Raw genomic sequence first — 57671 nt, 5'->3', positions numbered from 1 at the left:
TTAGGAGTATCAGAACAGCAAGTACAAGAGAGTTATTTACAAGCCGTTGCATGGGCAGAAAAATGTACTCAACTTGATTATTCAAATGAATAAAAAAAACGGGGCCGTAAAGACCCCAAAAGAACCATATAATGTATTGCGTTAGTCAGGCGGATCGCCTTGGATAGAAATACACGGGTATGACACTCGTATATTTTTAAATGTTAGCCAGTGACTAGTTTACTAACATTTTGTAGTGTTAATTTTAGTTATTGCAGATAAGCGTTAAGCATCCACAATAATTTTTCTTGCTCGCGAATATAATCGCCCATCAATGCCGCTGTTCCTTCATCACTTGCATCGCCTGCCGCCGTAAGAATGCGACGTTGTTGACCAAGTAGAATGCTGAATCCATCGACTAAGCCTTGCACTCCTTGCTGACCATCACTGACATTTTGGTGTTCTTTGATGTCACTTGCCGTTAAATAACGACTGAAGCTGTGATCGGGTGTGTAACCAAGGGTTAAAATACGTTCTGCTAATTCATCAATTTTGATTTGCAAATCAGTATAAATTTCTTCAAATTTCAAATGCAATTCGAAAAATTGTTGGCCTTTGATATTCCAATGGTAACCTCGAGTATTCATATAAAATACTTGGTAGTTAGAAAGCAGTTGATTGAGGTCAGCAGCCAGCGCTTGGGCTTTATCACTGTCAAGACCGATTAAATTGGTTTGGTGAGCCATGGTACATTCCTCATAAAATGGTTAAAAACAAAAGCAGGTTTTGTTTTGATGAAGTTAGTATAGGTAAATAGTCTTGATAGATATAACTGTTGCTATCTATTGTAATGATAGATTTAATCTATGAATGCACGATGGCTTAGGCAACTAACGGTTCAGGATCGCAATGATCACCTTCACAAGGAATAATGCCACAGACATGATGGCCTGCTTGTTTTCCTTGTAAGTAACCTTGTTCTAATTTATTGAGGTTGCGAGTTAGGCGGCCAACATGGAAATTGTGATTAGGGGCAATAACGGTAATGGTGCAATCTGCTGGCGGATGATTAATGAAATCAAGCGCTGCATTATAACGGCTAGGACGCGTCATCACGGCTTCTGCAAAGGCTGGGTGATCATGAAACATTGATTTGATTAGCCATGGTAATTTGGTGTCGTGTTTATGAAACCCTAGTGGTTTTGATAAAATTACCGTGATCTTACGTGCTCCACGACGATACGCTTCAATAACTGGAATTGAATCGCCAATACCGCCATCACTCATTGCAACGCCATCAATGGTTGGATTATGACGATAAGCGACGGGTAGGGCGCAGGTTGCTTCCATTAGCGGCATAATATTATGCCGCGTTACCTTAATATATTCAGCGGCACCTGTTTCTAGATTGGTTGTGGTCGCATAAAGGGGAATTTGACGTTGTTCATATTTGAGTAGGTTTAACGGTAAATAACGTGAAGTTGTGCGCCATAACCAGTCAATATCGGTTAAATGACCGCCATGGGTAAAACGAGAAAAATTAATAAATTGGGGATCACGAGAATATTGAGTAATGATCTTATGGCTACGGCCGTAATTACCACTTAAATACCCAATTAAATTTGTCGCTCCGGCTGAGACGCCAATAGCAAAATCAAACGGTAAATAGTTATTTTCAAGGAATGCATCAAGTACACCGCTAGCAAAAATGCCACGCATTGCACCACCTTCGACAACCAAGGCATGGGAAGTGGGTTGGATTGTATTCATTGCATAACCTATTTATTTTAATCTATTTAACTGACTTTGCTCTAATTTCAGAATAAACAGATTTACAGCAATAAAAAATTCGATTTTTCTTATTGCTGTGATAGGTAAAACTTAACCATTGGATTGATGGTCAATTGCAACCTGTTGACTTAATACTTTAATGCAAGCTGCTAACGCTGGATTTAACGTTTTAGTGGCGGGATAGCATAACCCTAAGCGACGGAACATACGTGGACCTTCTAGAGGAACAGTAACCAATTGGGTCGCACTTTCTAGGACACCCGTTGGTAGAAAAGAGATCCCTAATCCAGCTTGTACTAAATGCATTACTTGGGTTTTATGTTCAGCTTTTGCCACTAAATTAACCGATAGACCATCACATGCCAGTAAGCCTATGGTTTGTTGGTGAGCCTCACACGGCGGACATTCAATAAAATCATGTTGGTGTAATTGCTGTGGCGATACGCTAGTTAGGCTTGCTAGTGGGTGATCGGGCAACATACACAGCACATAATCTTCATCCCATAATGGCAGAAAAATCTCATCTTCAGCTTTGAACATGTCTAGTGTTAATCGCGCATCGGCTTTTTTATCATGATCGACTAATTCAATTAAAAGATTAGGAATTTGCTGGTGCAGTTGTGCTAATACAATCGCTAACTGACTTTGGCTAAGATCGGCAAAATTAGCTAGTGTTAGCGGTAAACGTTCAGTACGTTGCTGAAAGAGTTGCGGCAGGGTATTAACGTCATTTAACAATCGAATCGCTAATGGATAAAGGTAGTGTGCTTCATCGGTAAGGTTAACCCCTTTTTTATGACGAATAAAAAGCTGAGTCGCTAACTCTTGCTCTAATTGCTTGATGCCACTCGATATTGATGGTTGAGACACACAGCATCGTTCTGCGGCTAAGGTGATATTTTTTTCTTCATAAACAGCAATAAAAAATCGTAATAAGCGTAAATCCATCCGTTAATACTCGATTGAAAAAGACCTTGTTAGCCTATCACATTGCTGAAACTTATGACGGTTTGTTGTTATCCATAGTTTTTGTTGATGATAAACCAAGGAAATAGATATTTTTCAGCTGTGGTAATTCGTTCTATAGTTATTGCCATCAACAGCATCTTAGCTGGCTGCATCAATAGTGCGGTTTATTCTAGAGGAAAAAAAACATGTCGAAATCTTTAGTTGTGATCACGGGTGCAAGTTCAGGTATTGGTGAAGCTACTGCGCGTAAATTAGCTGCGGAAGGGTATCCGCTATTACTTTTAGCACGTCGTGTTGAAGCGATGGAAGCACTAAACCTACCTAATACATTGTGCCGCAAAGTAGATGTAACGGATGTTAAAGCAATTGCGGCGGCAGTTGCTGAAGCTGAGCAAAAATTTGGCCCAGTAGATTGCTTAATTAATAATGCTGGTATGATGCTACTTGGTCTTGCTGATGAGCAGGATCCTACCGAATGGCAAACCATGTTTAATGTCAATGTAATGGGGATGCTAAACGGTATTCATGTGGTTCTTGCGGGCATGAAAGCACGTAAAACAGGTACTGTTATTAATATCAGCTCAATCGCTGGTCGTAAAACATTCCCTAATCATGCAGCTTATTGCGGTACTAAATTTGCGGTACACGCTATCACTGAAAATATTCGTGAAGAAGTGGCAGATGATAATGTGCGCTTTATTACTATTGCCCCTGGCGCTGTTGAAACTGAGTTATTAAGCCATACTAGTAGTGATGCGATTAAAGCAGGCTACCAAGAATGGAAACAAGGCATGGGGGGTGTAATTGCACCGCAAGATATTGCCAACGCGATTAGCTATGCTTATAACCAGCCTCAAAATTTATGTGTGCGTGAAATTGTATTAGCTGCCACACGTCAACAGCCTTAACTATCAGGTAAAATTGCTGTCAACAATGAGTGAGTTATCGGTTAATTCATCACTGTGATAGATACTTGCTGCTAAGTGACTGCTATATTCAAAGCAGAGCCGTAAATGATTATGGCTCTGCTTTTTTGTATCTGCTTTTTATATAAGGGGCCATTGGTGAGAGAAAAAATAGGATTTTTTGATTTACTGCGAGTGGTTGCTGCCTTGGCAGTTGTCGTGATCCATGTCCTTGGCCCCTATCGAGATCAAATTGGTCAGATACCCGATTGGCAGTGGATGAGTGCAATTACGTTTAATAGCCTTAGTCGCTGGGCTGTACCGGTGTTTATTATGATCACTGGTGCTCTTATGCTTAGTGATCAACGTTCTTTTGATCCCGTCTACTATATTAAACGTCGGTTTGGCAAAGTACTGATTCCCTTTTTAGTATGGTCGGTGTTCTATGCCTTCTTCTCTGGTCTAACGGTTAATGGTTTTGATAGCGCATTAAGTTGGTCGGTACTGAAAAAACTACCGACCCATGAAACCTATTATCATCTTGGTTTTTTCTATTATTTCATTCCGCTTTATTTGGTTATTCCGGTTATTCAGTGGTGGGTACAAAAAGCAGAACCAGGACAAGTGAAGGGGGTCATTATGGTATGGCTGCTGATCACCGGTTTATATCTGTTTTATATTGACGGTTTATGGAGTGAAACCTATTTATTATATAGCGGCTATTTATTACTTGGTTATTGCCTGTATCAATACCGTTGGCCAAGTTTAAAGGTGTTATTGCCATTAGCACTGATTGCGGTTGTCGTAACTGACTATAATGTGATCAGTCATAGTTTTGCTGCTGATGAATATAAAGTCGCTCGCTGGATGTCATATAAAACCTTGAATACAGCGGTGGTTGCAGCAACGGTATTCTTACTTTGTCGAGCGGTGAGTAATAAGTTTAGTGCGTCGACTCAGACTAAATTAGGCTGGTTAAGTAAATATAGCCTTGGTGTGTATTTGATCCATCCGATCTTTTTGTGGCCATTACGTCAATATGATCTTTATTTTGCCAATCCATTAATTGCGATTCCAGTATGGACATTAATTGCTGCGAGTTTAGCTTTAGCGACCAGTTGGTTGTTGAGTCGTCATCGTTATACGGCGTGGTTGGTGCCATAACCGCATTTATCATCTGTTTGCTCATTAGACAATGAGCAAACAGTGCGATATTTATTGGCGTTGTAACGCGAAATGAATGAATTGTTGGCCACGGTAGGTCATGGTGCCGATGTCCCCAGGATTAAGCGCATGGTAATAATGAATGCCAATCATGAATTCACGTTTAGGCCCCCCTGTTAACGGTTGTACATAAAACCAATATTCTTCATCTTCCTCTCCTGGTTGGGCACCAATAATACGGTTACTTTGTTTATCTAAAATCTGAACTTCAATCTTTTTTTCTGGTGCATCAATACCTAAGATATGACGGCGATAGTTATAGATAAAATAGGTTAATGCCAGTAGTAATAGTAGGCATAGTACGACAATAATCCATGTCGGCATCTCCAAGCTCCTTGGTCGTTAATCAGCTATATTAAATAAATACAGCGATATTATTCACAGCAAATTTATACATACCTAACTATGGATAATAAAATCGTGATCTGAATACAATTATTTTACTAAAACACTATGTTGAATGGGTAGCTTAGGTAAGGTAATCATAATTGAATATTTAGGGAGGTGATGATGGATATTGAACAAGTCATTGAGAGATCACGTCGGTTAGAAGACTTATTACGCCAACATTATCACGCGAAAGGCTCTGACTTAACTCAATTAGTTGAGAGTTGTGATAATCGCTTTCCTGATGAAATCTCTAGTAAATTAAATAAAATCAATGTAATACATCAGAAGTTAATGACGGAAGATGGCTTTGATACTGAGAATTATCAATTGTTTATGGATTTATGTTCTGAGTGTGAAATGGAATTAATGCCACGCAGTAGTCGCTTAGTGTGGGGAGCTGCTGTTTTGCTTTTGGGTGGGATTACGTTAGCGGCGTTGGGGTTCTATTTTTATCATTGGCAGCACATTACGTTATAACAATGCTGAATATTCAGGGTATAGATAAAAAAATGGCGCCATTAGGCGCTATTTTTTTGTTTCTTGAATGAGGCTTAGTAAATAATAGGTAGTGTCATTAGACCAACAACAACAGCAATCATTACAAGGCCTTGTTTTTGTGAATGTGTCAGCATGTTTTCAATCCTTGGAGGTGGTGTGTTTTTTATCTTGACAACAAAGATAACATGTTTTTAACCGTTTTGACAAGGATGAGTGGTGATTATCTTGGATAAAAACATTTTAGAGTGACAATAAAAGCCTTTTATCACCATTAAAACAGTGTTTTCTTTGGTGTTATTTTTATGTTAATTAGTGTTATTTGCTTTCCTTATTTGGTTTACTCGTTGTTTTTAATGCGGTTTTTTGTTTTATTGTGAGGGTTGATTATCACTCTTAATGATTTTTGTTATAAATACGCAAAAAATGGAGATATTTAACTGTAATGCTGTTTTGGTGTTGTTTTTTAAATTTATCATTTTTGGGGGTTATAGGTTTTGTATGAAAAACAGCTAAGTTGTTGGTTTTTCATTATTTTTAAATATTTAATACGTTGTTTTTATCTGTTTATTCAATGTTGGTTGGTTTTATATATTATTTTTGTTTTTTTTGTGATATTTAAAAAATAACCTTTTGTATTTTATTGCTTTTTTTGAGTGGGTTTTTATTTTTATATTGGTTGTTTTTGGGGTTTTGATGTGTTTTGGTGAGGTTGTTTTATTTACTTTACGTAGTGATTTGGCTACTGACATCATAAAATGGGTTTAATATTAGAGACAGAGATTTGATTATCTATTGCTATCTTTAAATGATGATTAGTCCGTTTATTGGAGCAGGAGTATGACGGATCAACAATGGCAATGTGTATATAGCGCAGGCAATAGTTTAGAAGCACATAGTTTAAAAGGATTGTTAGAAAACACAGGGATATCAGTACGGTTGACTGGGGAAGCATTGGCCGCGGCAGCAGGAGAGTTACCGATGAGTGTGGTTGAGGTGCAGTTATGGGTGATCGGGTCTCAATGGCAACAAGCGTTAGTGGTGATTGGTAATTATTTACGTAACGATTATCTTGATTGGTATTGTGGTCATTGTGGTGAAGTGAATCAGGGGCAATTTGAATTATGTTGGCATTGTCAGCATGATCGTGAAGAATAATGCGTCAGTGTTTGGAATAAAAGAAATAAAAGCGAGCACCAGTGATGTTGCCCGCTCAATGGATATTACATCATGTGCTTGCGACGAATATCAAGCAGCGCGAAGATACCAAAAATTAAAATTGACCAATGCTCCCAACGAGACATATTGATTTTATCACCAAACGCACCAACGAAAATCAGCATTTGCAAACCGTGCATCATGAATAAAAATGCGGTCATGATATAAAGTGCTATTGCAGAAACCCCAGGGAAAGGGTGGACGATGTTAATAAATAATATCAGCCATACTAAGGCTATCGCTATTTTGGCAGTAATGATCAGTGCTTTCATGGTTCCTCTCTAGCAAATAAACGGTAGCACACTTGGCCTGCGTTTTTTTCGCGATGTAAATGCCAGTGGCTAGGGATTGCCAACTGACCTAATTCCTTTTCTGCTTCAATATAAATCATTGCATGTGGTGTTAACCAGCCATTATTTTCTAACGCTGTGATAACATCCTGAATAAGATCTTTTCTAAACGGTGGATCGATAAAAATAATATCGTGTGGCGTACCTGTTTGTGACAAAAAGCGTAAACTGTCGCCATTTACTACGGTGGCATTGGTCGCTTTTACTGTGTTGAGGTTGATTTCAAGTTGTGCGGCGGCTTTTTTATCAAGCTCAAGCATCGTAACGCTTTCTGCACCACGAGAAAGTGCTTCAAAACTTAAACCACCACTACCAGTAAAGAGGTCAAGGCATTTAGATTGATAAATGTCTTGCGCTAACCAGTTGAAAAGTGTTTCTTTGACACGGTCAGTGGTTGGACGGAGTCCTTCGACATCATGAACGGGTAATTTGCGTCCACGCCATTGTCCGCTGATGATTCTAACGAACCCACCAGGACGATTATTTTGTGTTTTGCGAGTTGTTTGCTGTCTTCGCTGCGTCATAGATTTTTTTGACCGTTAAGAAAATGATAGTATACACCTGTTTTTAGGCCGTAAATTGTACCAATCAAGCGCTAGGATTTGCCAATGGCAGAAAAAAAGAAACGCGGATTATTTTCATGGCTAGGATTTAGCTCTGAAGATAACGACGCACCAAAGGAACAAGCTACTGATCAATCAGTAGTTGATGGCTCGGTTGATAGCCAACAATCAACACATTCCTCTGACGATGAGCCGTTGAAAGCCAGTCATAATCATGAACTTGAGCTAGAAACACCCATCGAATCAGAATTAGTAGCTGAAACGAATGATCGCCAATTGGCTGCAACGTTGCAAGAAAATGATCATCAAAAAGACACCTTAGTAACAGACAGTGTCATTGATGATGAAAATGTAATCGCAGCCAATACCAAAAAACCTTTAGCTGATGAACCTAATGATGATAGTGAGTTATTACTAACATCAGTAGAGGAAACCGCTGAAGAGGTAAGTGGTAGTGAGACAATTACCACGACAGATGATACTGATGTGGCTGTGGTTACCACTGCTGTTGAACAAGAAAAACCAAAATCAGAAGGCTTTTTTAGCCGTTTAATGCGTGGTTTAAAACGCACAAAAACCAACTTTGGTGCTGGTTTCTTTGGTTTGTTCCGTGGCAAACAAATTGATGATGAGTTATTTGAAGAACTAGAAGAGCAATTATTAATTGCTGATGTGGGGATGGATACCACATTAAAGATCATTAATAACCTGACAGATAAAGCGTCTCGTAGTGAATTGCATGATGGTGAAGCATTATACGGTTTATTAAAAGATGAGTTGGGTGAAATGCTGGCAAAGGTTGAGCAACCATTAGTGGTTGATATGACCAAAAAGCCGTATGTTATTTTAATGGTTGGCGTAAATGGTGTCGGTAAAACGACCACTATTGGTAAATTAGCCAAGCAATTCCAAGCGGAAGGCAAATCGGTAATGTTGGCGGCAGGTGATACTTTCCGTGCAGCTGCCGTTGAGCAGTTACAAGTTTGGGGTGAGCGTAATCATGTTCCCGTGATTGCTCAACATACCGGTGCCGATAGTGCGTCAGTGATCTTTGATGCGATTGAATCCGCTAAAGCGAAAAACATTGATGTTGTTATTGCTGATACCGCAGGGCGTTTGCAAAACAAAGGCAACTTAATGGAAGAGTTGCGTAAAATTGTGCGAGTAATGCAGAAGGTTGATATCGAAGCACCGCATGAAATTATGCTGACATTAGATGCTGGTACAGGTCAAAATGCCATTAGTCAGGCCAAATTATTTAGTGAAGTGGCGCCAGTATCGGGGATCACTATTACTAAATTAGATGGTACTGCTAAAGGTGGTGTTATTTTTGCAATTGCTGATCAATTTAATATTCCGATTCGTTATATTGGTATTGGTGAAGGGATTGATGATTTACGACCGTTTGCGGCCGATGAGTTTATAGAAGCGTTATTTAGCAACGAGGAATAATAAAGTGATTCGATTTCAGCAGGTAAGTAAAGCTTATCGTGGTGGTAGGCAAGCCCTACAAAAAGTAGATTTTCACCTTAAACCAGCAGATATGGCTTTTCTAACGGGTCACTCTGGGGCCGGTAAAAGTACCCTGCTGAAGTTAATTTGTGCCCTTGAGCGTCCAAGTGACGGCAAGATCTGGTTCAATGGTCACGACATCACTCGATTGCCAAATAAGCAAATCCCATTTTTGCGCCGCAATATTGGTATTATTTTTCAAGATCATAAGCTTTTAATGGATCGCAGTGTTTTCGATAATATTGCGTTGCCATTACGGGTTGAGCAAATGAATGAACATGATATCAAACGTCGTGTGAGCGCAGCGTTGGATAAAGTTGGATTATTGGATAAGGCGAAATGTTTGCCTATCCAATTATCTGGTGGTGAGCAACAGCGCGTGGGTATTGCGCGTGCTGTTGTTAACAAACCAATGTTACTGTTGGCTGATGAACCAACGGGTAACTTGGATGCAGAATTATCACAACAAGTGTTGCGATTATTTGAAGAATTTAATCGCGTTGGTGTCACCGTATTGATGGCAACGCATGATACCTCATTGCTTGCTAGCCGTGATTATCGTCGTTTAGATCTACATAAAGGTAATTTAAGGGAGCTTGCACATGGCGCGTAAATCTATTGGTTTTTTTGCAATTCATCGCCAACAAGCAAGCTCTGCATTAAAAGACATGTTTCGCCGTCCATTGGGGAATTTTTTAACCCTTGCGGTGTTAGCTGTCGCATTAACCTTGCCATGTACTTTTTATTTAATGGCAAAAAATATTACAGCAGTTGCTGACGCATGGCAAAACCCAAGTCAAATAACTTTGTATTTACAGCATGATACGACTAATGACGATGGTCAGGCTCTGGCTGATAAAATTAAAAACTGGTCACAAGTTAATAGCGTTAAATATATTACTGCCGATCAAGGATTAGAACAGTTCCGCCAAAATGGTGGCTTTGATAAAGCCCTCAGTTTGTTTGACGAGCAAAATAATCCTTTACCCGCGGTAGTGATTGTTGAGCCGAAAAGTGATTGGCAGACAACGGCTAAAGCCAATGAATTAGCTTCAAAATTAGGCCAGCAAAATCACGTTGCAGAAGTGCGTTTAGATCGTGACTGGCTACAGCGCTTAGCCGCTATTCAACAGTTAGCGATTGCATTAGCGTTATTAATGTCAGGCTTAATGTTATTTGCAGTGTTCTTAATTGTTGGTAACACGCTGCGTTTACAGGTGCTTAGCCATAAAGATGAAATCCAAGTCATGAAAATGGTGGGTGCAACCAATAGTTATATTCTACGCCCTTATCTGTATGTCGGGGTGTGGTATGGCTTGATTGCCGCATTAATTGCATGGGGGTTAACCCAAGGAGTGAGTTTATTATTAGGTGATGCTGTTGCACAGCTATCTAATTTATATGGCAGTAATTTTAGAATGTTGGGACTTAGTTGGGATGAAAGCTTGATCATGATAATGGTCGCCACCTTCCTTGGTCTGATGGCTGCTCGTTTAGCAGCTGGGCGTCATTTGCGTGAAATTAACCCGGTATAAGCGCTGTTGTTAAGGATTTTAAAACAACACGATAAGAAAAAATGTTGCTTATAAGCATATATATTTGCGCTACGGCTTGCATTTTAACTATGTTTACAGGCATCATTGTCGGTTCACACAACGTTAGCATATGCTCAATAACCGTTGTGATCGCACAAAAATTACACGAGGTTTTCGAATGTCAAATGAGATGTCGAAATTAGTTCTAGTTTCGGCGGATAGTCTTGAAAGTTATATTCAGACTGTAAACCGTTATCCAATGCTAACGCCTGAGCGTGAGAAAGAGCTCGCTGAAGCTTTACACTATGACGGTGACATTAACGCAGCTAAAGCATTAGTGATGTCCCATTTGCGATTCGTAGTGCATATTGCGCGTGGATACTCTGGCTATGGCTTACCTATTGCTGATTTAATTCAAGAAGGCAACATTGGCTTGATGAAGGCGGTTAAACGCTTTAATCCTGAAGTCGGCGTTCGATTGGTGTCGTTTGCGGTACATTGGATCAAAGCTGAGATCCATGAATATGTACTACGTAATTGGCGTATCGTTAAAGTTGCTACCACCAAAGCGCAACGGAAATTATTTTTTAATTTACGTAAATCAAAGAAGCGTTTAGGTTGGTTTAATAATGATGAAGTCAATATGGTCGCTGAACAGCTCGGTGTAGAGCCGGCTGAAGTACGTGAGATGGAATCACGTTTAGCGGCACAAGATCCGACGTTTGAAATGCAAAATGATGACGATGAACGTGACTCAACGCCGATGGCTCCCGCTTATTTCCTTGAAGATAAAGGCTCAGATGTTGCCTTGAGTTATGAAGAAAGTAATTGGGAAAATCATGCCAATAATCGCTTATCACAAGCATTAGCCAGTCTTGATGAACGAAGTCAGCACATTGTTCGTTCGCGCTGGCTTGACGATCAAAAGTCGACGCTACAAGATTTAGCTGATAGTTATGGCGTTTCTGCTGAGCGTATTCGTCAGCTAGAAAAAAATGCCATGAAGAAGCTTAAAGATGCCGTTGGTGATTTTTACTAATAAGTGTCATTAATCGATGCAATAAAAACCGACCTTAGTGTCGGTTTTTTTGTAGCTGTTGATCGCCTTAATTGGCGGTGGATAATCGTGACTTGATCAGCTGCGGTTATCTACCTGATTTTATGTGTCATAGGTCACATTTGTGAATAGTTGTGTGTATGCTTAGCTGACTTATCCACAGCTTATAGTAGGATCCGATCTACATATAGTGGATCTTTTTATAGCAAACCACATTATCAACGCAATCCACAGATTTTTCCACAGGTGGTTACTTTGTGTGCGGTTGGTAATTATAATCAGCAATAACCCCTTGTTGGTATTGAACTGTTATTGTTGTTACGGATGGTTATTATGTGGATAAAACCTTATTTTTTGGTGGGAGATACCGCAGTTAAGCTGAGGTACAATAGTCATTAACTGCCGTTTTGAGCAGATCAATTGTCAGGATCGTGTGTTGTCGATCTCATTTCGATAGCATCGATCGTGATCATAAATAGCATTTCAGCCATTGCTATTCACGATATTGTCACTCTTAAAAGGAAGACCCATGGAACAGTTTCAACATATTTCAGTACAAGATGCCCTGCAATTATTACAACAACCACAAGCCGTATTGGTTGATATTCGCGATCCCCAGTCTTATGCACTAGCGCATGCTCAAGCAGCCTTTCACCTTACTAACGATACAATGGTAACATTGATGGATGAAGTTGATTTTGAACAACCATTGTTAGTGATGTGCTATCACGGTGTCAGCAGTCAAGGCGCCGCGCAATATTTAGCTAATCAGGGGTATGAGCAGGTGTATAGCATTGATGGTGGTTTTGAAGCTTGGCGTCGTGAAGCCTTACCTATGGTACAAGCTTAGTTAAGTTTGCCATTGATAAAATAAGAATAAATTGGCAGATGTTACGTGTATTTAAGTTACACGTTGCCGTTTTTACTACTTATTTATGTCCTACCCATTAGAGTGATAACTATGCATCGCTTAGCTGAATTTTATAACCCTCGTCATGCGCAAGCATTTATTGATTATATGGCTTCGCGAGGTATTGAACTGACTTTAGCGCCAGAGCCTGAAGGGAAGTTCGCACTATGGTTATCTGATAGCCAATATCTGATAGAAGCCGAAGCTGAATTAAAGGCATTTATTGCTAATCCCAATGATAGTAAATATCAAGAAGCATCATGGCAAGTTGCAGAAAGCCGTACTGCAAAATTTGATTATTCCAGCCCTAGTTTAGTGTCGATGGTCAAAGCGCAAGCGGGTCCATTTACCTTATTGGTGATGGTGGCATCACTGGTTATTTACGGATTGTGGTTATTAGGGTTTGAATCACTGTTATTTAATTGGTTCCATTTCCCATTTATGAATGGCGATCAATGGCAGCTGTGGCGTTATTTTAGTCATGCCTTGCTCCATTTCTCAGCGCTGCATGTGATTTTTAACTGTTTGTGGTGGTGGCTTTTAGGTGGGCAGATTGAACGCCATAGTGGCTCTGCAAAACTCGTCCAGTTATTTTTGATCTCATCATTGATTTCAGGTTTTGGTCAATTCTGGTTGGATGGACCTAATTTTGGTGGCTTATCTGGAGTCGTTTATGCCTTATTAGGTTATATCTGGTGGATGGGTTGGCTTGCACCACAGCGTGGGTTAGTGATTGCTCGCTCTTACGTGGTGTTTATGTTGGTGTGGCTTGTTATTGGTTTTGCTGAACCGGCTGGGATTGCAATTGCCAATATGGCTCATCTAATGGGACTATTAACTGGCTGTGCGATTGCTTTCGTGGATGCTAAATTACTGCGTTCTAAACACTAGCTTTGTGCTTGTTTCCCCTGCAACTACCACGGTGATGTTAAGCCTACTAATATCACTGTGGTAGTGATTATTATATTGATATTAACTAAAGCTGTTGATTATTTGATAGTGAGTCCAATGTTGATATAAACCCGCGTTATTTTCATATCTATTCATATTTATCTGTCTGTCTTTGACTGTTTTCACATTTTTAATCAACCATTCGCGCAATAATTCGTGTTGTTTTGATCGATATCGAAAATAAAACGATTGTTTGTAGTGTTAAATCCAAAAACAATCCCCATAAGATGCCAGCAACGTATTGATATACGTCAACGGCACACGCTGCCCTACAGTAGTGAGATAACAGAAAGGAACATCTATGTTTGGTTTATTTACCCCCGTAGCGCATAAACAGCGCTTGCCTGATGGCAGTATTGATCCGGTCTATAAGCGGTTACGGTGGCAATTGTTTGTTGGTATTTTTTTTGGTTATGCCGGTTACTATTTAGTGCGTAAAAACTTTTCGCTAGCAATGCCCTATTTGATTGAAGAATATGGCTATAGTCGCGGTGAATTAGGGGTTGCGTTAGCGGCAGTATCAATTGCTTATGGCTTATCTAAATTTTTAATGGGGAATGTATCGGATCGATCCAATCCTCGCTTCTTTTTAGCCTCAGGATTGATATTGTCATCGATAGTGATGCTGTGCTTTGGTTTTATGCCATGGGCGACAGGCAGCATTACAGCGATGTTTGTGCTGTTATTTTTAAATGGCTGGTTTCAAGGGATGGGATGGCCAGCGTGTGGGCGAACCATGGTTCACTGGTGGTCACATAAAGAAAGAGGTGGATTGGTTTCGGTATGGAATGTGGCCCATAACGTTGGTGGCGGTTTAATTGGTCCATTATTTATATTTGGTTTATGGGCGTTTAATGATGATTGGCGTTCTGCTTTCTATGTTCCGGCTTTCTTTGCGCTGCTGGTGGCTGGGTTTACCATCTTAGTGATGCGTGACACTCCGCAATCTTGTGGTTTACCACCGATTGAAGAATACAAAGATGATTATCCTGAAAGTTATGATAAGTCGTTTGAACAAGAGATGACGGCGAAAGAAATTTTCTTTAAATATATCTTTAATAATAAATTATTGTGGTTCATTGCGATTGCGAACGCGTTTGTTTATTTGATTCGCTATGGTGTTTTAGATTGGGCTCCCGTGTATTTAGGCGAAGCTAAAGGTTTTACCGTAGATAAATCATCATGGGCCTATTTCCTTTATGAGTGGGCAGGGATCCCGGGCACATTATTATGTGGTTGGATATCTGATAAGCTGTTTAAAGGTCGTCGTGCGCCTGCCGGAATTTTATTTATGGCCCTAGTGACCGTTGCGGTATTGGTCTACTGGTTGAATCCTCCGGGTAATCCAAGTGTCGATATGATGGCATTGGTTGCGATTGGTTTCCTTATTTATGGCCCAGTAATGTTAATTGGTTTGTATGCGTTAGAACTGGCACCTAAAAAGGCCGCAGGAACCGCCGCTGGATTAACCGGGCTATTTGGTTATTTAGGGGGGGCGGTTGCTGCAAACGCATTGCTTGGTTATACCGTTGATCATTTTGGTTGGGATGGTGGCTTTATTGTTCTAACGGCCTCGTGTGTGCTTGCTATTTTCTTCTTTATTATCACTATGATTGGTGAAAAGAAGGCCTATAAACAGCAACAACTTGAGTTACAACAGCAAAATGGGTGATTAAATTTGGCTTCTTAGTTGAGCTGTAGGTAATATAAAAAGGCTTCGCATTGGCGAAGCCTTGTTTTTATTACCTTTCATTGCTGAATATGGCAGGTATAGATAGGAGCTTTCTCAGCCGTGAAGCAAAGTAAACGTCATCAAGAAATTATTGATTTAGTTATGAGTCAGGGATACGTCAGTACGGATGATCTTGTGGCACGTTTTAATGTAAGCCCACAAACTATTCGTCGTGATCTTAATGAATTGGCTGATGAAAATAAAATTCGCCGTCATCATGGTGGTGCAACGGTTCCTTCCAGTTCAGTGAATACTGCTTATACCACCCGTCAGGTATTACAATTAGAGCAAAAAGATCGTATTGCTCAAGCATTGGTGAGTCATATTCCAGATGGCGCAACCTTATTCATTGATATTGGTACCACTCCAGAAGCAGTGGCTCGCGCGTTAATGAATCATAAGGATTTACGGATTGTCACCAATAACTTGAATGTCGCCAGTTTATTGATGGCGAAGGAAGACTTTCGCGTTATTTTAGCCGGCGGTGAGGTACGTAATCGTGATGGTGGTATTGTCGGTGAAGCAACTCTCGATTTTGTGTCACAATTTCGGTTAGATTTTGGCATTCTAGGTATCAGTGGTATTGATCTTGATGGTTCATTATTAGATTTTGATTACCATGAAGTTCGCGTTAAGCAAGCGATCATTGAAAATAGTCGCTGTGTGATGTTAGGTGTTGATCATACTAAATTTGGTCGTAATGCGATGGTGAATTTAGGCGATATTAGCCAAGTTAATATGCTGTTTACTGACCAACTTCCTCCTGTCAGCCTTGTTGAACGGTTGCAGGAAAATGAGATCCATTTTGAAGTGGTGGTGTAAACGCTTACCGCGATAAATAAAGACTGCACTAACGGGCTTCTATTAAAGAAGCCCGTTTTTTTTGCCCAAATAGCGATAAACATCAAATTTGCGCTAATGATCAAACTTATGTCACAACAATATTAACTAAGGCTGGATTAGATCAATATATACGCTATTATCAAATTAATTACTTTCGAACGAACATTTATAGTTCGTTTTGTTATGTTTGATTGAATAGGTGTGAATATTATGACAGTAGCATTAAGCGGCCTCGAAAATAGTCAAACGTTAGATTTAATAGTGATTGGTGGCGGCATTAATGGTACTGGCATTGCTGCTGATGCCGCAGGTCGCGGGTTGAGTGTCGGTCTTTATGAGGCAGATGATTTTGCTTCTGCGACCTCATCAGCAAGCTCTAAGTTAATTCATGGTGGCTTACGTTACCTTGAGCATTATGAATTTCGATTAGTAGCAGAAGCCTTAGCTGAGCGGGAAGTGCTACTTAAAAAAGCGCCCCATATTGCCAAACCCATGCGTTTTCGATTGCCACATCAACCGCATTTACGTCCCGCATGGATGATTCGTGCTGGATTATTCTTATATGATCACCTAGGAAAACGCACCACTCTCCCTGCCAGTAAAGGGTTATCATTTGGTGCTGAATCAGTATTAGTACCCTCGATTAAACAAGGTTTTGAATACTCTGATTGCTGGGTTGATGATGCGCGACTGGTGATTTTAAATGCGATGGAAGCTGACCAAAAAGGCGCTGAAGTACGCAATCGCTGTCGAGTAGAACAAGCCGTTCGAGAAGGGGATTTGTGGCGTGTCACCATTAAAGATCAGTTGTCGGGTGAGGTTTTTCAACGTTATGCGCATGGGTTGGTGAATGCGACCGGACCTTGGGTGAAATCGTTTTATGATCACAGCACTGATTTGATTTCGCCACGTAATATTCGGTTAATTAAAGGCTCCCATATTGTGGTGCCACGAGTGCATGATCAACCACAAGCGTATATTCTTCAAAATGAAGATAACCGGATTGTGTTTGTGATTCCATACTTGGATCGCTTCTCGGTGATAGGTACCACCGATGTTGAATACCATGGTGATCCACGTGATGTCGCTATTGATGATCAAGAAATTGATTATTTACTTAAGGTGTATAACAACCATTTTGTGCACCAATGCCAGCGAGAAGATGTGGTATGGAGTTGGAGTGGCGTTCGACCATTGTGTGATGATGAATCCGATTCCCCACAAGCGGTGACACGTGATTATACCTTAGAGTTAGAGCAGCAAGCAGATGAAGCGCCTTTACTGTCGGTTTTTGGTGGTAAGCTCACTACTTATCGAAAATTGGCAGAATCAGCGTTAGCTAAGTTAGCGCCATTTTATTCTCAAATGGGCCCATCTTGGACTAAAGACAGTTATTTGCCAGGGGGCAGTGCTAATTTTGATGGTGATAAATTAGCCGCACAGTTGCAGCAACAGTACCCATGGTTAACGACGTTTACTTGTCAGCGCATCGCACATAATTATGGTATTCGAGCAGAGACGTTATTTGCTGGAATCACCACTGAAGCTGAAATGGGACAACATTTCGGTGAAGGGGTTTATCAGTGTGAGCTGGATTATTTAATGGCGTATGAGTTTGTACAAACCGCAACTGATGCGCTATGGCGTCGAAGTAAATTAGGTTTGTATTTAACGCCATTACAACAACAATTGATTGGTGATTATATTACTGAGCACCAACCACAAGCAGTGATCGCCGCCGCATAGCCATTATTATAAAAAACGGCTATAAAAAAAGCGCCTTTGGGCGCTTTTTTTATGGGTAATTATTGGTATAAGTACTTAGTAAACAACAGTTCATTGACCGCGGTCTGACCCGTTTCAACAACTAATAATTGATTAATTTTTTGTTTACTTAACTGACGAATTTTTTCACGTCCAGCTAAGGATTTTATTTGTTGTTCCGGTTGTTGGTTAATAATGCTGATAATGCTATCGCGAATCAGTGGCGCATGGTGTTCAATGTTAGCCCGTTGATTATTGTCGGTGAGCATTAAGTCAACTTGGAGTCGAATATACCCGAGACGAGTACCATTAATAACATAATTAGTTATGATATCAGGTGTTAAGGTGTAATAAGTAATACCTGACTGAGCCGACTCAGTTGCGGGCTGTTTTGCATAAGTGATTGGCGAAAGGAATGTTATCGCCATCAAGAAACTTACTACAAAAACAGTTTTTTTCATCATGATACTCATGCAGTTAGGGACATTTAGACGCAACAAGGTGTAATCTACTAGCGTTAACGATATTCGAAGTCGTTACCTCTTGCTACAATAGCAGATCAATATGGTAATAAATTAACCGCTTTCTACCAAGTGTTTTGATCACGTGTTTGTTAATTTTGTAGTATAAAAAATGTCGGAATTCAAGCAGTTGTACAGTCCCCTGATTCAAAGTGCTAAATGGTACTCGGTGCAATCATGGGCATTAGAACAAACATCACATGGAGCCTGGTTGCTAGAATCGGCATCATTGTCACGTCGATTGGCACAATATTGTCAACATTTTACAGTGACGGTGTTAGCGCAGACAATGATCAGCAACAGCCATCTGTCAGTAATGGAACGGCAGCTTGTCGGTGACAGTGATTGTTTAGAACGAGAAGTGATGCTTTATGGTGATCAACAACCATGGGTATTTGCGCGAACGTTGATCCCAATGACAACCTTAAGTGGTGCAGAGCAAGACCTTGTCGATTTAGGCAATATACCGTTAGGTTATCGTGTTTTTAATGATAGAAATTCACGCCGTGACGCTTTGGAAGTCGCCAATCTTGGCACTCAACAGCAGCCTCGATGGGCACGACGTTCGCGATTATGGATCAATGAAAAGCCAATGCTGGTGGCGGAGCTATTCTTAACCGAATCGCCAGTATATGCTAAGGAAAAAGGATGTTAGAAATAACCAAGGCCAGAGCTTTTTGGCAGTTAGCCCGTTTTGATCGCCCAATTGGCAGTTTATTGTTGTTATGGCCAACCTTGTGGGCGTTATTTTTAGCTGGGGATGGTTTTCCTAAATTAGATGTATTAGTGGTGTTTGTGCTGGGGGTGGTGTTTATGCGCGCCGCGGGTTGCGTGATCAATGATTTTGCAGATCGCAATGTTGATGGCCATGTAAAGCGTACCGCTAATCGTCCAATGCCATCAGGGAAAGTCTCTGAACGTGAAGCGTTAGGGTTATTTATTTTATTGGTGTTAGTGTCGTTTTTATTAGTACTCACCATGAATAACCTTACCATTATGTTGTCGGTAGTCGCTGTAATACTGGCTGCGGCTTATCCATTTATGAAGCGTTATACTCATTTACCACAATTGGTATTAGGGGCGGCATTTGGGTGGTCAATTCCGATGGCATACGCTGCTCAATCGGGTGCGTTACCTGCCGTGGCATGGTTATTATTTGCAGCCAATATTTTATGGACCATTGCTTACGATACGCTGTATGCGATGGTTGATCGTGATGATGACCTCAAGGTTGGAATTAAATCCACCGCGATTCTTTTTGGTCGGTTTGATAAATTAATTGTGGGTTTATTACAGTTAGCAACGATCATGTTATTGATTGCTATCGGTGGTATTTTACAATTAAATCAAGGTTATTATTGGGCATTGTTATTAGCTTCAGCTTTGTTTGTTTATCAACAAATGCTGATTCAAGGCCGCCAACGTGAACAATGTTTTAAAGCATTTTTAAATAATAATTACGTCGGAATGGTGATATTTATCGGTATTAGCCTGAGTGTATTATGGCAATAAGCGATCAATAGCCATGATCTTGGAGCATAAAAAAAGCGCCGTTAGGCGCTTTTTTTATGGCGAACCGTTAGTCGTTGGTTGGTTCTTCATCTGGCTGCATCACAGCTTGAATGGTTAATTTCACTTCAGGTGAAACTAATGACGTCAATAAATCTGCCAGCTTCTCTACCGGTTGTGTCACAGCATGACACTCATCATTAAGGTAGCCTTCATTACGTAACGTTTTGACTAATGTACTAAATACGCCTTTATCGAAAAACTCAGGAGCATTAATACCATGTAAGCGACTTAAACGCTGAGCAAGCACTTGGCTCTGTTGTTCTAAATCGGTTTTTGGTAATTGCGGATCAGCGTTGAGTAGCGTCAGTGCAATGGCGTAACGTTGTAAGGTTTCAGTAATGGTACGAGCTAGCAGTTGTAATGGCCCAATTCGAGCATTATTAATCGCAATGCTGTCACCATTAAGTAGTAATAATCGCTGGCGAACAAGCTCTGCGATTAGACGATCAATTTCTAGTGTTAATTGTTCTGCATCAAAACGTAAGAACAATTCAGCTTTTAAGAACGGATACAATAATTCAACTTTTTGATGGATTTCAGCTCGGGTTAAGCATTGTTGTTGTATCACCATATGAGCAATTAGTGACGGTAGCGCAAACAAGTGAATAATGTTGTTGCGATAGTAAGTCATTAAGATTGATTGCTCACGATCCAGTGAGATAATTTCACCGAGTACGTCACGCTCAACCAAGAATTTATCCATGGTAATCGCATGATCAACTAATTGAGTGGCATTATCTTTTGGCGTAGTGCAATGACTTGAGTACGGTGCATTACGTAGCAGTTCAAGATAACATTCAATTTGCTGCTCTAATGAACTACGGCTTAATGCTCGTTGGCGAGATGACAACAGTGCTAGCGCACATAATGTTAGCGCGTTAGTGGCGGCTGCATCATTAATATGGGTCATCATCTTAACCGCTAAATCATTCACCACTGGTGATAGCCAGTTTGGACGCTGCGGCTCTATTGGATTGATATCTTGGTGCCAGTCAGGCACGTTATCATTTAAATATTGATTGAGTGATAACGGCTCACCAAAGTTGACGTAGCCTTTACCAAAATTACGTAATTTACGTAGAGTACGCAGTACTTGGCCGACATTTTCTTTTTCTTTGCGTTTGCCTTGTAGCTCTTTGGCATACGTACCCACTTCCATTACGTGCTCGTAACCAATATAAACCGGTACCAAGGTCACAGGGCGATTTAAGCCGCGTAACATCGCTTGGATGGTCATTGATAACATGCCTGTTTTAGCGGGAAGTAAACGCCCAGTACGAGAACGGCCGCCTTCACTGAAATACTCAACCGAGTAACCTTTAGCAAATAACTGGGCTAAATATTCGCGGAAAACCGTCGAATAAAGGCGATCACCTTTAAAACTACGGCGAATAAAGAATGCACCACCTCGACGGAAAATAGGTCCGGCAGGGAAGAAGTTAAGGTTTATACCAGCGGCAATATGCGGTGGTACTAATCCTTCTTGGTACAGTACATAAGACAGTAACAAGTAATCCATATGGCTACGGTGGCAAGGGACATAAACAATTTCATGACCATCTTGTGCTAACCGACGAATTCGCTGCGCATTGGTGATGTTAAGCCCTTGATAAAGCTTATTCCATAGCCAACCTAAGAAACGTTCACCATTTTTAATTAATGGGTAAGAAAAATCAGCCGCAATTTCTTCCATCATCGCAATCGCTTCACGACGTACTTTTTCAACGGGTACTTGACGGCTTAATGCTTCTTCTTGTACTACCTTATCAATCGCTTTTGATGCTAATAAACGTTTGAAAAGTTGTTTACGATCTGGCAATCGAGGGCCTGATGTTGCGAGTAATTGACGTGAAAAGTGAATTTTTGCCACGCGCGCTAATTTTTGTGCAATCGCATCATCAGTACCGTGGTTATCTGCCATATAGCGAAGAGACACTGGTGTGCTTAGACGGACAACACAATCACGACCATGACCGACAATTGCCCAGGTTTTTTTAGGACCATTAAGAGGACGTAAAATAGGTTTGTTTTTTGATTCTTTACCTGGAGCACGACCCCATAAAATAGACGCTGGAATTAATTGAATATTTAATTCACTGTCTTGTTTATGTAATTCCAATAGCTCACTAAAAAGTGTAATTGAATCTTGTGGTAAGCCGGTTTTATTACCAAACACACTTGGATTTTCAGCAACACAAACGAAGCGTGGAAATGATTGGCCATTAATTTCTAATAGCGATAATGGGTCTGGTAAGCCTGATGCAAGTGCACTGCTACGTAGAGTTAATAGATCAGTATTAGAACGGTACGGCAATATATAGACGATTGGGCGTGCTAAATCGAGTTCTAGGTCAGCAACTGGATCAGATGGAATCGAATGAGGTTTTACCAACAAAGAAAGTGGCAATTTTAATAATTGTTGATAGATTTTCTGCCCGCTTGACATAGATATAATTAGCCTCTGAATCTTAATGCGCCGCACAATAGCAGAAAAATGCAGCTTTCATGCAGGAGATATGCGGTAAATAAACGTTAAAATACCACTTTTTTAACTAAGTCATGGTTTATTTTTGTGACAACTTTTGGATTAAAAATCGATCTGGCATGACCAGTTAAGTAAAGATGATTGATTCTGTTAGAATTATTGCCACAAATAATAGCATTATATTTTTTCAATCCAAGTGACTGAATGGCTTTGAATTCCTACTCAAATTGCTGTTTTCGTAAACAATTGGCTTTTATTGTCTTTGAACACTGGATATACTCACAGCAACTGTATAAAAAGACAGGTGACTCATGAAGCCGTTAACGCCGCGACAACAACAAGTCTTTGATTTAATCAAAGCAAAGATTGATGACTGTGGAATGCCACCAACACGTGCTGAAATTGCACGTGAACTTGGTTTCCGTTCTGCTAATGCAGCAGAAGAACATTTAAAAGCCTTAGCTCGTAAAGGTGTATTAGAAATTATTCCCGGCGCATCACGCGGGATCCGCTTATTAATTGCGGATGATGTTGCCGATGAAAAAGGGTTACCTTTAATTGGCCGTGTGGCTGCAGGTGAACCTATTTTAGCGCAAGAGCATGTTGAAGCGCATTATGAGGTTGATCCAAGCTTGTTTAAACCTCGCGCCGATTTCTTATTGCGTGTGAATGGTATGAGCATGAAAAACATCGGCATTATGGACGGTGATTTACTCGCTGTACATAAAACGCAAGATGTACATAATGGCCAAGTTGTTGTTGCTCGTGTGGATGACGAAGTGACGGTTAAACGACTGGATAAGCAGGGCTCAAAAGTATTACTTCATGCTGAAAATGAAGAATTTTCGCCGATTAAGGTTGATTTAGAGCATCAAAACTTAACCATTGAAGGTATTGCTGTTGGCGTGATCCGTAACGCTGATTGGATGTAACTATCCGCTAACGACAGATTGAGTCAACACCAAATAGCGTAGCGCATAAGCTGCGCTTTTTTTTTGCTTCGTAAAATGATTTTTGGCGATTATGTCTCGAATATCATTGGCTTATCTACTAATTTGTTAGTAATTATTTGTGGTGATTTTTTGCGCTATTGCTGTTTAGTGCCTAAGTTAAACATAGAGGAATGTTATTTTAGCTTTGCTGCGGGTGAATAAAAGTGTCGCTGCATGTGCTGTGGAAGGTGGAATGTCGCCGACAAAGGAGGTCAGGACGATGGTGCGTAAACTGATCGGTAGTAGTGGATTAATTGTATTTTCATCCCCATTGCTGGGTGAAACAATGCAACTTAATATGACGCGGGGTGTTACCGCAATAAGCCAAGATGTGTTTGGTTTACATATGACGATTCTTTATATCTGTATTGCTATCGGTGTGGTGGTATTTGGGGCCATGTTTTGGTCTATTTTCCACCATCGAAAATCAAAAGGTGCTGTTGCTGCCTCTTTTCATGAAAGTACCAAAGTTGAAATTATTTGGACGCTGATCCCCTTTATCATCTTAATTGCGATGGCTATTCCCGCTACGAAAACCTTACTTGCAATGGAAGACCCCTCTAAATCTGATCTCACTATTCAAGTGACAGGCTCGCAATGGAAATGGCATTACCGCTATTTTGATCAAGACGTTGAGTTTTATTCTCATCTCGCGACCAGTGCTGCTCAAATTGATAACCAACGCCCGAAAAGAGCCAATTATCTGTTAGAAGTTGACTATCCATTAGTGGTACCGATTAACAAAAAAATCCGTTTTTTAGTGACGTCACAAGATGTTATCCATTCTTGGTGGGTACCTGCGTTTGCCGTTAAAAAAGATGCTAATCCGGGGTTTATTAATGAAGCATGGACACGCATTGATGAACCGGGCATTTATCGAGGTCAGTGTGCGGAGTTGTGTGGTAAAGATCATGGTTTTATGCCAATTGTGGTGATTGCAAAAACACAGCCAGAGTACGACCAATGGCTGCAACAAACCCAAGCGAGTCAACGTCAAGCACGTGAGCAAGAACAGCGGTTATTAGATATGACCATGCCGATGGATGAATTAATGGTTTTGGGTGAAAAAACCTATAACAACCGTTGTGCGATGTGTCATCAAGCCAATGGTGAAGGGATTCCGGGGGCTTTTCCTGCATTAGCGGCTGAAGGGGTATCGATTGATCCGCAGCAGCGTATTGAACATATCAAAATTGTGGTGCATGGCAGTACGGGGACGGCGATGCAAGCTTTTGGCCCGCAATTAAGCCTTAAAGAATTAGCGGCCGTGATTACCTATGAACGTAATGCTTGGGGAAATAATACCGGAGAAACCGTGCAAGCCGCCGATGTTCAAGCAATTAAAAATGGACTGTAGTGATAAGGAATGACCAGCATGACGGATATATCGCCTCACCAACCTAGCGTTGATCACCATGAACATCATCCGCCAAAGGGAATTAAACGGTGGATCTTTACCACTAACCATAAAGACATTGGTTCGTTGTATTTGCTGTTTAGTTTGTCGATGTTTTTTATTGGCGGAGCGATGGCGATGGTTATTCGTGCTGAGTTATTTCAGCCCGGATTACAATTAGTTGAGCCTAACTTTTTTAATCAAATGACCACCGTTCATGGTTTGATTATGGTATTTGGTGCGGTGATGCCAGCCTTTACTGGTTTAGCTAATTGGATGATTCCATTAATGATTGGTGCGCCAGATATGGCATTGCCACGGATGAATAATTGGAGTTTTTGGATCCTACCATTTGCCTTTAGTTTGTTGTTGGCATCATTATTTATGGAAGGCGGCGGCCCGAATTTTGGCTGGACATTTTATGCACCGTTATCAACCACCTATAGCCCTGCGAGTACTGGATTGTTTGTGTTTGCGATTCATATTATGGGTATCAGTTCGATTATGGGGGCGATTAATGTGGTGGTCACCATTATCAATATGCGCGCTCCGGGCATGACTTACATGAAAATGCCGTTGTTTGTGTGGACATGGTTAATCACCGCTTTTTTATTGATAGCGGTAATGCCGGTGTTAGCGGGTGCGGTAACCATGGTATTAACCGATAAATATTTTGGTACCAGTTTTTTTGATGCCGCGGGTGGTGGCGATCCGGTGATGTTTCAACACATCTTTTGGTTTTTTGGTCACCCTGAAGTTTATATTATGATTTTGCCGAGTTTCGGTATTATTTCGGCCATTATCCCTGCATTTTCGCGTAAAAAACTCTTTGGTTATAGCTCCATGGTGTATGCCACCGCTTCGATTGCTGGACTGAGTTTTCTGGTGTGGGCACACCATATGTTTACCACTGGTATGCCTGTTGCGGCAGAGCTGTTTTTTATGTACTGCACCATGCTGATCTCTGTGCCTACGGGGGTGAAAGTGTTTAACTGGGTAGCCACTATGTGGCGCGGCTCATTGACCTTTGAAGTGCCGATGCTATTTGCGATTGCGTTTATTGTGTTGTTTACCATTGGTGGCTTTTCGGGATTGATGTTAGCTATTACGCCGGCTGATTTTCAATACCATGATACCTATTTTGTGGTGGCTCACTTTCATTATGTATTGGTGTCTGGGGCTATTTTTTCGATTATGGCAGCAGCGTATTACTGGCTCCCTAAATGGACAGGGCATATGTTCAATGAACGCCTAGCTCAATGGCATTTTTGGTGCTCATTAATTTCAGTCAATATTTTATTTTTCCCAATGCATTTTCTGGGATTAGCGGGAATGCCTCGGCGAATCCCTGACTATGCGTTGCAGTTTGCTGATATCAATGCGGTGGTCAGTATTGGTGGGTTTTTATTTGGCTTATCGCAGCTGTTATTTGTTGCAGTGGTGGTGAAGTGTATTCGCGGAGGAGAAAAAGCAGCATCAAAACCGTGGGAAGGTGCTGAAGGGTTGGAATGGACCGTTCCTTCTCCGGCGCCGTATCACACCTTTTCAACGCCACCTAAAATTGATTAACGGAGGCTGATATGGAATCGCAATCGAAACGCTCTGTTATTGCATTGGTGTTTGCAGCAATAGCCATGTTTGGATTTGCGTTTGCGTTAGTGCCGTTATATGACGTCTTTTGCGATATCACAGGAATTAATGGCAAAACAGCAACCACACCAACCAAGGTTAGCGACAATGTTGATCGTAGTCGAACCGTGACGGTTGAGTTTGTTGCTTATATTAATCCAAATGTGAAGTGGCAATTTACACCACAAGTGACGCAAGTTGATGTTCACCCAGGGGAAACAAAAATCATTAAATATGATGCTAAAAATCTCAATTCACAGCCGTCAATTGGACAAGCTGTACCCTCGGTAACTCCCGGCATTGCGGCGAAATATTTTAATAAAATTGAATGTTTCTGTTTTAACCATCAGCCACTAGCTGCGGGTGAACAAGCGCAATTACCGTTGGTGTTCTATGTCGATCCTGATTTACCGCGCGATATTACGGTGCTGACATTAGCCTATACGCTTTATGACGTGACCCCTGACGTGCAACCCCTTCCTCAATTGACTGAGCAAGAGAATGAGGTGAAAAATGTCGAATTCTTATAATGACTCCGAGCAGCCAGCGGTAGTAAATCCTGATGAATATTATGTTCCTGAAGCGAGTGGGTGGCCTATTTTAGGCGCTGTAGCATTATTTTTAATTGCTTTAGGTGCAGGCGCAACTGTGGGGGATTTATTAGCAGGACAAGGCCCCTGGATTTTATTAACTGGGGTTGGACTGCTTTTGCTGATGTTGATTGGCTGGTTTCGAGATGTTATTACGGAATCGATGGGAGGCTTATATAGTACTCAAATGGATCGCTCGTTTCGACAAGGCATGAGTTGGTTTATTTTTTCTGAAGTGATGTTTTTTGGTGCGTTTTTTGGGGCGTTATTTTATCTACGAATGATTGCTGTGCCATGGCTTGGCGGCGCCAGTAATAATGCAATGACCAATATGGTGTTGTGGCCTGATTTTATTGCCGATTGGCCGTTAGTGTTAACGCCAGATGGTACTGAAACGCAAGCTATGGGGCCGATTGGATTACCGTTGTATAATACGATTATTCTGCTTACCTCATCAATAACCCTCCATGTTGCTCATCTTGCATTAGAAAATAATCAACGGCGTCGATTAAGTCTGTTTTTATTAGTCACAGTACTACTTGGTGGCGTGTTTGTTTATCTACAAGCGGTGGAATATATCCATGCTTATCATGAGTTAAATCTACGTTTAGAAAGTGGTGTCTACGGCAATACTTTCTTTATGCTCACTGGCTTTCATGGTGTGCATGTCACTTTAGGTGCCATCTTATTATTTATAGTGTGGTGTCGAGTATTAAAAGGCCATTTTACCCCTAAGCATCATTTCGCTTTTCAGGCTGGAGCTTGGTATTGGCATTTTGTTGATGTGGTGTGGTTATGCTTGTTTGTGTTTGTTTATATTTTATAACCGCGACTGATTAAATAAATGATTACAGGATAATAAGTTATAGCGTGTATGGGTTTGGGTTTGGTTGAATAACTCCGGTCATTAAAGCGATAACTACCAGTCCAAATAATATCACTGCAATCAGTAATCGACGCCCAAGGTAATGCGATAACGGACGTGATGATTGGCCTTTAATGATGGCTGGTAATGCACAAAATAAGCACATTACCATCAATAGTAATAATATGATAAATAACAATTTAATCAGCATTTAATGTGCTCCTTTGTGGTTGTTTTAAGCATAGCGGGTTTTAACGGTTAGCGATAATAAGGAGAGGTAATGTTGCGAACTGTCGCTTTTATTGTTTTTTCTATTGCTGTGGTAAGTTTGCTACTCAAACTTAGCTGGTGGCAATTGAGTCGTGCCGATGAAAAAAAACAGCTGCAATCACAAATTCGAGATCGCCAACACAGCATGATTGTTGATTTAGTTCAGCTACCTGCTGAGCCGTTATGGCACAGCGTGACACTGGAAGGTGAATTTGATAATCAACATCCTATTTTGTTGGATAACCAACTTTATCGTGGTCGTTCGGGGTATCACCTCTATTTACCATTTATCAGTCAACAACAACGAATATTAGTTAATGTTGGTTGGATTGCTGCACCACCATACCGTGAAATATTACCGATATTGCCTCAATTTAAAGGGCGTACAGTGATTCATGGCGTGATTGCTCCGGCTCAGAAACTGTTGCAATTTAAACCTGACTCTACTCAACAGCAATGGCCACTACGTGTGCAAAATATTGAATTAGAATGGCTTTCTCAACGATTGCAACAGCCGTTATTACCCTGGGTTATTCAAATATCAGCTTCAAGTCCAACCGCTCTTATTCAAACATGGCAACCTGTCGTGATGGGGCCTAAGAAACATTATGGTTATGCGATACAGTGGTTTCTACTCGCGATTGCTGTCGGTGTTATTTCTTTATTATGGTTACGCAGGGAGCGCGAAGAATGAAAAAATATCAATTATTATTAGTGATTGCCTTAGTGTTTGCACTACCGATTATTATTGCAAAAGTGATATTACAGCAGCAATGGTATCAAGGTGGGGCGATGAATCGAGGCCAGCTGCTACACCCAACAATGACGATAACTGCATTTTCAAAACCACAAACATGGCAACTGATTTATTGGTTACCATCTGCCTGTGACGAACGCTGCCAAGGGGCATTATTTAATTTACGTCAAGTGCCGCAAGCCGCTGGCGCTGATAATGGGCGGCTACAAAGTGTGGTTCTTGTTGCTGATCAACAACCGTCATCTCATGCCTTATTACAGGGATTAGAACAGCACCCAGTGAATGCCGCATTACGGCAGCAATTAGCCCAATTAGAATATGGTTTAACCTCGATTTATATTGCTGATCCGCACGGTAATCTGTTAATGGCATATCCCTTAGTTGCCGGCGAAGTGGCTATCTTAAAGCAGGGTAAAGATGTATTACGTGACTTAAAAAGGCTGCTAAAAGTCTCAAAAATTGGCTAAGTCATTGCGGTTATTATGGAGGATAACAAATGATTACCACCAACAATAATGATCGATACTTCTTTTATCTCGTTAGTTTTAGTTTTGTTTTATCACTAGCCGTGGTGGCATTAGGTGCGTTTACTCGCTTAACGGAAGCAGGTCTTGGTTGTCCTGATTGGCCTGGTTGCTACGGTTTTTTAACTGTACCTCAAACGGTTGCTGAACAGCAAACGGCCGCTGACTATTTCCCTCAAACACCACTTGAACCTCAAAAAGCTTGGAATGAAATGCTACATCGCTATATCGCAGGTAGTTTAGGTGTGTTTATTTTAGCTATCAATCTTATGGCGTGGCGACAATCATCCCGACCTAAATTATTGCCAGTGTTGTTGCTATTAATGGTTATCTTTCAAGCCGTATTAGGTATGTGGACGGTGACTTTAGTGCTTATGCCTGTGGTGGTAATGGCACACTTATTAGGGGGCTTTACCATTGTTTGCTTACTGTGGTTATTACGGTTACAGCTATCTTCACCTCTCGTTAATATGGTTCATATTGAATTAAAAACAGTCTCTAGGCTGCGAATAGTAGCAATATTCAGTGTAGTGGTGGTCGTTTGCCAAATAGCGTTAGGGGGCTGGACCGCCGCTAATTATGCAGCCTTAGTGTGTAGTCAATTACCTATTTGTGAAGCTAATTGGCAGCAGTTATTTGATAGTAAAGCTTTTTTATTAATACAGCCACAGCATGATAGTTATCAATATGGGGTGCTTGATTACGGACAGCGAGTTTCCATTCATGTGGTACATCGCCTTGGTGCGATAGTAACAACTGTGGTGGTATTAGCGATGGCGTGGTTATGTTGGTTACAGCCCGCATTACGAAGTAATAGTTTGGTTTTGGTGTTGTTGCTGACACTACAAATTGCATTAGGCGTGACCAATGTTGTTGCCAGTTTGCCTATTGCTGTTGCGGTCGCACATAACATTACTGGGTTGGGGTTATTAGTGGCGATGGTAACGGTTAACTATCGAGTAAGGCGTTGTTCGCAATCATCACTCTGCATAGAACAACCGTTAAGGGAGGATCAATCTCATGGATAAATTACAATGGCTTGAGCGTGGTAATACATTATCAGCACCAACGGCAATCTGGCGTGATTATCTCACCATGACTAAGCCTAAAGTAGTGGCAATGTTATTGTTAACAGCCTTAGTCGGTATGTGTCTTGCTGTACCTACGGTGCCAACGATAGAGGTGGTGATATTAGGGTTAGCAGGGATCGGTTTGCAATCAGCCGCCGCTGCTGTGTTTAATCATGTGCTTGATCGTCGCTTTGATGCTCAAATGGCACGTACTTATCATCGTCCATTAGCTAAAGGACGCATAGCAACCTCAAAAGCGGTGTTGTTTGCATGTGTATTAATGGTCTCGGGGTTTATTATATTGTGGCAGCTTAACCCCTTAACCGCATGGCTGACGATGGCAAGTTTAGTTGGTTATGCGGTGATTTATACTGTGTGGTTAAAGCATGCAACTCCGCAAAATATTGTGATTGGCGGTTTAGCCGGAGCGGCACCACCATTACTGGGTTGGACTGCCGTGACGGGAAGTTTGAATCCCCACGCGTTATTATTAGTAATGTTAGTGTTTGCGTGGACGCCGCCCCATTTTTGGGCATTGGCGATCCATCGGCGTGATGATTATGCTAAAGCTGGCATTCCAATGTTGCCGGTGACACATGGCATTGCATACACAAAAACCATGGTGTTGTTTTATACCTTGTTATTGTTTGCCGTTGGATTATTACCGTGGTTAACCGCCATGAGTGGCTATGTTTATCTTATCGGTAGTAGTGTCTTGAACCTTGGCTTTATTGGGTATGCGATTAAACTTAAATTCTTTGATAGTACTGGTCACGCTTGGGCGACATTTAAGTATTCAATCTGGCATTTATTAACATTGTTTGTAGTGTTATTGGTTGATCATTGGTGGTTAAACTGGGGAGTAAAATACTAGTAATGTGAGCAGTTGCTCTGTTGTTACTAGGATCAGACTGTTGTCACTGTCTTCAAATAGGTACACTAAGCCCTTATTTAACCTCAAGTAAGGGACGAGTGTGCTGGCTGCATTAAAAGATAAATCACTGCATTATCAAGTTTTCGCATTAGCACTGCCTATGGTGCTATCTAATATTACCGTCCCCTTACTTGGATTAGTCGATGCCGCGGTGATCGGCCATCTTGATCAATCGTGGTATTTAGGTGGTGTGGCTGTTGGCGGCACCATGATTAATGTCACTTTTTGGCTGCTTGGCTTTTTACGGATGGCCACCACTGGCATTACTGCACAAGCGCAAGGTAGTGCAGATAAAGATGCCCAAGCCGTAATTTTTGTTCAAGGCATGGCGTTGGCGTGGCTATTTGGTGTCGCATTAGTTGTATTACACCAACCAGTAAGCCAAGTTATTTTTCACTTTAGTAGTGCTGGCAGTGAAGTCAAACTGTATGCCGCGCAATATTTCTCTATTCGTATTTGGGGCGCGCCTGCTGCTCTCGCTAATTTTGTAATCATGGGTTGGTTGCTTGGTATGCAAAATGCCAAATTACCGATGTGGCTATTAATTGTAACGAACGTTGTCAATATAGCGCTAGATTTGCTGTTTGTACTGGGTTTTGGTTGGAAAGTACAAGGTGCCGCGGCAGCGTCAGTGATTGCCGATTACAGTGGCATGATATTGGGATTGTGGTTTGTGGCTCAACAATGGCTACAGTTAGGATTACCCCCGTTAAAACAAAAGTTAGCCAGTGTTCGCCATGGTATGGGACGATTACTTAAACTTAATCGTGACATCTTTTTACGTAGTTTATGTTTACAAGCCACTTTTACTTTTATGACTTTTCAAGGGGCACACCTAGGCGATAATGTTGTAGCTGCCAATGCTGTATTAATGAGTTTCCTAATGTTAGTTTCCTATGCAATGGATGGCTTTGCTTATGCGATGGAAGCTTTAGTAGGGAAAGCAGTAGGGGCTAGAAATAAAGGTCAGCTAGAGCGTTATTTGGTGGGAACTACATTTTGGAGTTTATTAATCTCATTAGTGCTAACCGCTATTTTTGTACTCTTTGGAACCCAAATTATTGGTGTAATTTCTGATATTCCAGCGGTACAACAACAAGCGGATCAATATTTACCTTGGTTAACGGCTGTGCCTTTGGTTGCAATGTGGTGTTTTTTATTGGATGGAGTCTTTATTGGAGCGACACGAGGTAGAGACATGCGTAACAGTATGTTTTTAGCTACGTGTGGTTTTTTTGCGATTTGGTGGGCAATGAGTAGCTATGGTAATCATGCTTTATGGGCGGCAATGATTGGTTTTATGGCGTTACGAGGGGGAATATTAGCTGTGAGATTTATCTCTTTATGGCGAAAAAATATATTTTTGCCACATGCTTAATAAACAATAAGTTATATTTACAAAGTATACTATTGATGATTTTTTGTACAAAAAAGTCTTTCAATCCTGATTGTGATTTGCTTAAATGCGTTCACTTCTTATCCAGGTGGTGCGAATGACAACTAAGATTATAGGTTATTTTTTACTGGTACTGAGTTTAACCTTCAGTATTCATAGCTATGCCAGTAGTTTCAAGAAATTAAATGTTACAGCAACAGCATATAATTCAGTACGAGCACAAACGGATTCAAATCCAAGCATTGCCGCTTGGGGGGATCGTTTAAAACCTGGCATGAAAGCCATCGCTGTTTCTCGTGATTTACTCAAAATGGGATTAAAGCGTGGTTCTAAAGTTAAAATCTCAGGTTTACCCGGTGAGTACGTGGTGCTAGATAAAATGCATCATCGTTGGAATCGCAAAATAGATATCTATATGGGTAAAGATGTTAGAGCGGCTAAGAAGTGGGGAAAACGGCGGGTAACTATTACCGTTATTAGGGCATAAAACGTTTTATTATGAGTATTTTTTATTGTTGGGATTGATCGGTAAATATATTCTTGATTAACTATTTTTGGTTTAATACCACGTTTTGATTCTCAAGGCGTGTAGACAATGAAAAAGTCGATCTATTTTATTCTGTTATTGTCACTGTTTTTTAGCTTTCAAAGCTCAGCTCATTCAGTCAAAACATTACGTGTTACCGCGAGTGCTTATAACTCAGTAGCAGTACAAACTAATCATCATCCCAATCTTACTGCTTGGGGAGTGCGTTTAAAGCCCGGAATGAAAGCTGTGGCTATATCGCGTGATTTACTCCGCAAGGGACTTAAAAAGGGTTCTCGAATTACCATTCAAGGACTCTCTGGGGAATATGTTGTGTTAGATAAAATGCATCGCCGTTGGCATAATAAGATTGATATTTATATGGGCAACGATATAAAGGCAGCCCGGAAATGGGGTAAACGAAATGTCACGATTACTGTACTTGATTGACGTTTAATGTTTTGTCTTAAAATAAGTTAATAAAAAAGCCGCATATCGATGCGGCTTTTTGCTATCTGTAATGAGTGGCTCAAAACGATTAATAATAAGAATGATCGCCACGAGCGTGATCGGTAATATCACGTGCACCCGTTAACTCGCCTTCAAATTGTGCTAATAGCTCTTTCTCGATGCCTTCTTTTAGCGTGACATCAACCATTGAACAACCATTACAACCGCCGCCAAATTGTAGAATGGCAACACCATCTTCAGTAATTTCAGACAATGATACATTACCACCATGGCCTGCAAGCTGAGGATTGATTTGCGTTTGTAATACGTAATCAACGCGTTCAATTAATGATGCATCATCAGCCACTTTACGCACTTTTGCGTTAGGTGCTTTTAATGTTAGCTGTGAACCCATTTTGTCAGTAACAAAATCAATTTCAGCGTCATCAAGGAAGGGAAGGCTTAATTCATCAATAAAAGCAGAGAATAGCTCAAGTTTCATTTCTGTATCACTTGCTTCAACCGCATCTTGTGGGCAGTAGGATACGCCACATTCAGCACTTTGAGTGCCTGGGTTTACAACAAAAACACGGATATTAGTACCCTCAGGCTGCTGAGCAAGAAGCTTGCTAAAGTGCTGCTGAGCGTTTTCAGTAATAGTGATCATGGACACGATGTAATACCTGACTTATTTAGTAAGTTTTATTCATTCTACTCTTTGTGAGTGATTGTCGCATCTCTAAAGCGACATTTTTTATTTGACCACGTTTTATTAATTAATGCGCGTCTTTTTTGCGCAATATTAATTAACTAATTGTTCAGTATGACATAACGTATAAATATCGACTTGTTTAACGCCACGCTGAATCAGTAATCGAGTGAGTTGATCGACGGTCGCACCCGTAGTGACAACATCGTCAACAATAGCGACATGGTCTGGTAATGTTATTGGTCGCAATTGAAACGCATGGTGTAAGTTATGTCGCCGTTGGTTTTGTGTCAGTTGTTGCTGGGGTTGAGTATGTCGTAAACGCTGAAATACACGGTGATTAACGCGACTATTTAAAATTGCGCCAAGGGCCAATGCCAGTTGATGGCTCTGATTAAAACCGCGCTGGCTGTAACGTCGCCAATGCAAAGGAACGGGCAATAAGAGAGGGGCTGGCTGAGTAATTTGGTGGGCCAACTGTTGTGCCAATGGTCGTGCCAGCCAAAATTTTCCGCAAAATTTTAGTTGATGTACCAGTTGTTGTAGTGGGGGGCGATATTCACCTAAACGGTAAAGACGATGCCAACGTGGCGGTTGGGTGAGGCAATGACCACAATGGGCGACGCTGGTTAGGGTGGTTGAACCACAATGGTGACAATAGGGCGGTGATGGAAAATGTGAGATACAGTGCTGACACCAATAATGTTCAGCGTGGGCTAAAGGGAGTTGGCACAAGCCGCAATGTCGAAATAACAAATGATATAAATTATCTCGCCATGATGGCATTCTGTTTGGCATCATTATTACTCATTCACAATTGATGCAAGGAAATATAAATGACATCACTGTTTAATTGGCACAGTGAAGGCCAAGGACCTGATCTGGTTCTCATTCATGGATGGGGAATGAATACGGGTGTATGGCAAGATGTGATCCCACAACTAAGTCAGCACTATTGTGTTCATTGGTGCGATCTTCCCGGTTATGGTGATAATGCTACGATTGTTGCGCCATCATTAACTGATATTGTGAATGTGTTATTGGCACAAGCCCCGGCTCACGCTGTTTGGCTCGGGTGGTCACTAGGTGGCATTATTGCCAGCCAAGTGGCCTTGACTGCATCACAACGGGTTACACAATTGATTACCGTTGCAAGCTCACCCTGTTTTATGTCTCGAACAGATTGGATGGGTATTCAACCTCGCGTTCTGGCTAACTTTCAAACCCAGCTCGTCACTGATTTCGCACTCACTATTGAACGCTTTTTAGTATTACAGGCTTTGGGGAGTCAAACAGCAAAAGAGGATATTCGCCAATTAAAAGCAGCAGTGTTATCTCGGCCGCAACCGCAATTAGCCGCCTTAACGCTAGGGCTAGAATTATTAGAGAACATTGATTTACGCCAATCACTGACAGAATTATCACAACCATGGTTGCGTGTGTACGGTCGATTAGATGCTCTTGTGCCGATTAAAACTGAATCGCAATTAAGCGTGTTATATCCTCAATCACAACGTTATGTTTTTGCTAACGCATCTCATGCACCGTTTATTTCTCATTTGGATGAATTTATTACAGTAATAAAGACATTCATAGATTAATCAGTTTTAGTGCTTTACGTCAGACAATGAAATTTATAACGGTCGGTATAGGTAAATAATTAACGTGAGCGGTCGATATTATGACTAAGATGATATAACTGTATTTCGAGCATAGTGACAATGGATTATCTACTATGGTGATTGCGCCGTTACAATCAACAACACCAGTATTAGCGACGACTATTAATCCATTAACGGATCAAGTTACGCGGGACAACCGTGTGCGTGAAAAGATTGTACCGATTGTTGAAAGTAGGGCGGCAGCCGCTGAAAATGCTCTTAGTGCAGAAGAGAAACAACGTAATAAACCGAGTTGGGACCCAAGTGAACATCCTGATTATGCGCAACCACAAGCGATGACTTTTAAAGGTTATCAGCAGCAGTTAGCACAGCTAGTGGCGGTTCTTTCGTTGGGGAATTATGTGACACCAGATCAGCCATTAGGTTATTCGATGCACATTGAACTTCCCCGAGAATTATTACAACAATTAGCGCTCATCAGTGCCAGTGAACGCACCAAAGGTGTTGTGAGCCATCATTACGCGCAAGCGACATTGCCCAATCCTCCCACGCAATATCTTAGTGTTATCTAAAACAACAGCCAGCGTTAATGGCTGGCTGTTGAGAGGTACCATGATATCAGTGGTAATTATTTTTTCTTAGCGTTAGCAAATGCCGCAGCAAAAGCACCGCCCATTGGAGGTGAGTTCTTTTGTGGTGCAGATGTGTTGGTTTGACGTGGCTGCTGATGAGATGGTTGCTGGCGAGGTGCTGGCGTTGATTGACGAGTGGGCTTTTCCTGTCCAGGCTCATCACTTAAACGCATCGTCATTGCAATACGTTTACGCTGAATATCAACTTCCATCACTTTAACTTTAACCACATCACCGGCTTTAACCACTTCTCGTGGATCTGAAATAAATTTATCAGATAGAGCAGAGATATGGATCAAACCATCTTGGTGCACACCAACATCGACGAAAGCGCCAAAGTTGGTCACGTTGGTGATCACGCCTTCTAATACCATTCCTGGTATTAAATCTTTTACTTCATTTATACCATCAGCAAAGGTGGCCGTTGTGAACTCAGGACGTGGATCGCGACCGGGTTTATCGAGTTCGCTAATAATGTCTGTTACGGTCGGTAAACCAAAATGAGTATCAGTATAATCGATAGCATTAAGGTTACGTAAAAAGTCACTATTACCAATAATAGCGTCAACAGGTTTGTTATTGGCTGCTGATATTGCTTTAACGACCGCATAAGACTCAGGGTGAACCGCAGAGCCATCAAGAGGGTTTTTACCGTTCATGATTCGTAAGAAACCCGCACATTGTTCAAATGCCTTTGGCCCTAAACGTGCGACTTTTTTAAGGGCTGTACGTGCATCAAAGCGGCCATTTTCATCTCGATAATTGACAATGTTCTGGGCAATAGTGGCATTTAAACCAGCAACACGTGTTAGTAATGCTGCGGAGGCCGTGTTTACATCAACACCAACGGCGTTTACACAGTCTTCGACCACTACATCCAAACGTTTAGCAAGCATGCTTTGGCTAACATCATGCTGGTATTGGCCAACACCGATGGATTTCGGATCGATTTTAACTAGCTCTGCCAATGGGTCTTGTAGACGACGACCAATGGAGACCGCACCACGAATCGACACATCCATATTAGGAAATTCTTTGGCGGCTAATTCTGATGCTGAGTAAACTGATGCACCGGCTTCACTGACCATTACACTTTGTACTTTAAGCTGATTATCTTTAATAAGCTTTGTGACAAATGCATCTGTTTCACGTGAAGCAGTGCCATTACCAATCGCAATTAAATTAACGTTATGCTTATTGATCAGCGCGACAACGACTTTGGTTGATTCAGTAATTTTATTATGTGGTTGGTGAGGGTAGATGGTGGCGGTATCTAAAACTTTACCAGTTTCATCAACCACGGCAATCTTACTGCCTGTTCGTAAACCGGGATCAAGTGCTAGTGTGACTCGTGGACCCGCAGGTGCTGCCATTAATAAGTCATGCAGGTTATCAGCAAAAACTTGGATTGCGCCATCTTCAGCTTTTTCACGCAAAACGCTCATAAGCTCAGTTTCCATGTGCATTAAAATCTTAATGCGCCATGTCCAACTGATCACTTGTTTGCGCCATGCATCTGCTGCTTGAGTGCCCAGAGTAACGTTATAATGCTCAGCAATGATGATTTCACAATATGAACTACGAACGGCTTGGTCTTTATTGGGATCAGCATTCAGTGATAGTTGTAGAAAGCCTTCATTACGACCACGGAATAATGCTAACGCACGGTGGGACGGAATATTTTTAATCAGCTCGTTATAGTCAAAGTAATCTTTAAATTTAGCGCCGTCATGTTCCTTACCTTCAATGATACGTGAAGTAAGTTCAGCATAAGTATTTAGTTGACGACGGATTTTTTCAAGTAGTGCTGCATCTTCAGCAAACTGTTCCATTAAAATGGCACGCGCACCATCTAGTACAGCTTTACTATCAGCAAAGCCTTGCTCTGGATTTAAATATTGCTCTGCTGTGGTTTCTGGTGAGTGTTGAGGTTGATTCCATAACAGTTCAGCCAGGGGAGCGATACCAGCTTCAATCGCAATCTGACCTTTGGTGCGGCGTTTTTGTTTGTAAGGCAGGTAGAGATCTTCAAGACGAGTTTTACTGTCAGCACTATTAATTTCAGCCGCTAGTGCAGGCGTGAGTTTACCTTGCTCGGTAATGGATTTTAGAATGACCTGACGGCGGCTATCGAGTTCACGTAAGTAGCCTAAACGTGATTCTAAATTACGAAGTTGAGTGTCATCCAATTCGCCAGTAACTTCTTTACGGTAACGGGCAATGAAAGGCACTGTGTTGCCGTCATCAAGTAAGGTGACGGCCGCATTGACTTGTTCCGTGCGTACATTCAGTTCGGTGGCGATCTGGTGGTTGATAGCGTTGCTCATCCGTTGATTTCTCTTGTTGATCGTTAAGCGTCCATTCTACGGCTGAATCTTGATCTGGCAAGTCAACCGCGGTGAAGAGTGTGTCAGACTGCATAAAGCGAGTCATTTTTTATTGTCTGTTACTAATAATAGCGGGTTGGCGGTTGGTTTCGATGTGATTTAATCATGGTAACGAATACGATTAATAAACCATGTTTTTTTGCCTAGTGGCGTTGGTACTACTGCATCATCGTCAACCTGCTTACTTAATAAAGCGCGTGCCATAGGGGAGTCGATTGAGATGTAATCATTACGGCCATAGATCTCATCAGGGCCCACGATGCGAAAGGTTTTTTGTTCACCCGCCTCATTTTCAATCTCGACCCAAGCACCAAAGAAGACTTTGCCGTCTTGTTGAGGGGAGTAATCAATAACTTTAACCGCTTCTAAACGTTTTCGTAAAAAGCGTACTCGACGATCAATTTCACGTAATCGTTTCTTATTATATTGATAATCCGCATTTTCACTGCGGTCGCCTAAACTCGCCGCCCAAGTCACTTTTTTGGTGACTTCAGGGCGATCTTCACGCCATAAATAATTTAATTCTTGTTCTAATTTATCAAACCCTTCCCGGGTAATTAAATTGGTTCTCATCATTATTCTCAAACAATAGTTTGGCATTGTTCTATCATCGCTAGGGTAAAATAGAAAGCAATAACACGATAAAATATGACCGTTAAATGGGGGATAATTCGCTGAAGGAATTAATTGTTAACGGGGCGCGAATCAGTCAAATGTGATCTTGTTTACGTCGTAAATTAATCTCTCAAGTAAAGTAGTGTTCAGAGTTGAATCACCATGCTATAAAGGCATATCAAAAGGGATGTTGTTAGAGATGATGATAATACTAATAACACAATCATGATAATAATTAGCATGTTATAATCATTATTATGCCGTAATTAGTGTGTGTCGGTAATAATTACTCCCCTATAATCAATATAGGCTGTGATAATGTTCACTTCGATTGATTTGGTTGAATGTTCTTAGGCAACCGTGATTGAGGTGAAGATGTTCACCGCTAAATTAAACGTTAGTTATTACGACTGCGTACATTTAGTAACAATACGTTATCGTGATCGATGAAGGTGAAAAATGCAGGAAAATTATAAGATTTTAGTGGTCGATGACGACATGCGTTTACGTGCGTTACTTGAACGTTATCTTTCTGAGCAAGGGTTCCAAGTACGCAGTGTCGCTAATGGCGAACAAATGGATCGTTTACTTGCACGTGAAACTTTTCACCTGATGGTATTGGATTTAATGTTACCAGGTGAAGATGGTTTATCTATTTGTCGTCGCTTACGTAATGCTAACAACATGCTGCCTATTCTAATGCTAACGGCGAAAGGCGATGAAGTTGATCGTATTGTCGGGCTTGAAGTCGGTGCAGATGATTATTTACCAAAACCGTTTAATCCACGTGAATTACTTGCCCGTATTCGCGCTGTTTTACGTCGTCAAACCATTGAAGCGCCGGGTGCGCCAAGTGTTTCCAGTAAAGTGATTGAGTTCGGTGAATTCCGTCTAAATCTTGGCACCCGTGAAATGTTCCGCGGTGATGCTCCTATGCCACTGACATCGGGTGAGTTTGCGGTATTAAAAGCCCTTGTAACTAATGCACGTGAGCCAATGTCACGGGATAAATTGATGAACATGGCGCGTGGTCGTGAATATTCAGCAATGGAACGTTCAATTGATGTGCAGATTTCACGTCTACGTCGAATGGTTGAAGAAGATCCTAGTCGTCCGCGTTATATTCAAACGGTATGGGGTTTAGGATACGTGTTTGTCCCTGATGGTCGTGAGGCGTAAGCCATGCGGTTATCGCCCAAAAGTACTTTTGCGCGAACACTGATATTATTAGCTGGCTTGTTAATCGCAAGCCAGATTTTTTCATATCTGACAATCGTCAATTACGCGCTACTTCCTAGTATTCAGCAGTTTAATCGTATTTTAGCGTACGAAGTAAAATTGATGCTGAAAGAAAATATTAAGATGGCTAATGGCCAAACCATCTATCTTGATCGTCCTATTCGACGAGAGTTACTTGAAGAATTAGGTGTGACGTTACATGCGCCTAATTCACCCGGTGCAGCAGAATTTCATGATGCCACTCATATCACTTATTTGAGTGAAGAAATGTCGCGTGAATTACATTCGCCGACTGATGTGCGGTTATTGCTTGGTGCCCATAGTTATGTGCTATGGATGAAAACCGATGCGATGCCAAATTTCTTAATGCGTATTCCGTTGTCTGAATTGCAAGAAGATGATTTTTCTCCTTTATTTCGTTATAGCTTAATTATTGCCTTTTTAGTGATTGCTGGCGGATGGTTATTTATTCGTATTCAAAATCGGCCTTTAGTCGAATTGGAGCAAGCCGCGTTGCAGGTCGGACGGGGGGAAACCCCACCACAGTTACCTGAACAAGGTGCATCGGAAATTCGCTCAGTAACCAAAGCTTTTAATCAAATGTCACAAGGGATTAAACAGCTTGAAGATGATCGAGCGCTATTGATGGCTGGTGTCAGCCATGATTTACGAACGCCATTAACCCGGATTCGGTTAGCGACAGAGATGATGTCAGCAGAAGATAGTTATTTAGCTGATTCGATGATCACTGACACTGAAGAGTGTAATGCTATTATTAGTCAGTTTATGGATTATCTTAAATCGACTAAAAAACAAGCCGAAGAAGATGTTGATCTTAATTTGCTGTTAGAAGATGTTGCTCATACTGAAGGTAGCTATGGCAATGTTATCGAGCAGCAATTAACGCTGATTCCCGGCACTGTTTCAGTCAATGCTGTTGCCCTTAAACGTGCAGTTGCAAACTTGGTGATAAATGCCCAACGCTACGGTAATGGCTGGGTTAAACTTTCCAGTGGTGCTTCGGCTGATCGTAAGTCAGCATGGTTTTGTGTTGAAGATAACGGGCCCGGTATTGCCCCGGATCAAGTCACTAAGATGTTCCAACCATTAACTCGTGGTGATTCTGCCCGTGGCAGTGAAACTGAAGGTACGGGTTTAGGATTGGCGATTGTGAAGCGAATTGTTGATCAAAATGAAGGTTCAATTTCGGTGCGTAACCGCAGCGATGGTGGCTTAAGAGTTGAGATCAGTTTGCCGTTACATAAATTGAAGTAATCTTCTGTAACCTAGCTAACGTGGTTATTAGTAAAATAAAAGCCCGCTTTCAGTAATGAAAGCGGGCTTTTTTAATGGGGTAATAATTAGTGTTCAGTTGCGGTTGCTTCATCAATCAGTTCAATCGATTCAGCATGTTCGTTTGGTAAAATAATATTTAATAAAATCGCAGTAATACCGCCAGCAGCCATACCAGAAGAAAGAATACTTTTTACTATCTCCGGTAAGAATTGCAGTATTTCAGGTTTTTGGGCGATGCCTAATCCCATTGAAAACGATAATGCCATGATTAAAATCGCACGGCGATCAAGATGACAGCGTGAAATTATACGAATCCCTGATGCGGCAATGGTGCCAAACATGACAATGGTTGCGCCGCCCAATACTGGCTCTGGAATCAATTGAACCAAGCTTGCTACATCAGGAAATAACCCGAGTAGAACTAACATTCCTGCCACAAAGTAGCCGATATAACGGCTCGCCACGCCTGTTAATTGAATAATGCCATTGTTCTGGCTAAAGGTTGAATTAGGAAAGCTATTAAACACAGCAGCCATGGCTGAGTTAAGGCCATCAGCAAGAACGCCGCCTTTGATTCGTTTTAAGTACAACGGCCCTTTTACCGGCTGTTCAGATGTTTCTGAGGTTGCCGTAATATCGCCAATGGCTTCCAGTGACGTAACCGCAAACACTATCATTAACGGAATCAATAAACCCCAATCAAAACTAAGTCCATATTGCATTGGCATTGGAATTGCGATTAGGGTATCAGATGTGGTGATGTTGGTATTTATCATCCCTAGTGACCATGCAAGCAAAGTACCCGCCGCCATTGAAATGACAATAGATGACACCCGTAAATAAGGATTTTTAACACGGTTGAGTAATACGATAAAGCCTAATACCGTGCCTGCTAACATCAGATTATCAAGGCTGCCAAAGCTACCGTCGGCAATTGCACTGTAACCGCCACCAATCGAGGTTAGGCCAATCTGAATTAAGGTTAAACCGATTAATGTCACCACAATACCAGACACTAATGGCGTAATTATGCGTTGGGCGTGTTGTAAAATGCGAGAGATAAACACTTCAGTAAAAGCGGCAAAAATAATGGTCCCAAAAATAGCCGCCATCATGGTTTGAATATCAGCACCGCCAGCTTTAAGGGCTAGGCCTGCACCAATAATAGGCCCCAAGAAATTAAAGCTGGTACCTTGAATTGATAATAAACCAGAGCCAATTGGGCCAAAGGTTTTAATTTGAATAAAAGAAGCTATCCCTGATGCCAGTAATGACATACTGACAATAGTATTAGTATCACTCGCGGGTAAGCCTAGTGATTGGCAGATGATCAACGATGGCGTAATGACCGCAACAAACATTGCCAGTAAATGTTGTGTGGCAGCAAACAACGTTTGTGGTAGTGGTGGCCTATCATCTAAGCGGTAAATAAGGTCAGAATTTTTTGGCGTTGCGCTAGTGTGATGCTGAGTCATACGTGATCCTAACTGGCACTCTGAAATCCATTATTCGCGCTGAATGGGCGATTATTGTGTTGTTGGCGGTGATCTGTGATTGCTGTTACTCAGAACCAAATCAACACTGGCAGAGCGTAAAGTGGCAAAATTTTGTCGCTATTGTAGTGATCTTTTGAAAAATAGCAATCGTTTGCTTTGTTTTTAATAATGGCGGCCGCTAGGTCTAAATCTGTAAGAGAAAGTGAATCACGGTTAATTACTTTTGGCTGTTATAACCGTGATAAAAGAAGAGTTAAGCGTTAGAGTAATTTTCGCGTTGACCTATCCAACGATCGATAATAGCGCTGGCGTTATCAGGATATTGGTCATGAATATAGCGGGCTAATTTTTGGACTTGAGGAATCAAATATTGGTCGCGAATTAAATCAGCCACTTTAAAATCAGCAATGCCGGTTTGTTTAGTACCCAGTAATTCACCAGGGCCTCGAATTTCAAGATCGCGTTGCGCTATGACAAAGCCGTCACTGCTTTCACGTAATACCGCTAAACGTTTCTGAGCTGTTTTGGTCAGTGGCGCATGATAAAGCAACACACAATGGCTGGCAATTTGACCTCGACCAACACGACCTCGAAGCTGGTGTAATTGAGCGAGTCCAAGTCGTTCGGGGTTTTCAATCACCATTAAACTGGCATTGGGTACATCAACCCCAACCTCGATAACGGTAGTCGCTACCAGTAAATCAATTTCCCCAGCTTTAAAGCTTGCCATAATGGCTTGTTTCTCTTTGGGCTTCATGCGACCGTGAACTAAACCTACTTTAAGTTCTGGCAGTAAGCGCGTTAATTCATCGGCAGTATCTGAAGCGGCTTGTGCTTCTAGTACTTCTGACTCATCGATTAAAGTACATACCCAATAAGTCTGTCGACCTTCTTGTTGGCATGCGGCACGAATACGTTCAATTATTTGCGGACGACGGCTATCAGGCAACGCTACTGTTTGAATTGGCGTTCGTCCTGGCGGTAATTCATCAATCACCGAGGTATCCATGTCGGCATAAGCCGTCATGGCAAGAGTGCGCGGAATCGGGGTTGCAGTCATGACTAATTGATGCGGGTAACGTCCATTTGTTGCGCCTTTTTCGCGAAGATCAAGCCGTTGATGGACGCCAAAGCGGTGTTGTTCATCAATAATAATCAGCGCGAGGTTATTAAACACTACTTGGTCTTGAAATAAGGCATGGGTACCAACCACCATTTTGGCCTCACCACTGGCAATTTGCAGCAGCTCTTTTTCACGGGCTTTGCCTTTGAGCTTACCTGCCATCCAGCCAACTTTAATCCCCATCGGGTTAAGCCACTGGGCAAAGTTAAGTGCATGCTGTTCTGCTAATAATTCTGTCGGCGCCATTAATGCAACTTGATAGCCATGTTCAATAGCGCGTAAAGCGGCAAGGGCTGCAACCAAGGTTTTACCTGAGCCTACATCCCCTTGTACTAAGCGCATCATTGGCTGTGATTGGTTTAGATCTGCCTCAATATCTGCTACCACTCGTTGTTGGGCGCCAGTGGGCGTAAACGGTAAGCTGGCAAGCAATTGCTGTTTAAGGCTATCTTGCGGTGTTAATGACCAACTTTGATGTTGCTGACTTTTACTACGTAGCGCCAGCATCGATAAATTTTGGGCCAATAATTCTTCTAAAATAAGTCGTTTCTGAGCGGGGTGCTTTCCTGCATCAAGTTGTTCTAATGAGATATCAGATGTAGGACGATGCATCAATTGTAATGCTTGAGCAAGGGTCATTTGTTGATCGTATAACCCGGTTGGAAGTAATTCTGTTACGGCTGATTTTTCAAGTAGAGCTAAGGCTTGATCGGTTAAATTACGTAATGTTGTTTGGCGTAAACCATCAGTGGTTGGGTATACCGGAGTGAGGGTTTCTTCGACACTTAATTCGGTCGGCTCTGAAAAAAGGCGGTAATCAGGATGAATGATTTCTAATCCAAATTGGCTGCCTTTAATTTCACCATAGGCTTTAACTTGTTTGCCTTGGCTAAAGCTATTTTTCATCGCGGCATTAAAATTAAAAAACTTTAATGTCACTGAGCCTGTAGTGTCGCCAATTTTTACTGTCAACATCTTACGTTTGCCAAATTGAATACTGCAATGGCTAACTTCACCTTGAACCGTTAAAAATTGGCCAGGAGAGACGCGATTAATCGGCCAAATGCGGGTGCGATCCTCATAACGAAGTGGCAAATGAAACAGCACATCTTGAACATTATTAAGCCCAATTTTATGGAGTTTTTCTGCCATTTTTGCGCCAACACCTGCCAGTTCGGTGAGGGCGACAGTGTTGAGGAGTTGTCCGCTCATGGTTAGTCCTTTTTAATTTCGCTAGCTGCGACGGGATGTTTGATTTTCTTCGCTTGCATTGCAGCCCACCATTGTTCATCAGCAACAATTTGGCCTTGATCATCTAATTGTGGGTAAGGTAAGTTTTTCTGTTTAGCGACATTGGCTAATATTGGGTGACCACGCTCAAATAAAATGCGATTGACTACATTGTCATCAAGTAAGGTGGTGGTGCGATCATACATACCTGCATTTTGACGTTGGCGTTGTGCTTCATACAAAATTAATGCACTTGCAACGGAAACATTGAGTGACTGTACCATGCCTACCATTGGAATAATGATGTCTTGGTCTGCCAGTGCTAATGCTTCAGCGGTGATCCCATTTTTTTCGCCACCGAGAATAATCGCGGTCGGTTTTGTGTAATCAATCTCACGAAAATCGACGGCAGTGGTCGATAAATTGGTAGCAAGCACCTGCATTCCCTGAGCTTTTAAGGCGCTAATGGCATTGACCATTGTTGTGTGAGTTTCAAGTTCAACCCAATTACGAGCTCCCGCTGAGGTATGACTCAATACTTTCATCGCTTCTTTGGGCCATACGGCATGCACTTTATGAACCCCAACTGCATCGGCGGTACGAATAATGGCAGAGACATTGTTGGGTTTATGGACTTCTTCCATACACACGGTGAGATCAGGTTGGCGAGTGGCTAAGACTTGATGAATTCGTTGAAAGCGATCTGGCGTCATCTGGTTATACTATTTATGAGAATAAGGATGACGTTATAATAATATGGATCGGAATCCAAATACACAAAACGCCCACAAGTGGGCGTTTTATTCATATCATTAACAAGCTATCACGCTGATAGTGCTAATTCTTTTGGCGAGCAACACGAACGACGTCGGGCATAATACGAATACGACGCATGATATTAGCTAAGTGCACACGGCTCTTAGTCGTCAGGCGAACAGTAATCGTATATAAACGGCCATCTTTTTCTTCGGTTGATAAACCTTGAATATTAGAGCCAGTTGCAGCGATAGTATTGGTTAAATCAGCCAATGCTCCTTGGTGATTTTGCATATCGACTTTGAGGTTAGTGACAAACTCTTGTTCAAAATCTTCACTCCATTCAACCGCCATGTACTTATCCGGTTCTTTACGATAGCCCCGAATATTGGCACACTCTTCACGGTGAATAACAAGGCCTTTGCCTGGGCTTACATGGGCTACAATAGGATCACCATGAATCGGATGGCAACAGTTAGCAAAGGTTAGCAAAATACCATCGGCACCTTGAATCGGTAATCGACGATCGCTGTTTTTCGCCGTCAGTTCGTCGGCATTACCCAATAATCGGCGCGCAATAACCACACTCATCAGTTCACCCAAACCAATTTCTGTCAGTAAATCATCGACAGTTTCTAGTTTAAGATCGCTTAATACTTTGGCGATATTCTCTTCCGCAATTGTCTGCATGTTCACACCGCCTAAGGCATGATTCAGTAGACGACGGCCGAGAGTTATTGACTCATCACGACGCATGGTTTTTAAAATTTGACGAATTTTAGTACGCGCACGTGATGTCACCACATAGTTAAGCCATGCGGCATTAGGTCGAGCACCAGGGGCGCTGATAATGTCGATGGTTTGACCATTTTTCAGCGGCTTACTTAATGGATAAGGTTGGCGATCGACGCGAGATCCAACGCAGGTATTACCAATGTCAGTATGCACGGCGTAAGCAAAATCAACCGCCGTGGCACCAACTGGCAATTCAACAATGCGGCCTTTGGGGGTGAAAACGTAAATTTCATCTGGAAAAAGATCAGATTTGACGTTTTCGATAAACTCAAATGAGCTACCGGCGCTTTGCTGTAATTCAAGCAGGCTTTGCATCCAACGTTGGGCTTTAATTTGAGCAGTGGTGCCTGGGGCTTCACCGTCTTTATATGTCCAATGGGCTGCAACCCCTTTATCCGCCATTTGATCCATGTCTTCAGTACGAATCTGAACTTCAACCGGTACCCCATGCGGGCCAACCAGTGAGGTATGCAGCGACTGATAGCCATTGGCTTTTGGAATGGCGATATAATCTTTCATTCGACTTGGGCGTGGCTTGTACAGATTATGTACCTGACCTAATACTCGGTAGCAAGTATCAAGATCATCGACTAAAACGCGGAAGGCGTAGATATCCATGATCGAATGGAAGCGTTGTTCTTTATTCTTCATCTTGTTGTAGATGGAGTATAAATTCTTTTCACGACCAGAAACGACCGCGGTTATTCCCGCATCACTGAGGCGACCCTCAATTTCAGCGTGAATTTTAGTAATGATTTCTTTGCGGTTGCCACGGGCTGCTGCGACGACTTGTTTTAGGACGCGGTAGCGGTTGGGATATAACGCTTCAAAGCCAAGCTCTTCAAGTTCAGATTTGATGTTATGGATACCAAGGCGGTGGGCAAGCGGAGAGAAGATTTCAAGGGTTTCACGAGCAATACGACGTCGTTTATCAGGGCGTAAAGCACCTAACGTGCGCATGTTGTGAGTACGATCGGCAAGTTTGATTAGAATAACGCGAATATCATGCGCCATTGCCATGATCATTTTGCGGAAGTTTTCAGCTTGCGCTTCTTTACGATCGCGAAATTTGAGCTTATCGAGTTTAGAGACGCCATCAACCAATTCGGCAACAGTATCGCCAAAGCGGCAGGCTAGATCCTCTTTAGTGACCTCGGTATCTTCAATCACGTCGTGCAGCAATGCTGCCATCAATGCTTCAATATCGAGACGCATTTCCGCCAGAATACGGGCGACCGCAACTGGATGGATAATATAAGGCTCGCCGGTTGAACGAGTTTGGCCTTCATGGGCGTCGCGAGCAACAAGATAAGCCTGTCGAAGCACCTCAATTTGAGGCTCCGACAGGTACTTGGTTGCGACTTCTTTCAGGCTATCAAAAAGATACAATTCGCCTGGTTCCCTGATTAACGGTGATGGTCGCCAGCAATAGCACTTACCGCAGCTAATTCAGCTGCTTCTTGCTCTTGCAGTTCCTGACGCTCGCGAGCATCAAGGATATCTTTAGTAATTAGGCCTTCTTCGATTTCACGAAGTGCAATTACTGTGTATTTGTCGTTTTCTTCAGGAACCAATGGATCCTTACCGCCGGTTTGCATTTGACGTGCGCGGCGAGCAGCAATTTGGATCAGATCGAAACGGTTGCCAATTTTATCAACAGCGTCTTGAACGGTTACGCGTGCCATGGAGGACTCCAGTGGTTATTAAATTAGGAATAGAAAATTGTACAAAATAACTTACTGATCTGCTAGTAGCGCAGTCAACATGCTTCTATATTTAGCAGTTTGCTTGTCTTGCTTCAATCGTTCTGCACGAATAATTGCTTTAAAGTCAATTAACGCGACATCGAAATCATCATTAACGATTACATAATCGTATTCGTTATAGTGTGAAATTTCTGAACGAGCTTCTTCCATACGACGGGCAATAACGGCTTCGCTGTCTTGACCACGGGTATTAAGTCGACGCTCCAATTCCTCTTTTGACGGAGGTAGGATAAATAAGCTCTTGGCGATAGGCATTAGTTTACGGATTTGACGCGCACCTTGCCAATCGATATCTAAAAAGACATCAATGCCTTTATTCAATTGCTGTTCAATCCATGGACGAGAAGTACCATAGTAATTGCTAAACACTTCGGCATGCTCAAGGAATGCACCTTGTTCTACCAAGTCGGTAAATTCTTCTACGCTAACGAAATTGTAATGAACGCCGTTTTCCTCGCCCGGGCGCATGCCACGAGTCGTATGGGACACGGATACTTTCATGTCATAGGTCGGGTTAGTTTCAAGAAGGGCATTAATCAAACTTGATTTTCCAGCACCACTTGGGGCCGACACGATGTATAGAGTACCTTTGCTCATTGCCTATTTTCACTCAGTGATAGAAGGGCGCGAAGATTATCACGATCTGCGCATAATTGAAATTAGCTGATTGCTTGAAAATTCATCTTTTTATTGAGTCAATACAACTTAAGCCTAGCTGGCTTTAATGATATTTCATAATCAGACTACATTTTCAAACAACTTTCCAAGCTAAATAGCATCAGCTTGGAAAGTTTGGGCAAGGGTTACTTACTCAATATTTTGAATCTGTTCACGCATTTGCTCGATCAATACTTTTAGTTCAACGGCAGATGCTGTGACGTCAGTATTAATTGATTTTGATGCCAATGTGTTTGATTCACGGTTAAATTCTTGCATCATAAAATCTAGACGACGGCCACATGCGCCACCTTTAGCAAGAATCTTTTGGGTTTCTTTTACGTGAGAGTCAAGGCGATCAAGCTCTTCGGCGACATCACTTTTCTGTGCCAGCATGATCAGCTCTTGTTCAATACGGTTACTATCAAGATCGACTTTTGCTTCATCAAGACGTGACATAATACGCTCGCGTTGCCATACCATTATCTGTGGCATTAGCGTACGAACTTTAATGGCTTCTGTTGAAATAGCGGCTAAACGATGATCGATTAATTGTTTCATGTTATCGCCTTCGCTTGCTCGGGCGGCAATAAAATCATCCATTGCTAGCTCAAAGCCAGTTAATAGATCTTTATTAATCATATCTAAATCTTGTTCTGGTGCTTCCATCACTCCTGGCCAATTAAGCACTTGGAATGGACCAATATTACCTTCACCCGCAGTTTCTGTTACCCAACGAGCTGCATTAATAACTTGTTTGGCTAGTGCTTCATTGATTGTCAATTCAGTATTAGTGGCAGTGTTGGCTTCGTAGCGAAGGTTACATTCGACTTTGCCACGTGCTAAACGTTTACGAAAACGTTCACGCAATACCGGCTCAAGGCTACGGAATTGCTCTGGCATACGAATGTAGGTTTCAAGATAACGTTGGTTTACTGAGCGGATTTCCCACACAGCAGTACCCCAGTCGCCTTTTATTTCGCGACGGGCGTAGGCAGTCATACTATGGATCATTGGCTTGTGGCCCTTAGGTTATGATGGTTGCGGCGGCTAAACTTAGCGCATTTAACGGTAAGTCAGGTCTTCTAATAACAATAGCGATGCGTCGTAACCGAGTTTTATCATTATATGCGAAATCGCCGCTTGCGGGCTACTGTTGTGAATGCAAAACAAGGTTGAATCTATCGTTTAAGCGGTGGTTTTCTCGTGCACTGGGATTGAGATGTCGCTATAATCGCCGGTTAATATCATCCAGCCAAAGGGAAATCCCGATGCGTCCAAGCGGAAGAAGTGCCACTCAGGTACGTCCAATCACTATTACTCGTAACTATACAGCCCATGCTGAGGGTTCAGTATTAGTTGAATTTGGCAACACCAAAGTAATTTGTACTGCCAGTGTTGAAGAAAATGTGCCGCGTTGGCTTAAAGGTAAAGGCCAAGGTTGGGTGACTGCAGAATACGGTATGTTGCCACGTGCAACCCATACCCGTAACCGTCGTGAAGCCGCGAGTGGTAAGCAAGGCGGTCGCACCATGGAAATTCAGCGTCTGATTGCACGTAGTTTACGTGCTGCGGTTGATTTAAAAGTCCTTGGTGAACAAATGATCACGGTTGACTGTGATGTGATTCAAGCCGATGGCGGTACACGTACTGCTTCTATTACAGGTGCGATGGTTGCTTTAGTGGATGCAATTAATTATATGCTTGAAAAAGGCATGATTAAGAAAAGCCCACTTAAAGGCATGGTTGCTGCTGTTTCGGTTGGTATCTATAAAGGTGAACCAATTTGCGATCTTGAGTACCTTGAAGATTCAGCTGCTGAAACTGACATGAATGTGGTCATGACCGAAGACGGTAAAATGATTGAAATTCAGGGTACGGCTGAAGGCGAGGCATTCAGTCATGAAGAGTTATTGGCAATGTTAGCGCTGGCGAAAGACGGTATATCCGATATTATTTCGATGCAGAAACAAGTATTAGAAAATTAGTTATTGAGCGGTTCCTATTAAGGAGCCGCTTTTTTTTATCTAAAATTTATAGGCTATAGGAATAGTCATGAGTTTTAGCTGCAACAGTTTTACATTCTTCGCAATGTAAAGGTTGTGTCCATTTCAACATTGTAAAACACGAAAGTCGTTTAAGGAGCCACAATGAAAGCATATCAGCGTCAGTTCATCGAATTCGCCCTAGAGAAAGGTGTCTTAAAGTTTGGTGAGTTCACTCTGAAGTCCGGCCGTAAGAGTCCGTATTTCTTTAATGCGGGTTTATTTAATACTGGTCGTGATCTTGCACGTCTAGGCCGTTTCTATGCTGAAGCATTGGTTGACGCTAACATTGAATTTGATGTGTTGTTTGGCCCTGCGTATAAAGGGATTCCCATTGCAACTACCACCGCTGTTGCATTAGCGGATCACCATGATGTAGATACGCCATATTGTTTTAACCGTAAAGAAGCGAAAAATCACGGTGAAGGTGGCAATCTTGTTGGGAGTGACCTTGTGGGGCGCATTATGTTAGTTGATGACGTTATTACCGCAGGCACAGCTATTCGTGAATCAATGGAAATCATTAAGGCGAACGGTGCTGATTTAGCGGGTGTGTTAGTCGCTATCGATCGTCAAGAAAAGGGCCAAAGTGAATTGTCTGCGATTCAAGAAGTTGAACGTGATTTTGGTTGTGCAGTCATTTCAATTGTGTCGCTAGGCGATGTGGTCACGTATTTAAGTGAGCAAACAGGTATGGAGCAGCATTTAGCTGCTGTAACAGCCTACCGTGTTCAATACGGCGTTGAATAACCGTTTAATTAACTAGTTATTATAAAAAAGCGAGGGTCATGGACGCTCGCTTTTTTTATGGTGCTTTATAATGTGGTTTGTCAGTGTGATTAACCTAACTGACCACTAAGCAATTGCCAGTAGTCATCAAAATTTTCAGTTGGCTTATATTTAAAGCTTGAACGAACATAACGACTAAGACTGCCTTCAACTTGACCTAATAGCTGTGCTGCTAAAATCGATTCATCAACAGGAAAGCCTTTACCTTCTCGTAATTTACGTTCTTTTAGTATTTGGCGTAACTGTGATTCAATACGTTCAAATAATTGGTTGATGCGTGATTGTAAGCGATCTTGTTCAAACATCAGTGCGTGACCTGTCATGATACGACTGAGGCCAGGGTTACGTTCACCAAACATTAAGATTAGTTGTAGCACCATACGCAGACGAGTAAGGGTATCTTTTTCGTCATCAAGAATGCGGTTAATTCGAGTAGTAATTGAATCTTCGATAAATTCAATCAGGCCTTCAAACATCCGTGCTTTACTTGGGAAGTGGCGATAGAGTGCAGCTTCCGAGACCCCAACATTAGCCGCCAGCATTTTGGTCGTAATACGTTGGCTTCCTTGATTAGATTCCAACATATGAGCAAGACACTGAAGTATCTCTTCGCGGCGATTGCTTTTTTTGGTGCCAGCCATGAATTATCGTTCCTTTGCAAAATGAGACTGTCCATGGACAGCATGAAACCCGCCTATCTTAGCGATGCCATTGCGTCGTGAAAAGCGATCGATGGTAAATGTATGCAGTTTATCAGCAAAAAAAGCGCCACCGTCAAAAGTTGCGCTTTGTGCTTGATCGTTATCGGTTATTTTATCATCAAAACCGCTTTATGCGTTAAAAGCATAATTGGCATGTATTGATTGAGGTGGTTTTATTTTCGGCCTGAGTGACCGAAACCGCCTTCACCACGATGGCTTGCATCATCAAAATCCGTAACGATATTAAATTGCGCTTGTACCACAGGAAGGAAAACTAACTGTGCAATACGATCGCCCGGCTCGATAGTGAAGGTGGTATCACCCCGGTTCCAAACGGATACCATCAATTGACCTTGGTAATCAGAATCAATCAGACCGACAAGGTTACCTAAAACAATACCATGTTTATGACCAAGACCTGAACGCGGTAAAATTGTTGCCGCTAGATTAGGGTTGCCAATATGAATAGCTAAACCTGTTGGTACGAGGTGGGTTTCACCTGGGGCAACGATTAATGCTTGATCAAGACATGCACGTAAATCCAGTCCAGCTGAACCTGTCGTTGCATACGCAGGTAATGGAAACTCTGTTCCAACGCGTGGGTCAAGAATTTTAAGATCGATAGTATTCATAATTATGCTCTAGTGCGTGACATGTTGATAAAGGCTAACAATTTCGGTAAGCAATTGCTGACCAAGATCGGTTTTAGAGGCTAATGGTAATGTTTTATCGCCATTAGGCCAGTATAAATGTAAGGCGTTGTTATCACTGTTGAAGCCTTGCCCTTGGACAGATACGTCATTGGCGCAAATTAAATCGAGGTTTTTATTGGCTAATTTACCACGAGCATAATGTTCAACATTTTGTGTTTCAGCCGCGAAACCGACAGTAAAGGGACGGTTTTCAGTAAGAGCGGCAACACTGGCAACAATATCTGGGTTTTTCACTAGTTGAATGACCATTTCATCATTGCCGTCTTGTTTTTTCATTTTTTGCGGCGCGACATGGGCGGGGCGGAAATCGGCAACCGCAGCACAGGCAATAAAAATATTGTTATTGATTGCTTGTTCTAATGCGGCTTGATGCATCTCTTCAGCGCTATTGATGTTAATACAGGTGACGCCATTAGGAACGGCTAAGTTAACGGGACCACTGATTAAGGTTACGTTTGCACCACGTTGTGCTGCGACCTGTGCGACGGAATATCCCATTTTACCTGAACTGTAATTACTCAAATAACGTACAGGATCAATGGCTTCACGTGTTGGACCCGCAGTGATAACAATGTTTAGGCCACTAAGATCGGCAGGACGGAAAAAATCTTCACAGTGATGGACTAATTGCATCGGCTCTAACATTCGCCCTGGGCCAACATCGCCACATGCTTGTTCACCACTGGCAGGTCCCCATAACATCGCGCCACGTCGTTGCAGAGTAACAAGGTTCTCTTGAGTGGCGATATTACGGTACATTTGTTGATTCATTGCAGGAGCTACGGCAATGGGCGCATCCGTGGCTAAACACAGTGTTGAGAGTAAGTCATTTCCCATACCCGCGCTGATACGTGCGATTAAGTCTGCAGTTGCGGGCGCCAGTAAGACTAAATCAGCCCATTTAGCTAACTCAATATGTCCCATGGATGCTTCAGCGGAAGGATCTAATAAGCTACTTGAAACGGGGTTTCCCGACACTGCTTGCATCGTTAATGGTGTAATGAATTCTTGTGCTGCTTTAGTCATGACGACTTGAACTTGTGCGCCACGTTCAATTAAACGACGGGTCAGTTCTGCGCATTTATAGGCAGCGATACCGCCGCTAATGCCGAGAAGGATTTTTTTTCCTGCCAGAGTTTGCATGGTTTTGCCTGTGTTTAGATGCCAATAAATTTTGCAGACACGATAGCATCAAACGTATTAACGGTCATTGACTGCAATTCATCGTTTTATCTTTAGAGGTGATCGTTTCGAGGTTCTATTGCTGTAATGCGAGGTGTTAAGCATAAACTTTGGAGACGCTTTCATGGAACATTGGTTGTGAAGTTGTATAAAAGTAGCAGCCTGTTTTGCTAATAGTTGATCAATACAGGAGGGAATATGTCGCTTAAGCAATTGCCATTAGCATCTCGACCGCGAGAAAAATTATTATCTCACGGTAGTGATGCGCTTACTGATGCCGAATTATTAGCTATTTTTTTACGTACAGGCATAAAAGGAATGAATGCGTTGGAATTGGCGACGTATTTATTACAAGAATTTGGTTCATTACGCGCTTTGCTGGCGGCAGATAAAGAAACTTTTTGTCAGGTTAAAGGCTTAGGCCCAGCGAAATTTGCACTTTTAAAGGCCGTTTTAGCGATGGGGGATCGATATTTAGAAGAAATTTTAAAAAAAGATAGTGCGCTCACAAACCCACAAAATACTCGCCAATATTTAGTCAAAAAATTACGTCATAAACAGCGCGAAGCCTTTTATATCCTATTCCTAGACAATCAACACCGAGTGATTACGGGAGAGATATTATTTGAAGGAACACTCGATTGTGCGAGTGTTTACCCACGTGAAGTTGTAAAAAGATCGTTAGAACTTAATGCAGCCGCGTTAATTTTAGCGCATAATCACCCATCAGGCGTTGCTGAACCTAGTCAGGCTGACCATCGAATAACCCGCAAGATCAGCGATTCGCTGGCTTTAGTCGATATTCGTGTTCTGGATCATTTTGTTGTCGGTGAAGGGGATGTTATTTCCTTTTCCGAGCGCGGTTGGCTATAAAATAGACAATTATCGAAAAAAAAAGTGAGAAAGGATCTGCTCGGGACTTGAGCAACTGGTTTTGACTTAGTATAATGCGCGACCTTTGATAGCTGTGGTTATATGTGAAATTGCATTTCACATTAAATTTCCATGGTAGATATCGAGCGAAACGATTTGGAGAAGACAGTAATGTCCCGAGTATGCCAAGTAACTGGTAAGCGTCCTGTAACGGGTAACAACCGTTCACACGCACGTAATGCCACCAAGCGTCGTTTTCTGCCGAACCTGCAAACTCATCGTTTCTGGGTAGAAAGCGAAAAACGCTTCGTTAAACTACGTCTTACTGCTAAAGGTATGCGTATCATTGATAAGAAAGGTATTGATACCGTTCTTGCAGAGATGCGTGTCCGCGGCGAGAACGTTTAGAGGAATTTGAACAATGGCTAAAGGCATTCGTGAGAAGATCCGTCTAGTATCATCAGCTGGTACAGGCCACTTCTACACTACCGACAAGAACAAGCGCAACATGCCAGGCAAATTTGAGATCAAGAAATTTGATCCAGTAGTTCGCCAGCACGTGCTTTACAAAGAAGCTAAAATCAAGTAATTGATTTTTAAATCTTTGATAAAAACCCAGCCTAGCTGGGTTTTTTTATATTTAAAATTCGGTATTCTTTCCTGCTTTCCTGCTTTCCTGCTTTCCTGCTTTCCTGCTTTCCTGCTTTCCTGCTTTCCTGCTTTCCTGCTTTCCTGCTTTCCTTCTTTTCTGCTTTCCTTTTTTTCTGTTTTTCTTTTTTCTTTTTTTCCTTTTTTCCTTTTTTTTTTTCTTTCTATTTTTTTTTCTTCTTTATATTCTAGTCTACTTTTTTTCTTTTCTTTATTTTTGCTATTCTTTCTT

The 57671-nt window shown here is 41.8% G+C and carries 62 protein-coding genes (1 of these 62 running past the window's edge); 37 read left to right on the top strand and 25 right to left on the bottom strand.

Annotation, left to right across the window (positions count from 1 at the left end; translation table 11 throughout):
- Positions 1-93, top strand: partial view of an EAL and HDOD domain-containing protein gene (locus tag CZ809_RS19850; RefSeq protein WP_080159251.1) — the 3' end only. It extends 1134 nt beyond the left edge of the window; the window shows 93 of its 1227 coding nt (coding positions 1135-1227); its start codon lies off the left edge, out of view; it ends in the stop codon at positions 91-93.
- 155 nt (positions 94-248) lie between these two features.
- Here CZ809_RS19850 and CZ809_RS19845 read toward each other — a convergent pair whose 3' ends face one another.
- The 3 genes from CZ809_RS19845 to CZ809_RS19835 all read right to left on the bottom strand — a co-directional run bounded on the left by CZ809_RS19845 (position 249) and on the right by CZ809_RS19835 (position 2718).
- Positions 249-725 (bottom strand): Dps family protein, encoded by a 477-nt coding sequence (locus CZ809_RS19845; protein ID WP_080159250.1) that lies wholly within the window; start codon positions 723-725, stop codon positions 249-251.
- Between the two features lie 136 nt (positions 726-861).
- On the bottom strand, positions 862-1749 hold the full coding sequence (locus tag CZ809_RS19840) for a patatin-like phospholipase family protein (protein WP_080159249.1): 888 nt from the start codon (positions 1747-1749) through the stop codon (positions 862-864).
- A gap of 111 nt (positions 1750-1860) precedes the next feature.
- Complete coding sequence (locus CZ809_RS19835) at positions 1861-2718, bottom strand: LysR family transcriptional regulator (protein ID WP_080159248.1); 858 nt, start codon at positions 2716-2718, stop codon at positions 1861-1863.
- 206 nt (positions 2719-2924) lie between these two features.
- Here CZ809_RS19835 and CZ809_RS19830 point away from each other — a divergent pair, with 206 nt between their 5' ends.
- Complete coding sequence (locus tag CZ809_RS19830) at positions 2925-3647, top strand: SDR family oxidoreductase (RefSeq protein ID WP_080159247.1); 723 nt, start codon at positions 2925-2927, stop codon at positions 3645-3647.
- Between the two features lie 156 nt (positions 3648-3803).
- On the top strand, positions 3804-4808 hold the full coding sequence (locus CZ809_RS19825) for an acyltransferase (RefSeq protein ID WP_080159246.1): 1005 nt from the start codon (positions 3804-3806) through the stop codon (positions 4806-4808).
- Positions 4809-4859: 51 nt separating this feature from the next.
- On the opposite strand, the gene CZ809_RS19820 is transcribed toward CZ809_RS19825, so the two are convergent.
- The gene (locus tag CZ809_RS19820) at positions 4860-5192 is read right to left on the bottom strand and encodes a DUF2500 domain-containing protein (RefSeq protein ID WP_080159245.1); all 333 of its coding nucleotides are present in this window, start codon (positions 5190-5192) and stop codon (positions 4860-4862) included.
- A 186-nt stretch (positions 5193-5378) separates the two neighbouring features.
- Between CZ809_RS19820 and CZ809_RS19815 the strand changes: the two genes are divergently transcribed.
- Together CZ809_RS19815 and CZ809_RS19810 are read left to right on the top strand one after the other, a co-directional pair.
- Positions 5379-5735: a DUF4145 domain-containing protein gene (locus CZ809_RS19815; protein ID WP_235865986.1), complete on the top strand. Its 357-nt coding sequence runs from the start codon at positions 5379-5381 to the stop codon at positions 5733-5735.
- 858 nt (positions 5736-6593) lie between these two features.
- Positions 6594-6911: a putative signal transducing protein gene (locus CZ809_RS19810; RefSeq protein ID WP_080159243.1), complete on the top strand. Its 318-nt coding sequence runs from the start codon at positions 6594-6596 to the stop codon at positions 6909-6911.
- 65 nt (positions 6912-6976) lie between these two features.
- Here CZ809_RS19810 and CZ809_RS19805 read toward each other — a convergent pair whose 3' ends face one another.
- Complete coding sequence (locus CZ809_RS19805) at positions 6977-7243, bottom strand: DUF1145 domain-containing protein (protein WP_036789251.1); 267 nt, start codon at positions 7241-7243, stop codon at positions 6977-6979.
- Entirely contained in the window at positions 7240-7845 is a 606-nt protein-coding gene (gene rsmD, locus CZ809_RS19800) for a 16S rRNA (guanine(966)-N(2))-methyltransferase RsmD (RefSeq protein ID WP_080159242.1), read from the bottom strand. The genes CZ809_RS19805 and rsmD overlap by 4 nt, the downstream gene beginning before the upstream one ends.
- 84 nt (positions 7846-7929) lie before the next feature.
- On the opposite strand from rsmD, the gene ftsY reads away from it, so the two are divergent.
- The 9 genes from ftsY to glpD all read left to right on the top strand — a co-directional run bounded on the left by ftsY (position 7930) and on the right by glpD (position 18170).
- Complete coding sequence (ftsY, locus tag CZ809_RS19795; RefSeq protein ID WP_080159241.1) at positions 7930-9336, top strand: signal recognition particle-docking protein FtsY; 1407 nt, start codon at positions 7930-7932, stop codon at positions 9334-9336.
- A gap of 4 nt (positions 9337-9340) precedes the next feature.
- Entirely contained in the window at positions 9341-10009 is a 669-nt protein-coding gene (ftsE, locus tag CZ809_RS19790; protein ID WP_080159240.1) for a cell division ATP-binding protein FtsE, read from the top strand.
- Entirely contained in the window at positions 9999-10931 is a 933-nt protein-coding gene (gene ftsX, locus CZ809_RS19785) for a permease-like cell division protein FtsX (protein ID WP_080159239.1), read from the top strand. Before ftsE ends, ftsX begins: the two co-directional genes overlap by 11 nt.
- A gap of 178 nt (positions 10932-11109) precedes the next feature.
- Positions 11110-11970 carry an RNA polymerase sigma factor RpoH gene (gene rpoH / locus CZ809_RS19780; protein ID WP_080159238.1) on the top strand — a complete coding sequence of 287 codons (861 nt, stop codon included), beginning with the start codon at positions 11110-11112 and terminating at the stop codon, positions 11968-11970.
- Positions 11971-12517: 547 nt separating this feature from the next.
- On the top strand, positions 12518-12838 hold the full coding sequence (glpE, locus tag CZ809_RS19775) for a thiosulfate sulfurtransferase GlpE (RefSeq protein ID WP_080159237.1): 321 nt from the start codon (positions 12518-12520) through the stop codon (positions 12836-12838).
- A gap of 111 nt (positions 12839-12949) precedes the next feature.
- Complete coding sequence (glpG, locus tag CZ809_RS19770; RefSeq protein ID WP_080159236.1) at positions 12950-13789, top strand: rhomboid family intramembrane serine protease GlpG; 840 nt, start codon at positions 12950-12952, stop codon at positions 13787-13789.
- 361 nt (positions 13790-14150) lie between these two features.
- Positions 14151-15521, top strand: a complete 1371-nt coding sequence (gene glpT, locus CZ809_RS19765) for a glycerol-3-phosphate transporter (RefSeq protein ID WP_080159235.1) — start codon at positions 14151-14153, stop codon at positions 15519-15521.
- Between the two features lie 120 nt (positions 15522-15641).
- On the top strand, positions 15642-16403 hold the full coding sequence (locus tag CZ809_RS19760; protein ID WP_080159234.1) for a DeoR/GlpR family transcriptional regulator: 762 nt from the start codon (positions 15642-15644) through the stop codon (positions 16401-16403).
- 231 nt (positions 16404-16634) lie between these two features.
- Positions 16635-18170, top strand: coding sequence for a glycerol-3-phosphate dehydrogenase (glpD, locus tag CZ809_RS19755; RefSeq protein WP_080159233.1), 1536 nt, complete (start codon positions 16635-16637; stop codon positions 18168-18170).
- 59 nt (positions 18171-18229) lie between these two features.
- Here the strand turns inward: glpD and CZ809_RS19750 are convergent, their stop codons facing one another.
- On the bottom strand, positions 18230-18652 hold the full coding sequence (locus CZ809_RS19750; protein WP_080159232.1) for a flagellar basal body-associated FliL family protein: 423 nt from the start codon (positions 18650-18652) through the stop codon (positions 18230-18232).
- A gap of 169 nt (positions 18653-18821) precedes the next feature.
- Between CZ809_RS19750 and CZ809_RS19745 the strand changes: the two genes are divergently transcribed.
- Positions 18822-19364, top strand: a complete 543-nt coding sequence (locus tag CZ809_RS19745) for a chorismate--pyruvate lyase family protein (RefSeq protein ID WP_080159231.1) — start codon at positions 18822-18824, stop codon at positions 19362-19364.
- Entirely contained in the window at positions 19358-20221 is an 864-nt protein-coding gene (gene ubiA, locus CZ809_RS19740) for a 4-hydroxybenzoate octaprenyltransferase (protein WP_080159230.1), read from the top strand. Before CZ809_RS19745 ends, ubiA begins: the two co-directional genes overlap by 7 nt.
- Positions 20222-20288: 67 nt before the next feature.
- Here the strand turns inward: ubiA and plsB are convergent, their stop codons facing one another.
- Positions 20289-22727 carry a glycerol-3-phosphate 1-O-acyltransferase PlsB gene (gene plsB, locus CZ809_RS19735; protein WP_080159229.1) on the bottom strand — a complete coding sequence of 813 codons (2439 nt, stop codon included), beginning with the start codon at positions 22725-22727 and terminating at the stop codon, positions 20289-20291.
- Between the two features lie 350 nt (positions 22728-23077).
- Between plsB and lexA the strand changes: the two genes are divergently transcribed.
- The 5 genes from lexA to CZ809_RS19710 all read left to right on the top strand — a co-directional run bounded on the left by lexA (position 23078) and on the right by CZ809_RS19710 (position 28199).
- The gene (gene lexA, locus CZ809_RS19730; protein ID WP_080159228.1) at positions 23078-23698 is read left to right on the top strand and encodes a transcriptional repressor LexA; all 621 of its coding nucleotides are present in this window, start codon (positions 23078-23080) and stop codon (positions 23696-23698) included.
- A 280-nt stretch (positions 23699-23978) separates the two neighbouring features.
- Positions 23979-25115, top strand: coding sequence for a cytochrome c oxidase subunit II (coxB, locus tag CZ809_RS19725; RefSeq protein ID WP_080159227.1), 1137 nt, complete (start codon positions 23979-23981; stop codon positions 25113-25115).
- Positions 25116-25133: 18 nt separating this feature from the next.
- Positions 25134-26723 (top strand): cytochrome c oxidase subunit I, encoded by a 1590-nt coding sequence (gene ctaD / locus CZ809_RS19720; RefSeq protein ID WP_080159226.1) that lies wholly within the window; start codon positions 25134-25136, stop codon positions 26721-26723.
- An 11-nt stretch (positions 26724-26734) separates the two neighbouring features.
- Positions 26735-27313 carry a cytochrome c oxidase assembly protein gene (locus tag CZ809_RS19715; protein WP_080159225.1) on the top strand — a complete coding sequence of 193 codons (579 nt, stop codon included), beginning with the start codon at positions 26735-26737 and terminating at the stop codon, positions 27311-27313.
- Entirely contained in the window at positions 27297-28199 is a 903-nt protein-coding gene (locus tag CZ809_RS19710; RefSeq protein ID WP_080159224.1) for a cytochrome c oxidase subunit 3, read from the top strand. Before CZ809_RS19715 ends, CZ809_RS19710 begins: the two co-directional genes overlap by 17 nt.
- 37 nt (positions 28200-28236) lie before the next feature.
- Here the strand turns inward: CZ809_RS19710 and CZ809_RS19705 are convergent, their stop codons facing one another.
- Positions 28237-28449, bottom strand: a complete 213-nt coding sequence (locus CZ809_RS19705; protein ID WP_080159223.1) for a DUF2909 family protein — start codon at positions 28447-28449, stop codon at positions 28237-28239.
- Between the two features lie 69 nt (positions 28450-28518).
- Here CZ809_RS19705 and CZ809_RS19700 point away from each other — a divergent pair, with 69 nt between their 5' ends.
- The 7 genes from CZ809_RS19700 to CZ809_RS19670 all read left to right on the top strand — a co-directional run bounded on the left by CZ809_RS19700 (position 28519) and on the right by CZ809_RS19670 (position 34165).
- Positions 28519-29202: an SURF1 family protein gene (locus CZ809_RS19700; protein WP_235865985.1), complete on the top strand. Its 684-nt coding sequence runs from the start codon at positions 28519-28521 to the stop codon at positions 29200-29202.
- Positions 29199-29732 carry a redox-active disulfide-containing membrane protein gene (locus CZ809_RS19695; protein ID WP_080159222.1) on the top strand — a complete coding sequence of 178 codons (534 nt, stop codon included), beginning with the start codon at positions 29199-29201 and terminating at the stop codon, positions 29730-29732. Before CZ809_RS19700 ends, CZ809_RS19695 begins: the two co-directional genes overlap by 4 nt.
- 29 nt (positions 29733-29761) lie before the next feature.
- Positions 29762-30817, top strand: a complete 1056-nt coding sequence (locus CZ809_RS19690) for a COX15/CtaA family protein (RefSeq protein WP_080159221.1) — start codon at positions 29762-29764, stop codon at positions 30815-30817.
- Positions 30810-31733, top strand: coding sequence for a heme o synthase (gene cyoE / locus CZ809_RS19685; RefSeq protein ID WP_080159220.1), 924 nt, complete (start codon positions 30810-30812; stop codon positions 31731-31733). Before CZ809_RS19690 ends, cyoE begins: the two co-directional genes overlap by 8 nt.
- 100 nt (positions 31734-31833) lie before the next feature.
- A complete protein-coding gene (gene dinF, locus CZ809_RS19680; protein ID WP_080159219.1) occupies positions 31834-33171 on the top strand; it encodes an MATE family efflux transporter DinF in 1338 nt (445 codons plus the stop codon).
- A gap of 115 nt (positions 33172-33286) precedes the next feature.
- On the top strand, positions 33287-33676 hold the full coding sequence (locus tag CZ809_RS19675; RefSeq protein ID WP_080159218.1) for a 3D domain-containing protein: 390 nt from the start codon (positions 33287-33289) through the stop codon (positions 33674-33676).
- Positions 33677-33784: 108 nt separating this feature from the next.
- Complete coding sequence (locus CZ809_RS19670; RefSeq protein WP_080159217.1) at positions 33785-34165, top strand: 3D domain-containing protein; 381 nt, start codon at positions 33785-33787, stop codon at positions 34163-34165.
- Between the two features lie 88 nt (positions 34166-34253).
- On the opposite strand, the gene nfuA is transcribed toward CZ809_RS19670, so the two are convergent.
- Together nfuA and CZ809_RS19660 are read right to left on the bottom strand one after the other, a co-directional pair.
- A complete protein-coding gene (gene nfuA, locus CZ809_RS19665) occupies positions 34254-34838 on the bottom strand; it encodes a Fe-S biogenesis protein NfuA (RefSeq protein WP_199190754.1) in 585 nt (194 codons plus the stop codon).
- Between the two features lie 129 nt (positions 34839-34967).
- On the bottom strand, positions 34968-35675 hold the full coding sequence (locus CZ809_RS19660) for a phosphoribosyltransferase family protein (protein ID WP_080159215.1): 708 nt from the start codon (positions 35673-35675) through the stop codon (positions 34968-34970).
- Between the two features lie 35 nt (positions 35676-35710).
- On the opposite strand from CZ809_RS19660, the gene bioH reads away from it, so the two are divergent.
- Both bioH and CZ809_RS19650 read left to right on the top strand, forming a co-directional pair.
- Entirely contained in the window at positions 35711-36475 is a 765-nt protein-coding gene (bioH, locus tag CZ809_RS19655) for a pimeloyl-ACP methyl ester esterase BioH (protein WP_080159214.1), read from the top strand.
- A gap of 134 nt (positions 36476-36609) precedes the next feature.
- Entirely contained in the window at positions 36610-37068 is a 459-nt protein-coding gene (locus tag CZ809_RS19650) for an ATP-dependent Lon protease (protein ID WP_080159213.1), read from the top strand.
- A gap of 56 nt (positions 37069-37124) precedes the next feature.
- On the opposite strand, the gene CZ809_RS19645 is transcribed toward CZ809_RS19650, so the two are convergent.
- The 3 genes from CZ809_RS19645 to greB form a co-directional block, all read right to left on the bottom strand.
- Entirely contained in the window at positions 37125-39455 is a 2331-nt protein-coding gene (locus CZ809_RS19645; RefSeq protein ID WP_080159212.1) for a Tex family protein, read from the bottom strand.
- The gene (locus CZ809_RS21210) at positions 39373-39549 is read right to left on the bottom strand and encodes a hypothetical protein (protein WP_158258929.1); all 177 of its coding nucleotides are present in this window, start codon (positions 39547-39549) and stop codon (positions 39373-39375) included. Before CZ809_RS21210 ends, CZ809_RS19645 begins: the two co-directional genes overlap by 83 nt.
- A gap of 65 nt (positions 39550-39614) precedes the next feature.
- The gene (gene greB / locus CZ809_RS19640; RefSeq protein ID WP_080159211.1) at positions 39615-40088 is read right to left on the bottom strand and encodes a transcription elongation factor GreB; all 474 of its coding nucleotides are present in this window, start codon (positions 40086-40088) and stop codon (positions 39615-39617) included.
- 501 nt (positions 40089-40589) lie between these two features.
- Here greB and ompR point away from each other — a divergent pair.
- Positions 40590-41309 carry an osmolarity response regulator transcription factor OmpR gene (gene ompR, locus CZ809_RS19635; protein WP_060997756.1) on the top strand — a complete coding sequence of 240 codons (720 nt, stop codon included), beginning with the start codon at positions 40590-40592 and terminating at the stop codon, positions 41307-41309.
- Positions 41310-41312: 3 nt separating this feature from the next.
- Complete coding sequence (gene envZ / locus CZ809_RS19630; protein WP_080159210.1) at positions 41313-42644, top strand: two-component system sensor histidine kinase EnvZ; 1332 nt, start codon at positions 41313-41315, stop codon at positions 42642-42644.
- An 86-nt stretch (positions 42645-42730) separates the two neighbouring features.
- Here the strand turns inward: envZ and CZ809_RS19625 are convergent, their stop codons facing one another.
- From CZ809_RS19625 to CZ809_RS19595, 7 genes are all read right to left on the bottom strand, one after another.
- Positions 42731-44140 (bottom strand): uracil-xanthine permease family protein, encoded by a 1410-nt coding sequence (locus tag CZ809_RS19625; RefSeq protein WP_080159209.1) that lies wholly within the window; start codon positions 44138-44140, stop codon positions 42731-42733.
- Between the two features lie 274 nt (positions 44141-44414).
- Positions 44415-46496 (bottom strand): ATP-dependent DNA helicase RecG, encoded by a 2082-nt coding sequence (gene recG / locus CZ809_RS19620; protein WP_080159208.1) that lies wholly within the window; start codon positions 46494-46496, stop codon positions 44415-44417.
- A gap of 2 nt (positions 46497-46498) precedes the next feature.
- Entirely contained in the window at positions 46499-47227 is a 729-nt protein-coding gene (trmH, locus tag CZ809_RS19615) for a tRNA (guanosine(18)-2'-O)-methyltransferase TrmH (protein WP_080159207.1), read from the bottom strand.
- 124 nt (positions 47228-47351) lie between these two features.
- On the bottom strand, positions 47352-49454 hold the full coding sequence (spoT, locus tag CZ809_RS19610) for a bifunctional GTP diphosphokinase/guanosine-3',5'-bis pyrophosphate 3'-pyrophosphohydrolase (protein WP_080159206.1): 2103 nt from the start codon (positions 49452-49454) through the stop codon (positions 47352-47354).
- Between the two features lie 17 nt (positions 49455-49471).
- Complete coding sequence (gene rpoZ / locus CZ809_RS19605; protein ID WP_036789323.1) at positions 49472-49750, bottom strand: DNA-directed RNA polymerase subunit omega; 279 nt, start codon at positions 49748-49750, stop codon at positions 49472-49474.
- 51 nt (positions 49751-49801) lie between these two features.
- Positions 49802-50428, bottom strand: coding sequence for a guanylate kinase (gene gmk, locus CZ809_RS19600; protein ID WP_045035896.1), 627 nt, complete (start codon positions 50426-50428; stop codon positions 49802-49804).
- 210 nt (positions 50429-50638) lie between these two features.
- On the bottom strand, positions 50639-51502 hold the full coding sequence (locus tag CZ809_RS19595) for a YicC/YloC family endoribonuclease (protein ID WP_080159205.1): 864 nt from the start codon (positions 51500-51502) through the stop codon (positions 50639-50641).
- Positions 51503-51759: 257 nt separating this feature from the next.
- Here CZ809_RS19595 and rph point away from each other — a divergent pair, with 257 nt between their 5' ends.
- A complete protein-coding gene (gene rph, locus CZ809_RS19590; protein WP_080159204.1) occupies positions 51760-52476 on the top strand; it encodes a ribonuclease PH in 717 nt (238 codons plus the stop codon).
- A 162-nt stretch (positions 52477-52638) separates the two neighbouring features.
- Positions 52639-53283, top strand: coding sequence for an orotate phosphoribosyltransferase (gene pyrE, locus CZ809_RS19585; protein ID WP_080159203.1), 645 nt, complete (start codon positions 52639-52641; stop codon positions 53281-53283).
- 89 nt (positions 53284-53372) lie between these two features.
- Here pyrE and slmA read toward each other — a convergent pair whose 3' ends face one another.
- The 3 genes from slmA to coaBC all read right to left on the bottom strand — a co-directional run bounded on the left by slmA (position 53373) and on the right by coaBC (position 55879).
- Positions 53373-53963 carry a nucleoid occlusion factor SlmA gene (slmA, locus tag CZ809_RS19580; RefSeq protein WP_036789332.1) on the bottom strand — a complete coding sequence of 197 codons (591 nt, stop codon included), beginning with the start codon at positions 53961-53963 and terminating at the stop codon, positions 53373-53375.
- Positions 53964-54196: 233 nt separating this feature from the next.
- On the bottom strand, positions 54197-54655 hold the full coding sequence (gene dut, locus CZ809_RS19575) for a dUTP diphosphatase (RefSeq protein WP_080159202.1): 459 nt from the start codon (positions 54653-54655) through the stop codon (positions 54197-54199).
- Positions 54656-54664: 9 nt separating this feature from the next.
- Positions 54665-55879: a bifunctional phosphopantothenoylcysteine decarboxylase/phosphopantothenate--cysteine ligase CoaBC gene (gene coaBC / locus CZ809_RS19570; RefSeq protein ID WP_080159201.1), complete on the bottom strand. Its 1215-nt coding sequence runs from the start codon at positions 55877-55879 to the stop codon at positions 54665-54667.
- Positions 55880-56116: 237 nt separating this feature from the next.
- On the opposite strand from coaBC, the gene radC reads away from it, so the two are divergent.
- The 3 genes from radC to rpmG all read left to right on the top strand — a co-directional run bounded on the left by radC (position 56117) and on the right by rpmG (position 57380).
- Positions 56117-56791: a RadC family protein gene (radC, locus tag CZ809_RS19565; protein WP_080159200.1), complete on the top strand. Its 675-nt coding sequence runs from the start codon at positions 56117-56119 to the stop codon at positions 56789-56791.
- Positions 56792-56962: 171 nt separating this feature from the next.
- A complete protein-coding gene (gene rpmB / locus CZ809_RS19560) occupies positions 56963-57199 on the top strand; it encodes a 50S ribosomal protein L28 (RefSeq protein ID WP_045039707.1) in 237 nt (78 codons plus the stop codon).
- A 13-nt stretch (positions 57200-57212) separates the two neighbouring features.
- Positions 57213-57380, top strand: a complete 168-nt coding sequence (gene rpmG / locus CZ809_RS19555; protein WP_005371942.1) for a 50S ribosomal protein L33 — start codon at positions 57213-57215, stop codon at positions 57378-57380.
- Here the strand turns inward: rpmG and CZ809_RS21205 are convergent.
- Positions 57356-57671, bottom strand: a 316-nt coding sequence (locus CZ809_RS21205) for a hypothetical protein (protein ID WP_210434304.1), incomplete at its 5' end; no start/stop codon positions are given. The two genes, rpmG and CZ809_RS21205, sit on opposite strands and share 25 nt — an antisense overlap.

Origin of the sequence: Photobacterium piscicola (genome assembly GCF_900166965.1) — a bacterium.
GTDB lineage: Bacteria > Pseudomonadota > Gammaproteobacteria > Enterobacterales > Vibrionaceae > Photobacterium > Photobacterium piscicola.
Note: the sequence above shows the minus strand (reverse complement) of the source record. Positions and strands in the feature narration are given on the sequence as shown.

Excerpts from the sequence above, each read along its gene's own strand:
- CZ809_RS19845 (WP_080159250.1), bottom strand. The coding sequence starts at position 725 with ATGGCTCACCAAACCAATTTAATCGGTCTTGACAGTGATAAAGCCCAA.
- CZ809_RS19840 (WP_080159249.1), bottom strand. The coding sequence starts at position 1,749 with ATGAATACAATCCAACCCACTTCCCATGCCTTGGTTGTCGAAGGTGGT.
- CZ809_RS19835 (WP_080159248.1), bottom strand. The coding sequence starts at position 2,718 with ATGGATTTACGCTTATTACGATTTTTTATTGCTGTTTATGAAGAAAAA.
- CZ809_RS19830 (WP_080159247.1), top strand. The coding sequence starts at position 2,925 with ATGTCGAAATCTTTAGTTGTGATCACGGGTGCAAGTTCAGGTATTGGT.
- CZ809_RS19820 (WP_080159245.1), bottom strand. The coding sequence starts at position 5,192 with ATGCCGACATGGATTATTGTCGTACTATGCCTACTATTACTACTGGCA.
- CZ809_RS19815 (WP_235865986.1), top strand. The coding sequence starts at position 5,379 with ATGGATATTGAACAAGTCATTGAGAGATCACGTCGGTTAGAAGACTTA.
- CZ809_RS19810 (WP_080159243.1), top strand. The coding sequence starts at position 6,594 with ATGACGGATCAACAATGGCAATGTGTATATAGCGCAGGCAATAGTTTA.
- CZ809_RS19805 (WP_036789251.1), bottom strand. The coding sequence starts at position 7,243 with ATGAAAGCACTGATCATTACTGCCAAAATAGCGATAGCCTTAGTATGG.
- rsmD (WP_080159242.1), bottom strand. The coding sequence starts at position 7,845 with ATGACGCAGCGAAGACAGCAAACAACTCGCAAAACACAAAATAATCGT.
- ftsY (WP_080159241.1), top strand. The coding sequence starts at position 7,930 with ATGGCAGAAAAAAAGAAACGCGGATTATTTTCATGGCTAGGATTTAGC.
- ftsX (WP_080159239.1), top strand. The coding sequence starts at position 9,999 with ATGGCGCGTAAATCTATTGGTTTTTTTGCAATTCATCGCCAACAAGCA.
- rpoH (WP_080159238.1), top strand. The coding sequence starts at position 11,110 with ATGTCAAATGAGATGTCGAAATTAGTTCTAGTTTCGGCGGATAGTCTT.
- glpE (WP_080159237.1), top strand. The coding sequence starts at position 12,518 with ATGGAACAGTTTCAACATATTTCAGTACAAGATGCCCTGCAATTATTA.
- glpG (WP_080159236.1), top strand. The coding sequence starts at position 12,950 with ATGCATCGCTTAGCTGAATTTTATAACCCTCGTCATGCGCAAGCATTT.
- glpT (WP_080159235.1), top strand. The coding sequence starts at position 14,151 with ATGTTTGGTTTATTTACCCCCGTAGCGCATAAACAGCGCTTGCCTGAT.
- glpD (WP_080159233.1), top strand. The coding sequence starts at position 16,635 with ATGACAGTAGCATTAAGCGGCCTCGAAAATAGTCAAACGTTAGATTTA.
- CZ809_RS19750 (WP_080159232.1), bottom strand. The coding sequence starts at position 18,652 with ATGATGAAAAAAACTGTTTTTGTAGTAAGTTTCTTGATGGCGATAACA.
- CZ809_RS19745 (WP_080159231.1), top strand. The coding sequence starts at position 18,822 with ATGTCGGAATTCAAGCAGTTGTACAGTCCCCTGATTCAAAGTGCTAAA.
- ubiA (WP_080159230.1), top strand. The coding sequence starts at position 19,358 with ATGTTAGAAATAACCAAGGCCAGAGCTTTTTGGCAGTTAGCCCGTTTT.
- plsB (WP_080159229.1), bottom strand. The coding sequence starts at position 22,727 with ATGTCAAGCGGGCAGAAAATCTATCAACAATTATTAAAATTGCCACTT.
- lexA (WP_080159228.1), top strand. The coding sequence starts at position 23,078 with ATGAAGCCGTTAACGCCGCGACAACAACAAGTCTTTGATTTAATCAAA.
- coxB (WP_080159227.1), top strand. The coding sequence starts at position 23,979 with ATGGTGCGTAAACTGATCGGTAGTAGTGGATTAATTGTATTTTCATCC.
- ctaD (WP_080159226.1), top strand. The coding sequence starts at position 25,134 with ATGACGGATATATCGCCTCACCAACCTAGCGTTGATCACCATGAACAT.
- CZ809_RS19715 (WP_080159225.1), top strand. The coding sequence starts at position 26,735 with ATGGAATCGCAATCGAAACGCTCTGTTATTGCATTGGTGTTTGCAGCA.
- CZ809_RS19710 (WP_080159224.1), top strand. The coding sequence starts at position 27,297 with ATGTCGAATTCTTATAATGACTCCGAGCAGCCAGCGGTAGTAAATCCT.
- CZ809_RS19705 (WP_080159223.1), bottom strand. The coding sequence starts at position 28,449 with ATGCTGATTAAATTGTTATTTATCATATTATTACTATTGATGGTAATG.
- CZ809_RS19700 (WP_235865985.1), top strand. The coding sequence starts at position 28,519 with ATGTTGCGAACTGTCGCTTTTATTGTTTTTTCTATTGCTGTGGTAAGT.
- CZ809_RS19695 (WP_080159222.1), top strand. The coding sequence starts at position 29,199 with ATGAAAAAATATCAATTATTATTAGTGATTGCCTTAGTGTTTGCACTA.
- CZ809_RS19690 (WP_080159221.1), top strand. The coding sequence starts at position 29,762 with ATGATTACCACCAACAATAATGATCGATACTTCTTTTATCTCGTTAGT.
- cyoE (WP_080159220.1), top strand. The coding sequence starts at position 30,810 with ATGGATAAATTACAATGGCTTGAGCGTGGTAATACATTATCAGCACCA.
- CZ809_RS19675 (WP_080159218.1), top strand. The coding sequence starts at position 33,287 with ATGACAACTAAGATTATAGGTTATTTTTTACTGGTACTGAGTTTAACC.
- CZ809_RS19670 (WP_080159217.1), top strand. The coding sequence starts at position 33,785 with ATGAAAAAGTCGATCTATTTTATTCTGTTATTGTCACTGTTTTTTAGC.
- CZ809_RS19660 (WP_080159215.1), bottom strand. The coding sequence starts at position 35,675 with ATGATGCCAAACAGAATGCCATCATGGCGAGATAATTTATATCATTTG.
- bioH (WP_080159214.1), top strand. The coding sequence starts at position 35,711 with ATGACATCACTGTTTAATTGGCACAGTGAAGGCCAAGGACCTGATCTG.
- CZ809_RS19650 (WP_080159213.1), top strand. The coding sequence starts at position 36,610 with ATGGTGATTGCGCCGTTACAATCAACAACACCAGTATTAGCGACGACT.
- CZ809_RS19645 (WP_080159212.1), bottom strand. The coding sequence starts at position 39,455 with ATGAGCAACGCTATCAACCACCAGATCGCCACCGAACTGAATGTACGC.
- CZ809_RS21210 (WP_158258929.1), bottom strand. The coding sequence starts at position 39,549 with ATGCAGTCTGACACACTCTTCACCGCGGTTGACTTGCCAGATCAAGAT.
- greB (WP_080159211.1), bottom strand. The coding sequence starts at position 40,088 with ATGAGAACCAATTTAATTACCCGGGAAGGGTTTGATAAATTAGAACAA.
- ompR (WP_060997756.1), top strand. The coding sequence starts at position 40,590 with ATGCAGGAAAATTATAAGATTTTAGTGGTCGATGACGACATGCGTTTA.
- envZ (WP_080159210.1), top strand. The coding sequence starts at position 41,313 with ATGCGGTTATCGCCCAAAAGTACTTTTGCGCGAACACTGATATTATTA.
- CZ809_RS19625 (WP_080159209.1), bottom strand. The coding sequence starts at position 44,140 with ATGACTCAGCATCACACTAGCGCAACGCCAAAAAATTCTGACCTTATT.
- recG (WP_080159208.1), bottom strand. The coding sequence starts at position 46,496 with ATGAGCGGACAACTCCTCAACACTGTCGCCCTCACCGAACTGGCAGGT.
- trmH (WP_080159207.1), bottom strand. The coding sequence starts at position 47,227 with ATGACGCCAGATCGCTTTCAACGAATTCATCAAGTCTTAGCCACTCGC.
- rpoZ (WP_036789323.1), bottom strand. The coding sequence starts at position 49,750 with ATGGCACGCGTAACCGTTCAAGACGCTGTTGATAAAATTGGCAACCGT.
- gmk (WP_045035896.1), bottom strand. The coding sequence starts at position 50,428 with ATGAGCAAAGGTACTCTATACATCGTGTCGGCCCCAAGTGGTGCTGGA.
- CZ809_RS19595 (WP_080159205.1), bottom strand. The coding sequence starts at position 51,502 with ATGATCCATAGTATGACTGCCTACGCCCGTCGCGAAATAAAAGGCGAC.
- rph (WP_080159204.1), top strand. The coding sequence starts at position 51,760 with ATGCGTCCAAGCGGAAGAAGTGCCACTCAGGTACGTCCAATCACTATT.
- pyrE (WP_080159203.1), top strand. The coding sequence starts at position 52,639 with ATGAAAGCATATCAGCGTCAGTTCATCGAATTCGCCCTAGAGAAAGGT.
- slmA (WP_036789332.1), bottom strand. The coding sequence starts at position 53,963 with ATGGCTGGCACCAAAAAAAGCAATCGCCGCGAAGAGATACTTCAGTGT.
- dut (WP_080159202.1), bottom strand. The coding sequence starts at position 54,655 with ATGAATACTATCGATCTTAAAATTCTTGACCCACGCGTTGGAACAGAG.
- coaBC (WP_080159201.1), bottom strand. The coding sequence starts at position 55,879 with ATGCAAACTCTGGCAGGAAAAAAAATCCTTCTCGGCATTAGCGGCGGT.
- radC (WP_080159200.1), top strand. The coding sequence starts at position 56,117 with ATGTCGCTTAAGCAATTGCCATTAGCATCTCGACCGCGAGAAAAATTA.
- rpmB (WP_045039707.1), top strand. The coding sequence starts at position 56,963 with ATGTCCCGAGTATGCCAAGTAACTGGTAAGCGTCCTGTAACGGGTAAC.
- rpmG (WP_005371942.1), top strand. The coding sequence starts at position 57,213 with ATGGCTAAAGGCATTCGTGAGAAGATCCGTCTAGTATCATCAGCTGGT.